This is a genomic window from Micromonospora palomenae, assembly GCF_007829925.1.
Lineage (GTDB): Bacteria > Actinomycetota > Actinomycetes > Mycobacteriales > Micromonosporaceae > Micromonospora > Micromonospora purpureochromogenes.
The window spans coordinates 509835-564358 of record NZ_VIXA01000003.1; the positions used below are offsets into that span (position 1 = coordinate 509835).

A 54524-nucleotide genomic window follows, 5' to 3' on the forward strand; every position below is an offset into this window, starting at 1 on the left:
CGAACTTCGACAACGACGAGGCGATCGGCTTCCTCGCCGACCGGCTCGCCCGCCTCGGCGTCGAGGACAAGCTCGCCAAGGTCGGCGCCAAGCCGGGCGACCTGGTGCGCATCGGCGAGCGGGAGTTCGACTGGCAGCCCACCCTCTACGCCGGCGTCGACTTCGTGCCCGGCAACCGGGGCACGGACGTGCGGCTGGAGGAGAAGTCGACCCGGGCCTCGGCCGCGGAGCGGCTGGCCGCCCGCAAGGCGCGCCGGCAGCGCCCCACCGACGAGCTGGAGGCCGGCGGCCTGGACGCGGACCTCTCCGACGACCTGGACGACGACGACCTCGAATAGCTCAATCATGTCCGTGTCCGGGTCGTTCGCCGGAAACCTCCGTGAAATCGACCCGGCATAGCGTGGTCGGATGCTGATCGAGTCCCGTCCTTCCACCGACCCGGAGATCGACGCCCTCGTCGTCGCCCAGCAGCGTGAGCTGCGCGAGGCCGACGGCGGACTGGACGGGCAGGTCACCGTCACGCACGACGACATCCGTTACCTCGCGGTGGTCGTCGACGGCCGGGCGGTGGCCTGCGGCGGGATCCAGTCGCTGGACGCCGCCACCGGGGAACTCAAGCGGATGTACGTCCGTCCCGCGTACCGGGGCAGGGGTATCGCCCGGCAGCTGCTGACCGCGCTGGAGGAGTTGGCCTTCCAGCAGGGCCACTCGGTGGTCTGCCTGGAGACCGGGGTCTACCTGCCGGCGGCGATCGGGCTCTACACCTCGTGCGGGTACGAGCCGATCCCGGTCTACGGCGAGTACGTGGACAACCCGTACAGCGTGTGCTTCGGCAAGCGCCTGCCGGTCGCCGCCTGAGGGTGGGTCAGGCGCCGGTCTGGGCGTGCTCCACGGTGACCGGCTTCGACTCCGGCGACCCGTGCTGGCGCAGGACGATGCTCAGCAGGATCAGCGCGCCCACGGCCAGGAACTCGCTCTGCCAGTTCTGCATGGACTGGAACCAGAAGTCGCTGGTGCCGAGGAACTGCCAGGCGCTGATCGGGGCGGCACCGCTCTGCAGCGCCTGCTCCTCGTTGTACTGGGCCACGCCGCCGAGCAGGTGGCCGACGAACGAGCCGGCGAAGATCAGCAGCAGGGCCAGCGAGAGGCTGTTGCGGTAGACCATCAGCGGCAGGCCGCCGACCCGGGCGGGCCAGGGTGATTCCGGCCCGGCCCGGCGCTCGTCGTCCTCCGGGCGGTCGGTCTGGCCCTCCGGCTTCGACTCGGCCGACCCCCGCTGCACCAGGTACGCGGTGAGCAGCACGTAGCCGCCCATCTGGAGGAACTCCGACTCCCAGTTCTCGAAGACGGACTCGGCGAAGTGCCCCGTGCCCAGGTACGCCAGCCAACTGATCGGCTGGGCCCCGTACTCGGCCAGCTCCTCGTTGTGGGTCTGCCACCCGAAGACGCTCTGCAGCGACAGGAAGACGAAGAAGGCGCCCAGCATGACGATGCTCAGCGCGTTGTTCCTGATCCACCGCGGCATGGTGACCTCCTCGTCCCTGTGCCTGAGGCTTCGGTGCCCCCTTCTGCCAAGGATCAAACTCGGACACGCCGGGCGCTCCGGGCGGCGTGCCTCAGGGGCGGTCGATCGGGTTGTCCAGCCGCCCGCCGGTGCCCGCGTCGTTGGAGAGCAGCAGCCCGAGGGCGAGCATGCCGAAGCCGAGCCCCAGGTGCAGCCAGTTGTCGGCGTCGTTGAGCGGGATGAAGTTGGCGACGGCGTCCCGGTCGAGCAGGAAGCCGTACAGCCACAGGCCCAGGTAGGCGGCGCCGCCGCCGGCCAGGAACAGCCGGGCCCCGCCCACCCGGCGGGCCATCACCAGCCCGAGCAGTCCGAAGAGCAGGTGCAGCAGGTTGTGCAGGATCGACACCTGGAACAGGCCGAGCAGCTTCGCGCCCGAGTGGTGACCGGCGAAGGCCAGGTCGCCGTACCGGGTGGTGACGCCCGGCACGAAGCCGAGCACCCCGAGCAGCAGGAAGACCGCGGCCACCACGAGCGCGACCAGCTGGACCCGGGGTTTCGGCCCGGCCGTGCCACGCCCGCGCACGTCTCGTGCCATCGATGTCACCTCCACGCAGCAGCTGCCGGTCGCAGCCGGACGATCCTCCATTCTGTAGCCATCCGGACACGGGCCGTAGAGAAATGGCGAATCAGGCATGGACCCGACGACCGGGGGTAGTCAAAGGCTGCGCCGATGTGACGGTCGGCGATCCCCCGAGCGCAGAGCCGCACAGTGCCGAGCGGAAGGAAAACCATGACTTACGATCTTTCATCCTCGTCCTCCACCTACGAGAGCGAGCAGAGCAACGGCGGTGGCGTCCGCGACCAGGCCCGCCAGGTCGGCGCCGAGGCCGCCAACGCGGGTGGCGCGGTCGCGCAGACCGCCAAGGAGCAGGGTCGCGAGGTGGTCGACGAGACCAAGCGGCAGGCCCGCAACCTCTACGGCGAGGCCCGCAACCAGCTCGCCAGCCAGACGGGCGCGCAGCAGCGCCGGGCGGCCGGCGGGCTCCGCTCGCTGGCCGACGAGATGCGCTCGATGGCGCAGAACGGCGGCGCGGGCGGCCCGGTGACCGACCTGGCCCACCAGGCGGCCGACCGGGTCCACGGCGTGGCCGGCTGGCTGGAGGAGCGCGAGCCGGGTGACCTGCTCAACGAGGTCAAGACCTACGCCCGCCGCAACCCGGGCACCTTCCTGGTCGGGGCGGCCCTGCTGGGCGTGCTCGCCGGCCGGCTGACCAAGGGCATCACCTCCGCCGGCGACGACCAGACCGGCAGCCAGGGCCTGTACGGCGGCGGCTACGCCGACCCGGACCGTACCGCGGTCATCCCGACGCCGCCCGTGCAGCGTGCGGTGCCGAACGGCGGCTACCTCGAGCCGACCCCGGGCTACTCCGGCACGGCCTACCCGGACAACGGCGGCACCACCAGCTACGCCGACCCGGCGGGCGGCACCGGCCAGCCGCTGCCCCCGGTGACCCAGACCGACCCGCTGCCGGGCGTGCCGTCCAGCGGCACCGGCACCCCGCGTCCGTGAGCGTACGAGTCATCCGAAGGGAGGCGGCGGCATGAGCATGCCGACGCAGGGGTCCGGACTGGACTCCGGGTACCACCCCGCGGGTGCGCCGCACACCGCGGACGAGGTCAGGGGCAGCTCCCTCGGTGAGCTGATGCGTCAGGTCACCACCGACCTGTCCACCCTGATGCGGCAGGAGGTGGAGCTGGCCAAGGCCGAGATCCGCCAGGAGGGGAAGAAGGCGGGCAAGGCCGCCGGTCTCTTCGGCGGCGCCGGCTTCGGCGGCTACATGGTGGCGCTGTTCCTGTCCATCGCGCTGTGGCAGGCCCTGGACAACGTGATGGATTCGGGCCTCGCCGCGCTGATCGTCGCCGTGATCTGGGCGGTCATCGCCGCCGTCCTCTACTCCATGGCCAAGAAGAACGCCGAGCGCATTCGCGGCCTCAAGCAGACCAACGACAGCGTGCAGCGCATCCCCGACGCGCTGAAGCCCCACCCGGAGGGAGTCACCCGATGAGCACCGATCCCGACCAGATCCGCCGGGAGATCGAGGCGACCCGCAACAGCCTGAGCTCCGACGTGGACGCGCTGGCATACAAGGTCAGCCCCGGCCGCATCGTCGACGACCGTAAGCAGCGGGTGCGCAGCGCGCTGCAGAATGTGAGGGAAAAGGTTATGGGTAGCGCTTCCGACCTCGGCCACAGCACCGGCCACGCCGCCCACTCGGTCGGCGACCGCGCCTCCTCGGCGGCCTCGACCGTCAGCGACAAGGCCCACTCCGCCGCCTCGACCGTCGGCGACAAGGCCCACTCGGCCGCCTCGACCGTCGGTGACGCCGCTCAGCGGGCGCCGCAGGTGATCCGGCAGAAGTCCGAGGGCAACCCGGTGGCCGCCGGCCTGATCGCCTTCGGTGTCGGCATGCTGGTGTCCTCGCTGATCCCGGCCACCCGCCGGGAGCAGGAGCTGGCCGCCCAGGTCAAGGAGAAGGCCACCGAGCACAGCGGGGTGGTGAAGGAGAAGCTGGGCGAGGTCGCCAGCGAGATCAAGGAGGAGCTGCGCGAGCCCGCGCAGCGCGCCACCGAGTCGGTGAAGTCCACCGCGCAGGACGCCGTCCACGCCGTCAAGGACGACAGCAAGTCGGCCGCCCAGGACGTCAAGGACCAGGCCCAGCAGTCCCGCGAACAGGTGCGGTACTGACCCGGGGCATCCACGTCGTACACCGCAGCTCGCGGCCACTCCCGGCTTCCGCCGGGACGTGGCCGCGAGTTGTGTGACGTCCGGACCCGCTCCGCGTACCGCGCCGGGTGCGGGGGATCAGCGCGCGGTGCGGCGGCGGAGGGTGTGTTCGAAGTGGGCGGCGCGGCGTACCCGGCCGTCGGCGTACCGGACGCCGCCGCGCAGGACCCGCCGGGCCAGCGCGAGCCAGGCACAGGTGCCGCGTTCCAGCAGCCACAGCGGGGCGGCCAGCGCGGTGGTCGGCGGGAAGACCGCCGCACCACCGGCCCGCCGCCGGCCCCGCTCGGCCAGGGCGACCGTCGCGGCGCCGGCCACGAGCAGCGCACCGGGCCGTCGGGCGGCCAGCGCGGCCAGCACGCCGGGCAGCACCGCCAGCGAGATGAGCAGCCGCACCGGCTGGGCCAGGTCGTCGTACGCCTGGCGGACCCGCTGGCCCCGGAAGTGCGCCGCGGTCGGTGGCAGCCGGCGTACGTAGAGCCCGGCCGGCGCCGCCTCGGTCCCGCCGTACGCCCGCACGGTGCGGATCAGCTCCAGGTTCTCGAAGAGCACGTCCGGGTCGTAGCCCCCCATGGCGCGGAAGGTGCTGCGGCGCACCGCCAGGGTGCCCGGGTAGTCGGCGCCGAGCGCCCGGTTGAGCAGGGTCCGACCGGAGTCCCACCAGGCGTGCCAGGGCAGCGGGTCGAAGTAGTTCTGCGGCCGGACCAGGTCGGCGGTGTCGAGCAGCCGATGCACGGCGCGCAGCCCCGGCCCGTCGTACCGGACGTCGTCGTCGGCGATCACCACGTGCTCGTGCCGGGCCATCGCGACGCCGGTCAGCACGCCGCGAACCTTGCCGTTGACGCCGCGTACCGCCGGGTCGGGGGCCGCGTGCCGGAGGATGCCGCGCCACGCGGCGGCGTGCCGGGCGAAGACCGCCGGCGGGGAGCCGTCCACCACGGTCACGTCGACCAGCGCGGCGATCGACCGCAGGTACCCGGTCAGCTCGGCCAGGTCGGCGTCGTCGGACCAGCGCAGCGGCAGGACGTACTCGACGGGGAGCCGATCGGGGCGGACGCCGCGCTGCGGCGCGCGGACCGCGGGCGGGTCCGCCGGGTCGGGCGGGACCGGACCGGCGGCGAGGGCCGACGGCTCGGGGGCGGCCACCGTCGCGCCGGCGATCGGCCGGCGCCGGGCCGGGGCGCTCACGCCGACTCCGGGCACCGGTACACGGACACGTGTTCCCGGCTGTCGTCGGTGAAGGGGCCACCGGACCAGTCGACCCACCGGTGTTCCCGGCTCATCCCCGCCAGTCGGGCCATCAGGTCCAGCTCGGCCGGCCAGGCGTAGCGGTGGTTGGCCGGCAGCAGCCGCACCCCGTCGTTGCCGAGCCGGATCTTGGTGGTGGTCATCCGCTGCTCGGCCGGGTGCAACCGGGCCGCCTCCAGCAGCACCGCGTCCTGCGCGACGTGCACCGGGCGCAGCGCCGTGCCGGCCCGGAACGCGCCCGGGTCGGGCACCCAGGCCTCCACCACGAACCGGCCCCCGGGCCGCAGGTGTGCGGCGGCGTTGCGGAAGCAGGCGACCTGGGCGTCCTGGTCGGGCAGCGCGAAGATCGTGTTGAACGCGAGCAGCACCAGGGCGAACTCGCCGGGAACGCGGGTCCGGGTGAAGTCGCCGATGGACACCTCGATCCGCTCGCCGCCCGGCTTGGCCCGCAGCCGGGCCGCCATCTCCGCCGACCCGTCGATCCCGGCGACGGTGAGCCCCCGTTCGCGCAGCGGCAGGGCCAGCCGGCCGGTGCCGATGCCGAACTCGCAGACCGGGCCGCCGTCGGCGAGCGCCGCCAGGCGGTCCACGGCCGAGTCGGGGGAGAGGTGGGCGAACGCCAGGTCGTAGACGTCCGCGGGAATGTGCCGGCCGTACTCGCTCGCGTCGAAGGGCAACGCTGCCTCCCGGAAACGGTGTTCGGGACGGCATGCCCGGAACCCGACGGATCAAACGGGGCGTTTCGACGCGTTCACGCCGGGTAGCGCACCGGGATGCGGGCGCCATCTCCGGGCGCTCGGGCGGAGGAGACGTGATGACCAGCAACGGAACGAGGTGGGTGCTGCTCGGCGCCACCACGGCGACCGCGGTCGGGGTCGGCCGGCTGGTGGCCCGGCGGCGTCGCCGGCACCAGCCGGACCGGCAGGGCGGCTGGTACGTGGTGCGCCGGGGGATCACCGTGGACCGGCCGATGGACGCCGTCATCGGCTTCTGGACCGACCGGGAACGACTGGACCGGGCCTTGGCCGAGTGGGCCACCCTCGAACAGCTTGACGAGAACCGGTGGCGCTGCGTGGCCAGCGACCCCGCCGGTGGCGGCACCGAATGGCGGGCCGAGATCAGCGTCGACGGTCCGGGCCGGCTCAGCTGGCGGGTCACCGACGGCCCGGTGCCGCAGGAGGGACACGTGGATCTGGCCCCCGCGCCGCAGGACCGGGGCACCGAGATCCGGGCCGAGCTGCGCTACCGCACCGGCGGCCCGCTGGGCCGGCTGCTGGGCCTGGCCCGCGGCGACGAACCCGACCTGGCGCTGCGCGACGCGCTGCGGCGGATCAAGTCGCTGATCGAGGCCGGCCAGGTGATCGACACCCGGCGCGACCCCTCCGGGCGCAACCCCGCGCAGGAGGCCGCGACCGACCAGGTCCGCGAGCGGCTGACGACGGGAGGACGGGCGTGAGGGCGCTGTGCTGGGAAGGGGTCGGCAAGCTGGCGGTCCGGGACGTGCCCGAGCCGCGCGTCCGGGCCGAGGGGGACATCATCGTCAAGGTCCGGGCCAGCAGCGTCTGCGGCTCCGACCTGCACCTGATCAACGGCTTCCTGCCGGCGATGCGGGCGGGCGACATCCTCGGCCACGAGTTCATGGGCGAGGTGGTGGAGACCGGGCCGGGCGTACGCCGGCTGCGCGTCGGCGACCGGGTGGTGGTCGGCTCGGTGGTGGCCTGCGGCGGCTGCTGGTACTGCCGCACCGAGCAGTTCTCGCTCTGCGACAACTCCAACCCGCAGCCGGTCATGCCGGAGAAGCTGTGGGGCCACTCGCCGGCCGGCATCCTCGGCTACTCGCACGCCGCCGGCGGCTACTCCGGCAGCCACGCCGAGTACATCCGGGTGCCGTTCGGTGACATCGGCGCGTTCAAGGTCCCCGACGGGGTGCCCGACGACGCCGTCGTCTTCGCCTCCGACGCCATGCCCACCGGCTGGATGGCGGCCGACTTCTGCGGGCTCTCCGGCGGCGAGGTGGTGGCGGTCTGGGGCGCCGGTGGGGTGGGCCAGATGGCCGCCCGCGCCGCCCAGCTGCTCGGCGCCGGGCGGGTCATCGTCATCGACCGGCTGCCGGAGCGGCTCGCCACGGCCGCCGACCGGCTCGGGGTGGAGACGATCAACTACGCCGAGACCGACGTGCTGGAGGCGCTGCGGGAGATGACCGCCGGCCGGGGCCCGGACGCCTGCATCGAGGCGGTCGGCATGGAGGCGCACGACGTCGGCCCGGCGTACGCCTACGACAAGGCCAAGCAGAGCGCCCGGCTGAGCACCGACCGGCCCACCTCCGTCCGCCAGGCGATCATGGCCTGCCGCAAGGGCGGCACGGTGAGCATCGTCGGCGTCTACGGCGGGCTGGTCGACAAGTTCCCCCTCGGCGCGGCGATGAACAAGGCCCTGGTGCTGCGGATGGGGCAGATGCACGCCCAGCGCTACATCCCGATGCTGCTGGACCGCCTCGCCGCCGGCGAGATCGACCCCGGCTACCTGGCCACCCACCCGATGTCGCTGGAAGAGGGCGTGCGCGGCTACGAGATCTTCGAGAAGAAGCAGGACGCCTGCCTGCGCAGCGTCCTGCACCCGGCGATGGCCTGACGGGCGAGCGCGTGCGTCGTGCCGGCCGGGGCTCAGCCGGTGCGGCGCACGTCGTCGATGACGAAGCCGCTGGGCGGCAGGGTCGGCATCCGGCCCAGGTTCAGGGCCAGGTTCTGCGGTGGCACCTTGTACCGCATGGCGGTGGTCAGCAGGGTGACCGCGCGTTTCATCAGCTCGATGGTGATCCACTCGCCGGCGCAGCGGTGCCCGCCCAGGTGCTCGCCGCCGCCCTGCGGCACGAAGCCGTACGGGTCGTCGCGCCAGCCGGCGAAGCGTTCCGGGCGGAAGCGTTCCGGCTCCGGCCAGAGGTCGGGGTGGTGGTTGGTGCCGTACAGGTCGAGCAGCACCCGCCGGCCGCGCGGGAAGTGGTGGCCCTGCCAGTCGAAGGAGCGCCGGACCCGGGCGGCGGCCACCGGGAAGAACGGGTAGTAGCGGCGGACCTCCTGCACGAAGCACTCGGTGGCCTCGTCGCCGGCCCGGACCCGCTCCCGCCAGGCCGGGTGGTCGTGCAGGGCCAGGGCGGCGAAGACCACGTACCGGTCGACGGCGACGGTGGGGCGCAGCACGTTGAGCAGCTCCACCGCGGCGACCCGGCGGGGCAGCAGCCGGCCCTGGGCGTCCCGGTGCTCGGCGATCGCCCGCAGCGCGCTGCCCTCCGGCGCGGGCAGCGTGCCGACCCGGGCCCGCTCCACCACGTCGCCGGCCCACCGTTCGCCCCGGCGGCGGCCGAGCAGCCCGCGCCAGTGCCGGGGGCCGAGCGCCGCCGGCCCGTCGATCATCGCGTGCAGCTGGTCGGTGCGGCGGGCGACCTGGCTCGAGGCCAGCGGGATGCCCGCCCAGGCGCAGACCGCCCGGGTCAGCATCCGGCCGACCTCGTCGTAGAGGACCACCGGACCGGACCGCTCCCACACCGGGATGCGGGCGGCCCAGTCGTCGGCGAAGAGCTGCCCGAGCTGCCGCACCGCGCTCGGCGTCATGATCGACAGGAACATGGCCTTGCGGTCGGTGTGCGCCGACCCGTCCAGCCCCTGCACGCCGCCCCGGCCGGTCAGCGTCCGCTGGCCCCGCTTGGGCATCGCGCCGTCGCGCTGGAACCGCTCGGAATCGTAGAAGAGCACCGCCGCCGGCCGGCCGCGCAGGCAGATCGTCGGTTCCAGCAGCAGCCGGGTCTGGAAGATGTCGCTGCCGTAGCGGTCGCAGCGGGAGCCGATGTACCGGTATCCCTCGCGCAGGAACGCCAGGGAACCCTCCGGGCTGCGGTCGACGGGAGTGGTGACCATCGGACTCTCCTGACGCGGGTGACAGCGGCCGGCCGCCCTGGTCGACCGGATGGCGTTACCCAGGTCGGGGCCACTGAATCCCGGACCGGGCCGCGGTGGCCGGCGGGGGCACCCGGGGGTGTGGGCCAGTTGACGAGCCGTCCGCTGGCCCCTCCCAGGACGCCGGAAACCTGGTTTCCTCGTCTCCGGGCCGGCCACGGGCGTACGGCCGGCGTGACGACGGGGAGGGCCGATGCGGGACAACAGGCCGCCGTACTGGCGGCAGCGGCGGGTGGTCGAGGCGCTCGGGAGCGGCCGGTCCGGCGGAGCCGACGGTCCACCGCTGATCACCGCCGCCCGGCGGGCACCCCGGCCGCCCCGGCGCTTCACCGCCCACCTCGGCTTCGAGGCGGACGGGCCGGAGCAGGCCCGCGACCTCGCTGTCGCGTACGCCGAGGCGTTGAGCCTGCTTCGCCCGGAGCTGGCGCTCGGCGCGGCAGCCCTCTCACCGGCCGACGCCTGGCACCGGGCCGAGCGGCTCTTCTGCGGCGCGCCGGGGCCGGACGGCGAGCGCTGCGCCGACGTGGCCGGTCATCCCGGCTTCCACCACGCCGCGGGCCCCGGTGGCCTCGGCTGGGGCGAGGGTGACGGGTGAACCGCGGCGGGCCGGCGACCGGCGGTTCCCGCTGGCGGGCGACACCGCCGGGCCGCCGACCCGACGTCGACCGGGCGCGCCCCGGTCCCGCGGCGCGCGGCGCTCAGTCCAGGTCGAACTCGCCGTCCTGCGCGCCCGCGACGAAGGCGTCCCACTCGGCCTGGGTGAAAACCAGCACCGGCCCGTCCGGCTCGGCGGAGTTGCGCATGCCGATCAGGTCGTCGACGAAGGCCACCTCGACCGCGCTGTCGGAGGTGTCGCCCTCGGCTCGCTGCCAGACCGCCCGGGACAGGTCGAAATCGCCCTTGGGGTGCTGACCCATTGTTCGTCCTCCATCACCACGCGTCATGGGGAGCCCGTCCGGTTCCCCGTCGGGCAGGATAAGCGGATGCCGAGCCTGACCCGTGTAGAGGCGACCGCGCGTCGCGCGCTGATCACCGTCGAGTCCTACGACGTGGACCTCGACCTGACCGGCGGCGGCGAGCGGTTCCGCTCCACCGCCACCATCCGGTTCCGGGCCACCCCCGGGGCCGACACCTTCGTCGAGGTCAAACCCGCCCGACTGCTCGGAGCGCGCCTCAACGACCGCGACCTCGACCCGGACTCGCTGGCCGACAACCGGCTGCCGCTGACCGGGCTGGCCGGGGAGAACACGCTGACGGTCACCGCCGAGATGGCGTACTCGAACACCGGCGAGGGGATGCACCGTTTCGTCGACCCGGCCGACGGCGAGACCTACCTCTACGCGATGTCCTTCCTGGACGACGTGCAGCGGCTCTTCGCCGCCTTCGACCAGCCCGACCTGAAGGCGCCGGTGACCCTGTCGGTCACCGCGCCGCCGGAGTGGACGGTCGCCGCCAACGGTCAGCTCGCCGCCAACCCCCGGCCGGGGCGCTGGGAGTTCGCCCCGACCGCGCCGCTGGCCACGTACTTCGTCTCGCTGATCGCCGGCCCCTGGCACGTGCGCCGCGCCGAGCACGACGGCATCCCGCTCGGGGTCTACTGCCGGCGCTCCCTGGCCGAGCACCTGGACGCCGACATCGACGAGATCCTGACCGTCACCCGGCAGTGCTTCGACCGCTTCCACCAGCTCTTCGCCGAGCGCTACCCGTTCGCCAAGTACGACCAGGCGTTCGTGCCGGAGTTCAACGCCGGCGCGATGGAGAACCCGGGCCTGGTCACCCTCCGGGACGACTACGTCTTCCGGTCGGCGGTCACCGACACCCAGCGCGAGCTGCGAGCCACCACCATCGCCCACGAGATGGCGCACATGTGGTTCGGCGACCTGGTGACCATGCGGTGGTGGGACGACCTGTGGCTGAACGAGTCGTTCGCGGAGTACCTGGGCACCCGGGTGACCGCCGAGGCGACCCGCTTCGACCGGGCCTGGACGACCTTCGCGATGCGCCGCAAGGCGTGGGGGTACACCGCCGACCAGCGTCCCTCCACCCACCCGGTGGCCCCGGAGGAGGTCCGCGACGCCGCCCAGGGCCTGCTCAACTTCGACGGCATCTCGTACGCCAAGGGCGCCAGCGTGCTGCGGCAGCTGGTCGCCTGGCTCGGCGACGAGGCCTTCCTGGCCGGCCTGAACGCCCACTTCGCCGCCCACCGGTTCGGCAACGCCACCCTGGCCGACCTGCTGGCCAGCCTCAGCTCGGCCAGCGGCCGGGACCTCACCGACTGGGCGGAGCGCTGGCTGCGCCGCCCCCAGGTCAACACGCTTCGGATGGAGACGGCGGTGGACGCCGACGGCCGCTGGGTCGACGCCGCCGTGGTGCAGACCGCCCCGGACGCCCACCCGGTGCTGCGCCCGCACCGGGTCGGCGTCGGCCGGTACGCGCCCGACGGCACGGTGCGCCGCCTCGAGGTGGACCTCGACCCGGACACCGACAAGGGCCGCACCGAGCTGACCGCGCTGATCGGCGAGCCCGCCACCGGCCTGCTGCTGCCCAACGACGGCGACCTGACCTTCGCCAAGATCCGCCTCGACGCCGCCTCCGCCGACGCGGTGCCGATGGTGCTGCCGGGGCTGGCCGACCCGCTCGCCCGGGCGCTGCTCTGGGGTGAGGCGCTGGACGCCGCCCGGGACGGCGAGCGCCCGGTCGCCGCCGTGGTCGCGCTGATCGCCGCGGCGCTGCCCGCCGAAACCGAGGTGATCATCGCCGAGGACGTGCTCACGTTGAGCCGTGGCCTGATCGACCGCTACCTCGATCCGCTGGCCCGCGAGGCCGCGCTGCTGCGGGTCGCCGGGGCGTGCGCCGCGCTGCTCGCCGGGGCGCCGGCCGGCGGCTCGTTGCAGCTCGCCGCCGCGCGGGGCCTGATCGCCGCCAGCACCGACGCCGGGCTGCTCGCCGGCTGGCTGGCCGGGGACGGGGTGCCGGAAGGGCTGGCGGTGGACACCGACCTGCGCTGGGCGCTGCTGCTGCGGCTGGTGGTGCTGGGTGCGGTGGGCGAGCCGGAGATCGCCGCGCAATTGGCCGCCGACCGCAGCGCCACCGGGGCGGAACGGGCCGCGTGCTGCCGGGCGGCGCTGCCGGACGCCGAGGCCAAGCGGGTCGCCTGGGAGATCGTGACCAGCAGCACCGAACTGTCCAACCGGCTGGTCGAGGCGACCGCCGAGGGCTTCTGGCAGCCCGAGCAGGCCGAGCTGACCGCGCCGTACGTCGAGCGGTACTTCGCCGACATGCCGGCGGCCGCGCGGCTGCGTACCGCCTGGACGGCCGACCGGGTGACCACCCTGGCGTTCCCCCGGTACGCCGTGGCGCAGCCCACCCGGGAGTTGGCCGCGGCGCTGCTGGCCCGCGACGACCTGACGCCCGGGCTGCGCCGCTGGGTCACCGACCTGGACGACGACCTGCGCCGCGCGCTGGTCGCGCGGACGGCGGTGGCCGCCGCGTCGGCCTGAGTCGGGCCGGAGGTTGGGACGGCCGGCGGCCCCGACGGGCCGCCGGCCGTCCCCGGCCTACGATCGTCGGGTGGAGGAAGACATCCGGCGGATCGGCATCATGGGCGGCACCTTCGACCCGATCCACCACGGGCACCTCGTGGCGGCCAGCGAGGTGGCGGACCGGTTCGGCCTGGACGAGGTGGTGTTCGTCCCGACCGGTCAGCCGTGGCAGAAGGCGGACGAGCCGGTCAGCCCCGCCGAGGACCGCTACCTGATGACGGTGATCGCCACCGCCTCCAACCCGCGGTTCCAGGTCAGCCGGGTGGACATCGACCGCGCCGGCCCCACCTACACCGTCGACACCCTGCGGGACATGCACGCCGAGTACGGCCCGAAGGTGCAGCTCTACTTCATCACCGGCGCCGACGCGCTGGAGAAGATCCTCTCCTGGAAGGACCTGGACGAGATCTTCGAGCTGGCCCACTTCATCGGGGTGACCCGGCCCGGGTTCGAGCTCACCGACAAGCACCTGCCCGCCGACACGGTGAGCCTGGTGCAGGTGCCGGCGATGGCGATCTCCTCCACCGACTGCCGGGACCGGGTGGCCCGGGGAGAGCCGGTCTGGTACCTGGTGCCTGACGGTGTGGTGCAGTACATCGCGAAACGGCGGCTCTACCAGCAGTGAACTTGCCTGGTATGCGAGGGTCTGTCCGGATAATCGACCAGAACTGACAAGTCGTCGCGCCCCCGGATATGAGACGCTTGGATGGTCGTACGGTTGATCGAAGGAGAACGGTGACAGTTTCCGAACGCGCTCACGAGCTGGCGATGGCCGCCGCCCAGGCCGCGGCCGACAAGAAGGCGCAGGACATCGTCATCATCGACGTGGGCGACCAACTCGCCATCACCGACGCGTTCGTCCTCGCCGCGGCCCCCAACGAGCGTCAGGTGCTGGCCATCGTCGACGCCATCGAGGAGCAGCTGCTCGAGCTGCCGGAGAAGGCCAAGCCGGTGCGCCGCGAGGGCGAGCGGGGCGGCCGCTGGGTGCTGCTCGACTACGTCGACATCGTCGTGCACGTGCAGCACACCGAGGAGCGGGAGTTCTACGCCCTCGACCGGCTCTGGAAGGACTGCCCCCAGATCCCGTTCGTGGATCGGGACCTGGTCGAGGCGGACGCCTCCGCCGGCACCTCCACCGCGGAATGACCCGCCTGATCGTCTGGCGGCACGGCAACACCGACTGGAACGCCACCAGCCGCGTACAGGGGCAGACCGACGTGGCGCTGAACGACCTGGGCCGCGAGCAGGCGCGCACCGCCGCGCCGCTGCTCGCGGCCCTGCGTCCGGACGCCATCGTCGCCTCCGACCTCAGCCGGGCCGCCGCCACCGCCGCCGCGCTCGCCGCGCTCACCGGCCTTCCGGTGCGCGCCGACGCCCGGCTGCGCGAGCGCCACTTCGGCCGCTGGCAGGGCCTGGCCCTCACCGACGCCGCCGCCCGCTTCCCCGAGGAGTACGCGCGCTGGCGGGCCGGCGACCCGGACCCGGGCGCGGAGATCGAGACCCTCGACGACCTCGGCAAGCGGGTCGGCGCGGCGCTCCAGGACGCGGCCGACCTCGTACCCGGCGGCACCATCGTGGTGGCCACCCACGGCGGCGCGGCCCGGCAGGGCGTCGGTCACCTGCTCGGCTGGGACCACACCGTGCTGCGCACCATCGGCTCCCTGGCCAACTGCCACTGGACCGAGCTGCGCCACGACGACGTCCGGGGCTGGCACCTGCGCGCCCACAATGTCGGGCTGATCACCCGGCCGGCACCCGGCGAACCGGTCTGAGGCTGCCGGCCCGGGCACACGTTCGCGACATCCGCTAGCGTGCCGGGCATGCCCGTCGCGGTCGTCACCGACTCCACCGCCTACCTCCCGCCCGAGCTGGTGCGAGCGCACCGGCTCACCGTGGTGCCCCTGACCGTCGTGCTCAACGGCGCGGAGGGGCTGGAGGGAATCGAGACCTTCCCCGCCGACGCCACCCGGGTGCTCGGCGGGCGGCGGGTCTCGGTCAGCACCTCCCGTCCGGCCCCCGAGCAGTTCGCGCGGACGTACCGGGAACTGCTGGACGGCGGCGCGGACGGCGTGGTGTCGGTGCACCTGTCGGCGGAACTCTCCGGCACCGTCGAGGCGGCCCGGCTGGCCGCCGCCGAACTGGGCGACCGGGTCGAGGTGGTCGACAGCCGCTCCACCGGCATGGGCCTGGGCTTCCCGGTGCTCGCCGCCGCCACGGCCGCCGCGACCGGCGCCGACCTTCCCGGGGTACGGCAGGCCGCCCTGGACACCGTCGGCCGGACCACCATCTACTTCTACGTCGACACGCTGGAGTTCCTCCGCCGGGGCGGCCGGATCAACGCGGCCGAGGCGCTGCTCGGCACCGCCCTCTCGGTCAAGCCGATCATGCACATGCCGGACGGCGCGATCGTGGTCCGGGACAAGGTGCGCACCGCCAGCCGGGGCGTGGCCCGCCTGGTCGACCTGGCCGTCGAGGCGGCCGGCGACGCCGAGGTGGACCTCGGGGTGCACCACCTCGCCGCGCCGCAGCGGGCCGAGCAGCTGTTGGAGGCGCTCACCGAGCGGCTCGGCGACCGGCTGCACGACACGTACGTCTCCGAGGCCGGCGCGGTGGTCGCCGCCCACGCCGGGCCGGGCCTGGCCAGCGTGGTCGTGCACCGCCGCCCCTGATCTTGCTGGATGGGGAGGGTCATGTCGTACGTGGTGACCGGGGGTGGCCGGGGCGTCGGCCGCGCCGTGACCGAGCGACTGCTCGACTCCGGCGGCACGGTGGTCGTCGTCGAGCGGGACCCGGACGCGCTGAGCTGGTTGCCGGCGCACCCCGCCGCTGACCGGCTGGTCCCGGTCACCGGCGACGCCGCGGACGACGAGGTCGCCGGGCACGCCGCCGACCTGGCCGAGCGGGCCGCGCCGCTGGTCGGCTGGGTCAACAATGCCGCGGTGTTCCGGGACGCCTCGCTGCACTCCACCCCGCCGGCGCAGGTGTGGGACCTCATCGGACTCAACGTGCGCCCGGCCCTGGTCGGCGCGACGACGGCGGTACGCCGGTTCCTCGCCGCCGGCACCGGAGGCGCGATCGTCAACGTCTCGTCCCACCAGGCCAGGCGGCCGGTGCCGGGCTGCCTGCCGTACGCCACCGCCAAGGCGGCCGTCGAGGGGCTGACCCGGGCGCTGGCCGTGGAGTACGGGCCCCGGGGAGTGCGCACGAACGCGGTCGCGCTCGGCTCGATCCACACCGAGCGGCATGCCGCGTTCCTGGCCGAACGGGAGCCCGCCGAGGTGGAGTGCGTCGAGGCGGAGCTTGCCCGGTTGCATCCGGTCGGGCGGACCGGTCGCGTGGACGAGGTGGCGGAGGCGGTGGCGTACCTGCTGTCGGCGACCTTCGTGAACGGGGTGACCCTGCCGGTCGACGGGGGACGGGCGGTGCTGGGGCTGGACCCGGAGGCCCGCTGACCGGATGGGGTCGCCAGTGCGGACCCGGATCAGCACGGACGCACCGCCGGCCCTGAGCGCCCGCCGTCACCGGTCGCGTGGAGCAGTGCGACCCTGCGGAGCAGCGCGCCTGGACGGGGCTCTGGACAGCCAACGCACGCCGTTCAGCAGCACGAACAGCTCCCGCTTCGCCACCGCCGTTCCGCGCGCGTCCAACTCGTAAGCCTCGATCCACGACCAGCCGTGGTACGGGTGCCGGTCGGTCAGCTCGCGGATCACGCGCACCACGATCGGTCGGCTGAACTGCACGCTCGCGGCGCGGGTCAGGTGCAGGAGGTCGCCGGTCCGGAACGTCGGCGCGGGCCGCGATCCGGCCGGCGGCGTTGACCGGCTGGACCAGCGCGACTCCGGGATGCGGTTGTGGGTCCGCCGCCCCGACTCCTTCTCTTCCGGCACGTCGCTCCCTGCGGTCGAGGTCGGGCGGGGCCGCCTCGCCTCCTCCGAGGCGACCCCCACGAACGCGGTCGCCGGGCTTCGCCTCCACCGACCACGCCGTTTCGACCAGCCTTGCCGCTCGTGACGGGATGAATACACTGCGTTGCACTATCCTTTTCAGACGTTCGGATCGTTCCGGGGAGGCTGTGGATGAACCACGCGGTCATCGAAGCGATGTCGGCGGCGGGCGAGACGGCGGACAGCCTCGCTGCTCAGATCGGGGTCGATCCGAAGACGGCAGCCAAGTGGGCGAACCCGGGACGGATCCCACAGACGCGCCACCGAGCCCAGGTCGCCGCAATCCTTGGGCGCGAGATGGAGGACCTTTGGCCGGACGTACTCAAACGGCGGGAACCAACCTGGTTGCGTGCGTGGGTCGACTGGGAACGCGAGGCGGTCGCGCTGCGGTGGTTCGAGTTGGCGTGGGTACCCGGCCTGTTCCAGACCCAGGCCTACGCGCAAGCGACGCTGGCCGGCGAGGCGCTGACCGCGGATGAGGTGGACCAGCTCGTCGCCGCGCGCATCAGCCGGCAGGCCGTCCTGCGACGTGAGCGCCCGCCCCTGCTCATCGCCGTCGTCGATGAGGCGGTGTTGTACCGCTCGGCCTATGGAGACACCGCGCTCATGGCCGACCAGCTCGGCTACCTGATCGAGTGCGCCGCGCTGCCCTCCGTGCAGATCCACGTCGTGCCGAGGGACGTCGGCATGTACGCCGGGCTCGGCGGACCGATCATCCTGGCCGACCTGCCAGACGGGCTGCGGGTGGCGCATGTGGACGGCCAGGCCCGTGCGCAGATCATCGAGCAGGGGCCGGAAATTGCTACCCTCGAACGACGGTGGGCGCGCATTGTGGGTGAGGCTCTACCTCGGGCCCAGTCCCTCGACCTCATCAAGAAAGCGGCAGCATCATGGACATGACCGGCGCGCGGTGGCGCAAGAGCACGAAGAGCGGCAACAACGGTGGCTCGTGCGTCGAGGTCGCCGACAATCTCCCGGGCGTCGTCCTCGTACGGGACACGAAGGACCGCGACGGCGGCACGCTGAGCTTCGAGCCGGACTCCTGGCAGCGCTTCGTCGGCCTGGCGAAGGCGATCGGCCCTCTGGGCTGACTTGGCACCGCAGAGGCCCCGGTCACCAGTCACGGGTGGCCGGGGCCTCCTGCTGTCGGGCAGGGATTCGAGCACCTGATCCGCCGCTCCCCATAGCACCAATGTGCATGATCAGGGCTTTGTCCACAGGGCCCTGTCTTGTCCACAAGCGGTGACCGCCCACCGGCGACTGCGCACCTTCCGTCCCTAGCCTCGAATCGTGTCAGACGACGAGGAGGCCACGGTGCGGCGGCGACTGTTTCGCCTGGTCGGGGCAGCGCCGGAAGGGACGCTTCTGCGGCCGGTCGTGTCAGCAGACTCCGACCAGTCCGGTCCGGTCCCCGAGGCGGTTCCCGCGTCCCGGTACGGCCGGTTCGCCGATCCGGCTGCGCTGCCGTCCCGCTCAGCTCCACCGGTACACCCCGGTCCGGTGACATCCGCCCCTCCGGTAACCGTCAGGGAGGTCGACCATGGGATGCCGGTACCTGACGAGGACGCACCCGTCGCCCCGGCGTCCCGCCTGCCCGGCCCCGGCGCCTTCGACCCGGATCGTCGGGGAGTGCGGGCGCTGGCCGCCGTCGCGGTGGTCGTGGTGCTCGGGGCCGGCTTCTGGGCCTGGCGATCCCGGCCGCAGGCCGAACCGGTCCGCCCGGTGGCGTCGGTGTCCGCACCCGAGGTGTCCACCGCCCCCGAGGCGACCGCGACCGGCTCCGGCGAGTTGGTCGTCGCGGTCGCCGGCAAGGTACGCCGCCCCGGCCTGGTGCGGGTGCCGGCCGGCGCGCGGGTCGCCGACGCGGTGCAGGCGGCCGGCGGCGCGCTCCCCGGCGTGGACGTGGCCCTGCTCAACCCGGCCCGCAAGGTGGCCGACGGGGAGCTGATCCTGGTCGGGGTCGCCGCGCCGCCCGGCCAGCCCGGCGCCGCCGCACCTCCGGCCGCCGGTGACCCGGCCGTCCCGGGCGGCCTGGTCAACCTCAACACCGCGACGCTGGCGCAGCTCGACGGGCTGCCCGGGGTCGGCCCGGTGCTCGCCCAGCGGATCCTGACCCACCGCGACCAGCACGGCGGGTTCCGCTCGGTCGGCGACCTGCGCCAGGTCGAGGGCATCGGCGACGCCCGCTACGAGCAGCTCAAGGACCTGGTGACGGTGTGAGCCGGGGGACGGATGCCAGGTCCGGCGTGGCCGGGCACCGGACGGATCGCGCCGGTGGTTCAACCTTCGGTGTGCAGTCGTCCGGCGAGCCGCCGGACCTGCGGCTCGCCGGCCTGGCGGTGGCGGCGTGGCTGGCCGCGTTGGCCTGCCTGCACCTCACCGCGCCGACCGCGGCGCTGCTCGCCGCCACCGCCGCCGTTCTCGCGGCCCTGGTGGCCGCCCATCTGCTCGGCGTGCTCGGCCGTCCGGCCGGGCCCGTCCGCCGGTACGGCTGGATCGCCGTCGCGGTGCTGATCGGGGTGGTCTGCGGCGCCAGCGCCACCGCCGCCCGCCTGCACGTCCGCGACGCCGCCCCGCTGCGCGCGCTGGTCGACGAGCGGGCCCGGGTCACCGCCGAGCTGGTGCTCACCGACGATCCCCGCCCGATTCGCGGCGCTCCCGGCCGGCCGACGCTGCTGGTGGCCGCCGAGCTGACCGGCCTGACCGACCCCGACGGCCGGCGGGTCAGCGCCCCGGTACGGGTACTGGTGCTGGCCACCGACCCGGCCTGGCGCGGGCGGCTGCCGGGGCAGCGGCTCACCGCCGAGGGGCGGCTGACCGCGCCGCGCGGGGGAGACCTGACCGCCGCCGTGCTGATCGTGCCGGGCCCGCCGGTGGCGCACGGTCCACCGCCGTGGCTCCAACGGGCCGCCGGTACGCTCCGCGCCGGCCTGCAACGGGCCTGCGCCCCGCTTCCCGACGAGCAGGGCGGGCTGCTCCCCGGGCTGGTGGTGGGGGACACCAGCCGACTGCCCGCCAACGTGGAGGAGGATTTTCGGGCCACCGGGATGACCCATGTCATCGCTACGGTAAGGCGGTGACTACCGCCGCGATCTACGTACGCATCTCGTCCGACGCGACCGGGGAAGGGCTCGGCGTGGCCAGGCAGGAAGCCGACTGCCGCGCCCTGGCCGATCGGCTCGGCTGGACCGTCACCGAGGTCTACCGGGACAACGACATCAGCGCCTACTCCGGCAAGGTCCGGCCCGACTATGAGCGCCTGCTGTCCAACGTGGAAGCCGGCACCGTGCGCGGCCTGATCGCCTGGCACCCGGACCGCCTCCACCGCTCCCCGAAGGAACTGGAGCGCTTCATCGATCTGGCCGAGCGGACCGGCCTCCAGGTGCAGACCTGCCAGTCCGGCGCGGTGGACCTGACCACCCCCTCCGGCCGCATGGTCGCCCGGATGCTTGGTGCCACGGCCCGGTACGAGAGCGAGCACAAGGCCGCCCGCATCCGGCGCAAGTTGGCGGAGAACGCAGCGGCCGGCAAGCCGCACGGCGGCCACCGCCCGTACGGGTGGGAGCCGGACCGGCTCACCATCCGCGAGAGCGAGGCCGCAGTCATCCGCGAGGCCGCCTCGCGTGTGCTGGCCGGGGAGCCGCTGCGCTCGATCTTCCGGGATCTCAACGCGCGCGGCCTGCACAACGCCTCCGGGAAGCCGTGGACGCACCCAACGTTCCGTAACGTGCTGCTCCACGCTCGCCACGCCGGACTCCGCGAGCACAACGGGCAGGAGATGGGCGTGGCCGCCTGGCCGGCGATCATTCCGCCGGAGACGTGGCGCGCGGTCCGGCGCGTGCTCAACAACCCTGACCGGGTGACCACGCCCGGCCGCGCCGGACGCCTTCACCTGCTCTCCGGCATCGCGGTCTGCGGCGTGTGCGGCTCGCCGCTGCGCGTCGGGCACAGCAAGTCCACGGAGGCGTACCGGTGCATGGCGTCCGCCTGCGTGAGCCGCCGCCGGGACCGGCTGGAGGAGTACGTGGAGGCCGTGGTCATCGCGCGCCTGAGCCGCCCGGACGCTGCCGCCCTGCTCGCCCCGGATGACGACGGGGGAGAGCGGGAACGGGCCGCTCAGGCGGCGGAGCGGGTGCGGCAACGGCTGGACGACGCGGCGGCCAGCTTCGCGGCCGGCGTGATCACTGCCCGGCAGCTTGCCACGATCACCGGGCAACTCCGCCCCGAGTTGGCCGCGCTGGAGGCCGCCGCCGCGCCGCCGCCGGACCGGGCGTCCGTGCTCGGAGACCTGCTCTCCAGCGATGACGTGACGGGAGCGTGGGAGCGCCTGAGCCCGGACGCGCGCCGGACCGTCGTGCGCCTGCTCATGGAAATCAAGGTCAGCCGGGGCCGGCGCGGACCGGGTTTCAGCACGGACGGGATCGAGATCAGTTGGCGCTGACCGTCGTACCCTGCCTGTACGGTCACGCGGTCCGGAACCCTGCCGGGCGGGCAGGCCAACTGAAGGAGACGCGCATGGCGATGACCGAGGACGAAGAACACGAGCTGTACAGCGAGGCCAAGAAGCTGATCTTGCAGCGGCTGGTCACTACGGACGGCATGACCGGGGCACCGGTCGTTACCTCCAGGGAGACGCTGGAACTGGCGGAGGCTTACGTGGTGCTGAGCCGGATGATGCCCTCAGGCCGTATCAACGTCCCCCGGAACTGACCGGGGCCTGAGTTTCCCCGTCGCGCAGTGGCATCCGTCAGTGCGCGGCGGGGCAATCGGGCTCAGTACCGGTCGGGGGAGTTGCCGGCCATCCGGTGCGCCTTGATCGCGTCGCGCGCCCACGTCAGCATGTCGCACCCGCCATCCCGGCACACCGCGCACCGGCCGGCGGCCCGGTGGTCACTCGCCGGCTCGCGGTGCTGCGTGATCACCCGCTTTGCCGTCCAGAGCACCAGCGCGGGCGTGATCGGTCCGTCATCCATGGGCACGGCTCCACCTCCGAAACGGGCAGGTCCGGCCACCGATCCCTGATCAGGTAGCCGGACCGCTCACCGAAAGAGCCCTAGCCGGTTGCCGTCCGTACGGGCTCTATAGGGACCGTGCCCTGTCGCACCCGACAGTGTCAAGTCTGACAGCTATCACATGTGACAGTTTCGGGTTGCATAGCGTCGATGCATGGTCCGCAGGCTGTACGGCAGCGCCGAGCTACAGGAACGCCTACAGGTGTCCCGCGCCCGCGTCGTGCAGATCGTCTCCCGGCCGGACTTCCCGGAGCCGTTCGATCGGCTGGCCGGGGGAGCGGTGTGGTTGGTGGAGGACGTGGAAGCGTGGATCACCGAGCACCGGCCGCACCAGGCGCGCGACGCTAACCCGGACGAGTGCTGAAACGGCCCGGACCTCCAGGTCCGGGCCGTTCGCTGTGACCGCTCAGGCCGCCTGAGCCGCCTCCGCCTTGCGCGCCTTGGCCGCGTGCCGCTCCAGCCCGGCCAGCGCCTCCGCCGCTCGCTGGCGCGTCTCCCTGGCCGCGTCCACCGCGTTGCCCGCGATCATCGACGCGCCGTGGAACAGCCGGCCGGCGCTCGGGGACTCCACCGCCTGCCGCACCCGGTCGATCTCGGCCAGGTTCTCCACCGCCGCCTCCAGCTCCGACACCACGAGATCCAGCCGCGCCAGCCCGTGAGCGGCCTGATCCCGGAGGTAGGACAGCCACTCCGCCTGCCGCTCCGCAATCCCGTCCGCCACCTGCTGCCGGACCTTGGCCACCGCGTCCCGGGTGCCGTCCGCCGTGATCTGAGCGGCCTCCGCCTGCTCCTGCCGCTCCCGGATCGACCGGGTGACCGCCGCCGCGTCCAGGGGCGTCCCGGCGGCGGCGGCCTCCGCAGCCTGCCGGCGCGCGTCCGTGCCGGCGCTTTCCACCGCCGCCTGCGCCTCCCTGGCCGCGCGGCCAAGCCGGTCCGCGTCGGCGGCCAGCACGCCGAGCCGGGCCAGGTCCGCCCGCACGTCCGGGTGGACGTGCCGATCCGGGATCGCGCCGACCCCGGACACGGTCAGCGGCTCACCGTGCCACGCGGCCGGAGCCTTGCTGCCCGGCTCGGCCGGCTGGAGCGTGCCCGGAGCGGCGGGGAACGCCTCCGTGAGCGCGTACAGGTCATCCCACCGGCCAGCCTTGGCCAGTTCCTTTGCCTGCTGCTCTCCAGCCGCGTTCGCGTGCGGGCACTGGCTCGCGTTGCCCTCCACCGAGCCCCGCTCCCCGTCCGGCAGGGTGCCGTGCCCGTAGATCGACACCCCGCCCCGGCGGAACACACCGTGCACGCGCGGCGGGCTGGCCTGCATGCCGGTCTGGCCGTGGTAGCTGAACGACTCCGGCGCGCACGTGCAGCCGGCCGGCATGTCCCCGGACTCCGTGGCGTAGGCCAGCATCGCGCCGAGGAGCTGATCCGCGCCTCCGGCGTGGCTCTGCTGCGTGTCCACGGTCCACACGGCCAGGGTCGGCACGTAGCGGACGCGGCGCTCGTTGGGGTAGGTCACTGGTTGTCTCCATTCAGGTATGCCGCTGCGGCGGCAGCGAGGGTCCGCACGCAGTCCGGGCAGGTGCCACGGCGGCGGGGAGTGCGCGGCAGGGGAGGGGCGGTGTCGTCCCCGTCCACGTAGGCGCGCGACTCCTGCGCCAGCCGCTCCGTGGCGATCTGCTCCGCCAGGTCCGCCCGGGGCTCGGCCAGCCGTGCGCGGCGGTGGGTGCTGCACCGGCCGAGCGCGCCGGGGCGGCCCATGTCGGGGCGCGCGAGCGGGCTCACTGAACACCTTCCTGCTCGATCTGGACCACCACGGCGGACGGCAAGCGCAGCCCGTAGAGCTGGACGCGCTCGCGCTCCAGGGAGAGCAGGAGGTTCAGCACACGCGTGGTGTCCTGTGTGGACAGCTCCGAGTCCAGCAGCGTGTTACACCGCCGCATCCACCCGTTGATCCGCGCCTCCGACTGCCGCCGCAGGGTGTCCGCCTCCTGCGCCGGGATGCGCTGGAGCGCGGCCTGTACGCGTCGGGCGGCGGTCGCGCGGCTGCACTCCAGGCGCTCCGCGATGGTGTCGATGGAGTGGCCGGCGTTGCTCAGCTCCAGCGCCATCAACTCCTGTTCGTGGCGCTTACCGGCAGGCGTTCTAGGCATGTCTCATTGTACCAAGCTTTGTATCAAGCAAGGCATACCATAATCCCGCTTATGCTCGGCGCGGCCTGGCGTGGTGGACGCGACCCGCATCAGCCAGCAGGAGAAGGCGGGTCGTGCGCGGCGAGGGGGAGCGGCGGGCGGGGGACTTCGGCGGCGCGCTCTACAAGTAGATCCTCGACAAGCCGCAGTTCCTGCCCGGATCGCTGGAGCCTCATACCGCTCTGAACAGGAATTTTGCGGGCGCATGAGGTACCTCAACCTGGGCGCTGCGGCATCGCCCGACGTGGCAACGGCGCGAGTGCAGGTCCGAGTGGGGCGAGTTCCGTCACCAAACTCGGCCTGAACACTTATGAGAAGTGAAGGCAGTTGCGACGCTCAGCCGCACGGTCGGGTGGGTCGGTGATGGACGGAGGAGTCGGTACAGTCCCACCGAGCGAGGGTGCCGGGTCGCGCGGGGCTGCACGCAGGCGTCGGGTTCGCTCGATACAGTGCTCCGACGGAAGTAACCGGCCTGGTCCTTTAGGTCAAGGCGGCGGACTCCCGGGGACTGCCATCCCCGGGGCCGCCTTGAACGGTCACGTCCACTCATGTCCGAGGCAAGGACCATCTGTGAGGGAGAACGAAACCAAGTGTCCACGGTAACGAGAGGGACCGGACCGCACCAGTCCGGGGGTACCACGAGCACGGAGCATGTGCTGATCGGCGCGCTTGTGCTGGTCGCGGTGCTGTCCATCGGGGCGCTGGCGTACGTCGTCAGGCTCAGCGGAGACGACGTTGGCAACGTTGCCCCGGTGGCGATCCCGGCGATCGCCACCGTTGCGGGCGCGGCGATCAGCGGGATCGTGCTGGCGCTGCGCAGGCGACCGGCTAGGGGCCGGAGGTAGCGCGGACGGCAGTGCGGGTGGTCCTAGGCAACCCGCACTGCCAGCCCTTCACCAACTTCATCACCAAAGGCGGCACTGTTTGCATGGGTCCCTTCGCCGGACTGGGTCCCCTCTCCCGCGATCTCGACCGGCTGCACAACGCGCTGGACCTGTCCCGCCCGGACAGGCGGACATCTACGCGGACAGCGAGTTGTCCGACCGGACTCGACCCGATCACGTACGTCGAGTTGGACACGGACAGCCAGACACCGGGACAACGGACAGCCGGCCGGACATGGACAGCCCGGACAGGCTGGACAGCGCCGGTGTCCGGAGCTAGGACAACGGGGCCGGACAGGTGCTCTGACCTGCCGTTTCGGCACCGGATGTCCTAGGACAAGGTGGGTCCGAGAGTGGCCGAAACCATGGCTTCGCTCGGAAGACGACAAGGCGCGACCTAGGTCCCGGACAGCCCGGACATGAGTCCGCCGGCTTGTCCGGACAACCTCGCGGACAAGATCAGCAGGCAGCCCCGGACATGTCCGGGGCTGCCTTGTCCAACCTGTCCTACCTGTCCACGTGTCCGGACAGCACGGACACCCGCTCGCGCCGGTACCGCTGCGCCGCTGCCATCGGGCCGCGCGCGACCCACGTACCGGACAGCTCCAGGCGGCAGCAGGCTTCCGCAGGGGTGGCGGTGGCCGGCACCTCGCACAGCTCCAGCTCCGCCACGATCTCCGCGCGGGTGGCCGGCATCCGCCATTCCGCGGCCGTGCCCGGAGCCTGCTCGCGCCACTTGCTCACCGGGCCACCTCCCGGCGGTACGCGGCGGAGAACCGGCCGCGCTGCGGCGTGACCCACTCCGGTCGGTACGGCTCCGGACTGATCGTGATGGCGGAGTAGTTGTTGCCGTTGTGGCAGTGGCTCCGGCGGTCGGTCAGGTCGCCGGGGGAGTAGTAGGGCTGCTCCACCGTGCCGGCTCCGTGCCAGTGGAAGGCGCGGCACGGCTCGCACGGCACGGCCAGGGTGATGGTGCCTCGTTGCGTGTCGGTGTGCAGGTAGCCAATGGTGGTGGTCATGGTCCATCCCTTCACGGGTGCGGGTGAGTCAGCGGGGGAGTGGGCCAGCGACGGCCGGGGTGTTCGCCTCGGGGCCGGGCTCCATTGAGTAAGTCGGCCGGGAGCAGCCGGGGTGTTCACGTATGGGCCAGGGCCGGGCGAGGTGTTCCGGATGTTCCGGATCGCAGATAACTTCCCTACGTGAAGCGCTCTTAGGGAAAGTTCCTGACCATCCGGAACATCCGGAACAGGGGGCGGCTACTCCTCGGCGAAGGCCACGCCGAGCACCGCCGCGAGGGTCGCCGGGAGCGGCTTGCTCTGGCCGATCCATTGCGTGCGCGGCCGGGAGACGCCGGGCCGGTTGGACCGGATCTTCTTGGCTTCCACGTAAGCCGGGAGCGCGCCGTGGTCGGACAGCCGCCGCTTGAACACCTGCGCGGACGGTGCCCGGTGCCCGCTGGCTTTCATCCAGTCCGCGAATTGCTGGTACAGCTCCTCGGAGGGCACCCACCGGTCTGGGTCGAACTGGCACCGCTCCCGCAGGAACCGGAGCACTTCATCGGAGGACTCCCGCCAACGTGCCACGCTCTCCCGTACCGACTCCGGGTCGCCCGCGTTGGAGGTCAGAGATCCCGCCGCGTACCACCGGATCGCGCCGGCCACCACCCAAGCCAACACGGCCTCCTGCGCCTCCGTGGTCGCCAGCTTGGCCTTGAGCCGGGGGTCGCCCACCCGATCCGTCTCGCGCTCGATCGGGTCACCGTTGAGCCGGTACCGGTACGGGAAGTCCACCCGAGCGAGCCGCCGCCACGCGCCGTCCCCGGTGTCGGTCACGGTGGGCGCGTGGTTGGTGTTCAGGAAGATTGAGTGCGTCGGCTTCCACGACACCGTGTCCTTGTACAGCTTGCGACCCTCGATCGCCTCGGCGTCCAGCAGATCCTTGACGACCGTGGAGTCCAGGTAGCCCTCCTCCGGCGTCTCCTCCATGTACGCCATCCGGGTGCCGCGCAGCGTCATCTTCTCCGGGGTGGCCGATCCGAGGCTCTTTCCCTTGAGTAGCAACGTGTTCGGGACCTTCGTGGCGTACCCGTGACCGAAGTTCGCGCCACCGAGCGCGGTGAAGACGGACCCGATCACGGCCGTCTTGCCGTTGCGGCCACCGCCGGTCAGCAGGAGCATCCGCCCGTCGTCCGCCTGGTGCCCGGTGGCGGCCTGGCCGATCCGCAGTTGCAGCCACTCCAGCGCGTCCGTCGGGACCGCCTCCAGCGCCGTCTTGAACGCCTCCGACTCCGCGCCCGGCCGGTACCCGACCCCGGTGATCTTGGTGATCATCAGGTCCGGGTCGTGGGGGAACTCCTCCCCGGTGCGCAGGTCCACGACTCCGGTCGGGGTGTTGAGCACGTCCGGGTCGGAGTCGAACTCCGCTGCGTCACGCAGCACGCCCGCGATCCCTCGCGCCAGCCGGATCACGTCCGCGATCCGCTGCGCCCGCTGCATCTTGTGCCAGCCGTCCAGGTCGCGTCGGTCGCCATCCTGGCCGCTCGCGGCGCGCTGCTTCTCCTCGTCCAGCGCCTCCGTGTACCGGCTGATCACGTACTGCCGGACAGCCTCCGTCACCTCCGCGTCCGTCACGGACGCCCACCGCTTGCCGTCCCATGCCAGCCACCCGAGCCCGGCCGTCCAGCAGAACGCGCCGTCAAGCACGTCCCCGGCCACGATTTCCGCCATCTGCGCGTCGGTGAAGGTGTCCACGGTGGCCGGCTCCGCGTACGGCTTGGCCTGCCGCCGCGCGGCCAGCGCCTCCAGCGTGCCTCCAGCGGCGAAGTAGTCGTCAACTCCCTTCACGCCTTCGGCGACCACCTCCGGCACCACGTAGAGCACCTTCGCCGCGCCCTTGCTGCGCAGCCACCGACCGAGCCGCTTCATGGCCCGGAGTACGGCCGGCTTGGTCAGCGCGTCCGCGTCGAAACAGACCGTGACCTCACGGCCCTTGAGCCGCACGTCTTCCCAGTCACCGAGCGTCGCATGGCTGTTCCGCCAGTTGAACACGCCGTCCAGCCCGACCGTGCATACCCCGCGCGAGGTGAGCGCGTCCGCTTTCTTGATCCCCTCCGTGATCCACAGCGGGATCTCCGGGTCTTGGATGGCGGGCAGCGCTGCCACGTCCCGGCCGTCCGGGTCCGGGTCCCGCGTCCACCGGGGGTGGACGTCCAGGCCGGTGCATCCCCGGGCGCTGGCGTACTTCATCTTCTTGCCGTCCCGGTTCGGGACCGCGCGCCATGGCTTTAGCTGACCGGGGAGCGGCTTGCCGGTCGGGCTGTGCTTCGGGAGCCACAAGATCGGGAAGTAGCCATCCTGAGCCAGCGACCACGAGGGGAACCCGAGCCGCTTCAACTGCTCGCGCCGGTCACCCTCCAGCCGGAGCCCCGGAATGCTGTCGCTGTCCGCCGACCGGGGCCGGTCCACCGAGACGTAACCGCGCTCGCGGATGACCTCCGGGTCGATCGCGGAGAGGTTCGTCAGTTCGTGCCAATGCGCCTTGGTGAGCGGCACATCGGGCATGAAGTTGCCACCGCCGACAACGGTTCCGCTCTTGGTGAGCGGCAGCGACTCCCTACAAACTGAGTTACTATTGGTCTCAGCGTAGGAGTTGTGAGAGCCGCCCTGGCCGGGGCGGCTTTCTTCATTCCGCATCAGCCGTTCACCGCCGGAGCGAAGATCGCGCGGAGCTTGGCCACCTGATCGGCGGTCAGCTCCGGAGCCCGGTCCACAACGGCCCTGACGTGAGCGTCGATCGAGTGCGCCGCGCGGCCAGCCTTGCGAGCCCGCTCCCTGCGCTGCTCGGGGGTGAGCGTCTTTGACGCTGCCATGTCTTCTCTCCCGGACACGGGAACGCCGAGCGGGGATCACCACGTCTGGCGGTGACCTCTGCTCGGCGTTCCCGTCCGGGATGACGGCCGTTCGTGCGGTTACTCAGCGGAGACCTAATACCCCGTCCGGGGCTGCATCCTCCGCCTACCCGCACTAGCGTCGGCGTTCTTTGATATCTCCAACTTAGTCGGCTAGTCCAGCAACAACAAGCCGACTACGCCCCATTATTTGTGACGCGCACCATTACTATAGTGGCGGTAATACCCTCCATTCTTATGCAGTTCTTACTAACAATTCCCTCAGTTCTTAGGGGGCGCGACGGGAGCCCGTGCCGCCTGAGCCGAGCGGACGGCAGGAGATTCTCAACCCGCCTTGGTTGCGCAGTGACACACCTCAACGCCGTCTCCGGCTCCAATGTGGCGATCGTGGTGGGTGCGGTGCTGCTCCTGGTCCGCTGGGCGCGGGCCGGCCCGGGCGTGGCGGCGGTGCTCTGCGGGCTGGCCCTGGTCGGCTTCGTGATCCTGGTCCGTCCCTCGCCGAGCGTGGTACGGGCCGCGACCATGGGGGCGATCGGGCTGGCCGCGCTGGCCGCTGGGCGGCCCCGGGCGGCGCTGCCCGCGCTGAGCGCCGCGGTGGCTGTCCTGGTCCTGGTGGACCCCGAACTGGCCGGGGACGCCGGTTTCGCGCTCTCCGTGCTGGCCACCGGAGGGCTGCTGCTGCTGGCGCCGAGGTGGCGGGACGCGCTGCGGCGCCGGGGCGTACCGGCGGGGCTGGCCGAGGCACTGGCCGTCCCGGCGGCGGCGCAGCTCGCCTGCGGGCCGGTGGTGGCCGGCATCTCCGGCACGGTCAGCCTGGTCGCGGTGCCGGCGAACCTGCTGGCGGTGCCCGCCATCGCACCCGCCACGGTGCTCGGGGTGCTGGCCGCCGCCGTCTCGCCGCTCTGGCCGGCCGGCGCGGAGTTCGCCGCCTGGCTGGCGAGCTGGCCGGCCTGGTGGCTGGTGACCGTCGCCCGGGTTGGCGCGCGGTTGCCGGCGGGCATGCTGCCCTGGCCCGGCGGGGTGCCGGGTGCGCTGCTGCTGGCCGGCCTGACCGTGGCGCTGCTGCTCGCCACCCGGCGGCCGGTGGTGCGCCGGCTGGTAGCGGTCGGCACCGTCGCGGTGATCGTCGGCACCCTGCCCGTCCGCATCCTCGCAGGCGGGTGGCCGCCGGCCGGCTGGGTGATCGTCGGCTGCGCGGTGGGCCAGGGCGACGCCCTGGTGCTGCCGGTGGCGGCCGGTCGGGCCGTGGTGGTCGACGCCGGCCCGGAACCGTCCGCCGTGGACGGCTGCCTGCGCCGGCTCGGCGTACGGGAGGTGTCGCTGCTGGTGGTGAGCCACTTCCACGCCGACCACGTGGGCGGCGTCGCCGGGGTCTTCCGGGGGCGGCGCGTGGTGGAGGTGCGCACCCCGGGGCTCGCCGAGCCGGCGGCCGGGCGGGACCTGGTCGCCGGCGCGGCGGCCGGCGCCGCCGTACTCGGAGCCGCTGCGGCCGGCTGGTCGTACCGGGCGGGCGGGGTGGAGCTGGTGGCGCTCGGGCCGCCGTACCCGCTGCACGGCACCCGGTCCGACCCGAACAACAACTCCCTGGTGCTGCGCGCCACCGTGGCCGGGGTGCGCATCCTGCTCGCCGGGGACGCCGAGACCGAGGAGCAGCGCGCCCTGCTGGACCGGGTGCCGCCCGACGGCCTCCGGGCCGAGGTACTCAAGGTCGCCCACCACGGCAGCGCGTACCAGGATCCGGCGTTCCTCGACGCGGTCCGGCCCGCCGTCGCGGTGGTCGAGGTCGGCGTCGACAACGACTACGGGCACCCCAGCCCGTCGGTGCTGGCCCGGCTGGCCCGGGGCGGCGTCCGGGTGCTGCGTACCGACACGGACGGGGACGTGGCGGTGGTGACCGGCCGGCACGGCCTGGCGGTGGTGACGCGGGGCGTCGCGCCGGGACGACGGTGACCGGGGCAAGGGGATCACCGGATGGAGGCGCATTGTGGGGGTGAGCCCGCATTAACGTAAATGTCTGGATTTGCGCTGAGTGCGGGGTCCGCCGTCACAGCCGCCGATGACCAGGCACGATCCCCCGGTGGACCGTGCCAAGATGGGCGGCGTGACCGCCGCCAGCCTCCCTCCCATTCTGCTCGTCCTCGGCGACGAGGAGCTGCTCGCCACGCGCGCGGTGACGGAAGCGGTGGCGAAGGTCCGCAGCGTCGACCCCGACGTGGACGTCCGGGAGTACCAGGCCGGGTCGCTGACGGTCGGCGAGATCGACGAGATGCTCAGCCCCTCGCTCTTCGGCGGGCGGCGGGTGCTGGTGCTCCGGGCCGGCCAGGACGCCCGGAAGGACCTCGCGACCGCGCTGCTCGCCTACGCGAAGAACCCCGACCCGGACGTCCAGCTGGTGGTGCTGCACCTGGGCGGGGCGAAGGGCAAGGCGTTCGCCGACGGGCTGAAGGCGGCCGGCGCCACCGTGGTGCCCGCGATGAAGCTCAAGGGACACCGGGACCGGGTGGCGTTCGTCCGGGACGAGATCCGCCGGAGCGGCGGGAAGTGCACCGAGGACGCCGCCGAGGCACTGATCGCCGCCGTCGGCGGGGACCTGCGGGACCTGGCCGCCGCCTGCTCCCAACTGATCGCCGACACCGACGGGCGGATCGGCGCCGACACGGTGGCCCGGTACTACCGGGGCCGGGTCGAGGTGACCGGCTTCACGGTCGCCGACGCAACCATGATCGGTGACGTCCCGGGGGCGCTGGAGGCGCTGCGTTGGGCCCTGCACGTCGGGGTCGACCCGGTGCCGATCGCCGACGCCCTCGCCGACGGGGTGCGCACCGTGGCCCGGGTCGCCGCCGCCGGCCGGGGCGACCCGTACCAGCTCGCCAGCACCCTCGGCATGCCCGCCTGGAAGATCAAGAACGCGCAGCAACGGGCCCGGGGCTGGACCCCGGAGGGCCTGGTCGAGGCGATGCGGGCCGCCGCCGAGTGCAACGCGGCGGTCAAGGGCGGCGCGGACGACCGGGCGTACGCGCTGGAGAAGGCGGTCTTCTCCGTCGCGGCCGCCCGGCGGGGCGGCGCCCGGTGACCCGCCCCACCCGGACGGCGTGGAGCACCGTGCCCGGCGAGGACGAGCGGTACCGCCCGCTCTACGCCCGGGCGCTCGGACTGCGCGTCGTCAACCCGGGTGGGGTGCTCTGCTTCCTCTTCTTCGAAGGCGCCGTGGCGCTCGCCGTGCTGCTCGCCCTGGCCGAGCTGGTGAGTTGGTGGGCGGTGGTGGTGCTGCCCGCCGCCGTGGCCCTGATGGTCAAGCTCAACGACATGGTGGCCGAGCGGGTCGTCCGCTCGGCGGCACTCGTGCCGGAGCAGGAGCGGGACCGGTTCCGGCGGCAGATGGAGCCGGTGATCGGGCGGGCGCGGGTGCCTCGGACCCTGCCCGGCATGGTGGTCGCCACCGAGCCGCCCGGTGCTCCCGCCTGGCGACGCGGCACGTCGGACCGGCCGTGGGGAGCGCCCGGACCCGCCGGCCCGACCGGCGATTCCGTCGACCGGTCCTGACCCGCCCACGGTCGCCCGCGACCGTGATCGACTCCGGGTACGCGACATGGCGGTATCCCAGTGGTGCGGATGCCGCCATGTCCGCGGAATGGAGTCGACCATGTGATCACCGACGGCCGGCCAGGGCGCGTGGGTGCCGGAGGGGCGGACAGCCTGAAGCCCCGGGCGTAGCCCGGGGCTTCAGGTCAGGTCTGAGGTCGCTCGGTCAGGCCGAGAGCGAGCCGACGCGCTTCGCGATCGCCGACTTCCGGTTGGCCGCCTGGTTGGCGTGGATGACGCCCTTGCTGGCGGCCTGGTCCAGCTTGCGGGCCGCGTCACGCATGAGAACGGTGGCCTTCTCGGCGTCACCGGCCTCCGCAGCCTCGTTGAACTTCCGGATGGCGGTCTTCAGCGACGACTTGACCGACTTGTTACGCAGCCGGCGCTTCTCGTTCTGCCGGTTGCGCTTGATCTGGGACTTGATGTTCGCCACGCGACAGCCTCGTCTTGATAGCTCGGTTTGGTCTGCTTCTGCGCGCGACAAGCAGGCGTCATCGCTGCGCGAAGAGCCAGGTTACCAGGTCGGCCGGGACGAGCCAAAACGACTCAGCTCCAGCCCTGCCGGGCGGCCAGCCAGCGCAGCGCCTGCTCCCCGCTGAACCGCTGGTGCGCCCCCAGGTGCGGGGAGACCGCCGGCGCGGGGCGTGGGGCCGGTGGTGGGCCGGCGGCGGCGGAGGTGAGGTAGTAGCCGGCCAGTGCGGCCAGCGTCACGTCGAGGGCGTCCGGCGGGGCGCCGGCCGCGGCCGGATGGCCGGCGAAGATCGCGTCCACGGGCAGCCCGTCGGCGTACCCGGTGATCAGCAGGCCGGCCAGGTCGAACCAGGCCGGGCCGTGGCAGATCCAGTTCCAGTCGCAGAACCAGGCCCGCCCGCCGACGTCGAGCAGCACGTTGTCCACCCGCAGGTCGCCGTGGACCAGGCCGCGGCCGGCGGCGGCGTACCCGGGCAGCCGGGACTCCAGCGCGACCAGCTCGGGCAGGCGGCCGTGCGCGGCGGCCGGCATCGGTGGCACCGGTTCGCGCCCGGCGGCCACCTCGCCCCACCACAGGATGTCCTCGCGAGCCAGGTCCGCCAGGCGGGGCAGGCCGAGGGCGACCAGCTCGGCGGGCGGATCGGCCAACGCGGCGGCCAGCTCGGCGTACCCGGCGAGGACGGCGTCCAGCTCGGTCCGATCCCAGGGCAGCCGGGGCGTGCGGCCGTCGACGGCGTCCAGGGCGAGCGCGTACCAGCCGGACGCGGTCAGCGCCCAGCGTGGGCGGGGGACCGGCACGCCGGCCGGGAGCCGGGCGAGGACCGCCGCCTCCCGGGCGTACCAGTCGGCCAGGTGCCGCTGGTGGGTCAGGTCGGCGGCCTTGACGAAGATCCGGCCGCCGTCCGCGCCGGTCAGCAGGGCGGCGAACCCGCCGGTGAAGCCCGCTGTCGCGGTACGCGCCGACACCACCGGCGCGCCGAGCCGGTCCGCCACCGCGGCGCGCAGCCCGGCGGGCAGCGCCGACCAGTCCGGCCGGACGGCGGTGGCGTGGTACGGCACCGGGAGCGGCGGTAGCGCGGGCACGCCCCCATGCTGCCCCTGCCGGCGCGCCCCCGCCCAGCCGCGCACGGCCCGTCCCGGCTTCCTGTCGTACCGCGCTGGCAGCATCCGCCTCGTGCGCATGGACGAGTTCTGGGCCTTGATCGAGCGGTCCGCCGCCGTCACCGCCATCCCCGACGAGCGGTTGGCCTGGCTCACCGACCGCCTGGCCGAGCGGCCCGCCGGCGAGGCGGTGGACTTCGCTGTCCGGCTCGACGAGCTGCGGGGCCGGGTCGACACCTGGCGGCACTGGGGTGCGGCGCTGCTGATCTGCGGCGGCCTCTGCTCCGACGACGGCTTCCACTACTTCCAGGCCTGGCTGGTCGGGCTCGGCCGGGCGGCCTTCGAGCGGGTCGCCGACGACCCGGACGCGCTCGCCGACGTCCCGCAGGTGCGTCGCCTCGCCGGGCGGCACCTGCGGGAGTGGGCGGAGGACGAGTGGCCGGAGTGGGAGTGCCTGGACTACGTCGCGGACGAGGCGTACGAGCGGGTCACCGGCGAGGAGGAGGGTCTGGACGAGGCCGTCGAGGCCCGGGGGCGGGAGCTGAGTTCCTCGCCCGAGCCCGCCGACGAGCGGTGGGATCTCGGCGACCCTGCCGAACTGGCCCGCCGGTACCCGCGACTCGCCGCCATGTTCCCGCTGCCGGATCGCGCCCGGGGGCGGGTCTGGGAGACTGCCAGGCCATGAGGACCGACGACTTCTGGCAGCTGATCGACGAGGCGCGGGCCGGCGCCGGGGGAGAGGGCGACGCGGTTGCCGCCCGCGCGGTCGCCCTGCTGGCCGAGCGGGACCCGGAGGACATCGTCGGGTACGCGCGCCACCAGCAGCGGGTGCTGTCCGCCTCCTACCGGGTCGACCTCTGGGGCGCGGCCTATCTGATCAACGGGGGTGCCTCGGACGACGGTTTCGAGTACTTCCGGGGCTGGCTGATGACCCAGGGCCGGGCGGTGTTCGCCCGGGCGGTGGGCGACCCGGACTCCCTGGCGGAGGTGCCCCGGGTGCGGGCCGCCGCGCTCAGCGGCGAGGAGTTCGAGTGCGAGGACATGCTCACGGTGCCGTGGGAGGCGTACCGGAAGGCGACCGCGACCGAGCTGCCGGCGGAGCGGGACCCGGTCGCGGTGCCCGACCTCAACGACTTCTGGGACTTCGACGACGAGGACGAGGCTCGGCGCCGGCTGCCCCGGCTGGCCGCGCTCTTCGTCGAGCCGCCGGAGGAGTGACCCGGCCGGGCCGGGGAAGGCGGCCGGGCCGAGCGCCGGCACGGGCCGGGGGGCATTGGGAGGAGTGACCCGGCCCGGCCGGGGAAGGCCGGGGGTGGGCGGCCCGGCGGTGAGCCGCGGCACCCAGGTGTGATCGGACCGCGTCCGGAGCGACGTGGGAGCATAGAGGGGGCCGGCGGCGCGCCGGCCCGCTCACGTCAGCCGACCAGAACGGACCGCTGTGCCACCGAAGCTCGATCCCGGCGCGAACGCTCCTGGTTCCACCGACCCGGCGCGCATCCGGAACTTCTGCATCATCGCGCACATCGACCACGGGAAGTCGACCCTGGCCGACCGGATGTTGCAGCTCACCGGCGTGGTCGACCCCCGGCAGATGCGCGCGCAGTACCTCGACCGGATGGACATCGAGCGCGAGCGCGGCATCACCATCAAGAGCCAGGCCGTCCGCATGCCGTGGACCATCCGGGAGGGCGACCGGGCCGGCGAGCACGCCGTGCTCAACATGATCGACACCCCGGGCCACGTCGACTTCACCTACGAGGTGTCCCGCTCGCTGGCCGCCTGCGAGGGCGCCATCCTGCTGGTCGACGCCGCGCAGGGCATCGAGGCGCAGACGCTGGCCAACCTCTACCTGGCGCTCGAGAACGACCTGCACGTCATCCCGGTGCTCAACAAGATCGACCTGCCGGCCGCCCAGCCGGAGAAGTACGCCGAGGAGCTGGCCCACCTGATCGGTGGCGACCCGGCGGACTGCATCAAGGTCTCCGGCAAGACCGGCGAGGGCGTGCCGTACCTGCTCGACGAGATCGTCCGGCAGTTCAAGCCGCCGGTCGGCAACGCCGAGGCGCCCGCCCGGGCGATGATCTTCGACTCGGTGTACGACGTCTACCGGGGCGTGGTCACCTACGTCCGGGTGATCGACGGGCGGATCAGCGCCCGCGACCGGATCAAGATGATGTCCACCGCCGCGGTGCACGAGCTGCTGGAGATCGGCGTCATCTCGCCGGAGATGGTGAAGGCCGACGCCCTGGGCGTCGGCGAGGTGGGTTACCTGATCACCGGCGTGAAGGACGTCCGCCAGTCCCGGGTCGGTGACACGATCACCATCAACTCGCGGCCGGCGACCGAGGCCCTGGGTGGCTACAAGGACCCGAAGCCGATGGTCTACTCGGGCCTCTACCCGATCGACGGCTCGGACTACCCCAACCTGCGCGAGGCGCTGGACAAGCTCAAGCTCAACGACGCCGCGCTCGACTACGAGCCGGAGACCTCCGGCGCGCTCGGCTTCGGCTTCCGCTGCGGCTTCCTCGGCCTGCTGCACCTGGAGATCATCCGGGAGCGGCTGGAGCGGGAGTACAACCTCGACCTGATCTCCACCGCGCCGAACGTGGTCTACCGGGCCATCACCGAGGACGGCCAGGAGATCGTGGTGACCAACCCGAGCGAGTACCCCACCGGCAAGATCGCCGAGGTGTACGAGCCTGTCGTGCGCGCCACCGTGCTGACCCCGAACGACTACGTCGGCGCGGTGATGGAGCTCTGCCAGGGCCGCCGGGGCAGCCTGCTCGGCATGGACTACCTCTCCGCCGACCGGGTGGAGCTGCGCTACACACTGCCCCTCGCGGAGATCATCTTCGACTTCTTCGACCAGTTGAAGAGCCGCACCAAGGGCTACGCCTCGTTGGACTACGAGCCCTCCGGCGAGCAGGCGTCCGACCTGGTCAAGGTCGACATCCTGCTGCACGGCGAGCCGGTGGACGCGTTCAGCGCGATCGTGCACAAGGACAAGGCGTACAACTACGGGGTCACCATCGCGGCCAAGCTGCGCAACCTGATCCCGCGCCAGCAGTTCGAGGTGCCGATCCAGGCCGCCATCGGCAGCCGGGTGATCGCGCGGGAGACCATCCGGGCGATCCGCAAGGACGTGCTCGCCAAGTGCTACGGCGGTGACATCAGCCGTAAGCGCAAGCTGCTGGAGAAGCAGAAGGAAGGCAAGAAGCGGATGAAGATGGTCGGCCGGGTGGAGGTCCCCCAGGAGGCCTTCATCGCCGCCCTCTCCTCCGACTCCGGCGACGCCAAGGCGCCCGGCAAGAAGTAGCGCGACGGCTGACGGCCGGCATCCTCCTGCGGGGGTGCCGGCCGTTTCGCGTGCCCGCCGTCGGGTCGTACCCGGGAAATTTCCGATGGCCGCCGCGGCCCTGCCCGGTGCCGGCCCATGCGGCCTGAGCTGCGGGTTTGCCGTGCTGCGCGGCAATCGACGCGGGGGTTGCGTATCGACAGGGGGCGACAGCCGTTTCGCTGAGTCGGTTTGGATTTTCGGACGGTCGGGAATCTAGCGGTCACGACAGGAACCACACACACCGTGTGACTCAATCTTCAGAAGGAGGGCGACCGTGGAGCTCACCGTTTGGGGCATCATCACCGCGATCGTTGTTGGTCTCATCGTCGGCGCTCTGGGCCGCCTGCTCGTGCCGGGCCGTCAGAACATGCCGATCTGGCTGCACATGCTGATCGGTATCGGCGCGGCCCTGCTGGGCACCGTGCTGGCGCGGGCCATGGGCATCGCGACCGAGACCGCCGGCATCGACTGGATGGAGCTGCTGGTGCAGGTTGTGCTGGCCGCCATCGCCGTGGCCCTGGTGGCCGGCGTGGGCCGTCGCCGCAGCGTCACCCACCGGTAATCCAGCGCAGCGCACTGCTCAGCGGGCGCCCGTACCCCTCGGGGGCGGGCGCCCGCTCGCGTCTGCACCCGGACTCCCGGCCCACCGCCCGCTCACGTCCGGTCCCGGGCGACGGCTGCGACGAAAGTGCAGGTCCCGGCGGGTCTTGACCAGATCGTTCCCGGAGTCGGTTTGGAAAATCGCGGGATCGGGAACCTTATCGATCACGCCAAGAACCACACATCGTGTGTCATACCTAAAGAAGGAGGACGGTCGTGGAGCTCACCGTCTGGGGCATCATCACCGCCATCGTCGTCGGTCTCATCGTCGGCGCGCTGGGCCGCCTGCTCGTGCCGGGCCGGCAGAACATGCCGATCTGGCTGCACATGCTGATCGGTATCGGCGCCGCCCTGCTGGGCACCGTGCTGGCGCGGGCCATGGGCATCGCCACCGAGACCGCCGGCATCGACTGGATGGAGCTGCTGGTCCAGGTCGTGCTCGCCGCCATCGCCGTGGCCCTGGTGGCCGGCGTGGGTCGCCGCCGCAGCGTCACCCACCGGTAAGCCGCAGCGTCACCCACCGGTAAGCAGCGACAACGCTCTTCGACGGGCGCCCGACCTGAGGTCGGGCGCCCGTCCGCGTACCCGGAACGGGTCTGCTCCCCGACCCGCCGGCTGCGGTACCGTCGCCTCGCCCGGAACCCGCCCCTGTCGTAAAGGAATTTTTCCTACTAGGGTGCGGCAGAGAAGGTTACTGCCAGACGGCGCGAGGGAGAAGTGGCGTGAACAGGTGGAAGCGGCTGGCTCCGGCCACCGCCGTCGTGGCCTCGGCCGCGATGGTGCTCGCCGGTTGCGGGGGCTCCGGCGACGACGAAGCGGCCGACAAGAGCAAGCTCACGGTCTGGATGATGGGCGAGGGCGGCGACGCCCAGACCAAGTTCCTCGACGGCGTCGAGACCGAGTTCCGGCAGAAGCACCCCGACACCGACGTGGTCGTCCAGTACATCCCCTGGCTGGAGGCGCCGAAGAAGTTTCAGGCGGCGCTCGCCGGCGGTGAGGGGCCGGACGTCACCGAGCTGGGCAACACCGAGACCCAGGGCTGGGCGGCCCAGGAGGCGCTCGCCGACATCACCGGGAAGATGTCCGGCTGGGCGGAGAGCAAGGACATCCTGCCGGACCTGGTGAAGAACGCCCAGCTCGACGGCAAGCAGTACGGCGTCCCGTGGTACGCCGGCGTCCGCGGCATCTACTACCGCACCGACTGGTTCGCCGAGGCCGGCGTGAAGACGCCGACCAACTGGGAAGAGCTGGTCGCCGCCGCCAAGACCGTGCAGGCCAAGAAGCCGAACACCTACGGCATCGCGCTGCCGGGCAACTCCGAGCTGCCCTTCTACTCGTTCCTCTGGGGCGCCGGCGGCGAGATCGCCACCAACCAGGGCGGCACCTGGAAGTCCGGTTACACCACCCCCGAGGCGCAGAAGGCGGTCAAGTTCTGGACCGACCTGGTCACCGTGCACAAGGTCGCCCCGCCGGCCGCCGCCGGCTGGAACGAGATCGACGCCCGCACCCAGTTCGCCACCGGCAAGGCGGCGATGGCCTTCGCCGGTAGCTGGCAGGGCGCCGCCATCAAGAAGGACAACCCCGACATCGAGAAGGTCTGGGGCACCTTCCCGATCCCCGGCCCGGACGGCAAGCCGGCCCCGGCGTTCGCCGGCGGCTCGGACGTCGCCCTCTGGAAGGACAGCAAGAAGCAGGACCTGGCGTGGGACTACCTCACCGTCCTGCTGAACAAGAAGAACGCGAAGACCTTCGCCAGCAGCCTGAACTTCTTCCCGGTCTACTCCGACCTGGTCAGCGGCGGTGAGTACGCCAACGACAAGGTCATGGCCGCGTTCGCCACCACCATGCAGAACACCAAGGTCACCCCGCTGACCCCGAAGTGGGTGGAGGTCAGCCGCACCAAGACGGTGACCCAGGCGATGAACAGCTCGGTCATGAAGGGCCAGAAGACGGTCGAGCAGGCCACCGCCGACGCCGCCGCCGAGATGGAAAGCATTCTCAACGCCAAGTGAGCACCCTGACCAAGTCCACCGGGACTGCCGCCGTGCGGAAGACCTCCGCACGGCGGCGGCCCCGCGTGGACCGCCTGCCGTACCTGCTCCTGCTGCCCTGCCTGGTGGTCATCGGGGTGCTGCTGCTCTGGCCGCTCGGCCAGGTGGTGGCGATGTCGTTCTACAAGCTGGACAGCGTCCGGCAGCTGCGCGGCGACCGCGAGTGGCCGTGGGTGGGGCTGGGCAACTACACCCAGATCCTCGGCGACCCGTTCTTCCGTACGGTGCTGCGCAACACGGTGCTCTTCGCCGCCGCGAACGTGGTGCTGACGATGATCCTCGGCACCCTGGTCGGGCTGCTGCTCAACCGGCTCGGCCGGCGGATGGCCACCTTCGTGGCGAGCTGCGTCATGCTCGCCTGGGCCACCCCGGCACTGACCGGCACCATCGTCTGGAAGTGGATCTTCGACGACACCAGCGGGCTGGTCACCTGGCTGTTCAACAAGTTGCCCGACGGGTTGTCGACCGCGCTCTTCGGTCGCAGCGACTGGACCGGGTACGGCTGGTTCAACTCGCCGCTGCTCTTCTTCGCCATCCTCACCCTGGTGGTGGTCTGGCACTCGTTTCCGTTCATCGCGGTGAGCGTGCTCGCCGGGCTCAAGAGCGTGCCGAGCGAGCTGCACGAGGCGGCCCGGGTCGACGGCGCCGGGCCGTGGAAGGTGTTCTGGAAGATCACCTTCCCGTTGCTGCGGCCGGTCTTCGGGATCCTGATCGTGCTCAGCACCATCTGGGACTTCAAGGTCTTCACCCAGCAGTTCGTACTGGCCGGCGGCACCCAGGACCGGCCGACGTTCATGCTCTCCATCTACTCGTACGCCGAAGCATTCTCGCCGCCGCCCAAGTACGGCGTGGGCTCCGCGATCGCGGTCATCCTCACCCTGATCCTGCTGGTGGTGACCGGTCTCTACGTCCGCATGGTGCTCAAGCAGGAGGAGGACGCGTGAGGCGCGGCGCGATGGTGAAGCGGATCGCCCTCAACGGCGCGGGCCTGCTGGTGGCGCTCTTCGCCGCCTTCCCCGTCTACTGGATGGTCGCCACGTCGCTGAAGCCCAACCGGGAGATCTTCTCGTCGACGCCCCGGCCGGTGCCGGCCGAACCGACCCTGGAGCACTACCGGGAGATCCTCACCGGCAACCTGATCCCGGGCGTGACGTTCGCCGACTTCTTCCTCAACAGCGCTCTGGTGGCGGTGAGCACGGTGCTGCTCAGCGGCCTGGTCGCGCTGCTCGCGGCCACCGCGGTGGCCCGGTTCCGCTTCACGCTCCGGACCAGCTTCCTGATCATGCTGCTGGTGGTGCAGATGATCCCGCTGGAGGCGCTGGTCATCCCGCTGTTCCTGATGATCCAGCGGCTCGGTCTCTACAACACCCTGCCCAGCCTGATCCTGACCTACCTCGGCTTCTCGCTGCCGTTCGCGGTCTGGATGCTGCGCGGTTTCGTGGCCGCGGTGCCCAAGGAGCTGGAGGAGGCCGCGGCGATCGACGGGGCCAGCCGGGCCCAGACCTTCCGCCGGATCCTCTTCCCGCTGGTGGCGCCGGGCCTGGTCGCGACCAGCATCTTCTCCTTCATCACGGCCTGGAACGAGCTGATCTTCGCGTTGACCTTCGTCAACGACCAGGACCGGTACACCCTGCCGGTGGCGATGACCTTCTTCTTCGGCCGGGACGACACCGCGTGGGGGTCCGTGATGGCCGCCTCGACGCTGTTCACCCTGCCGGTGATCGTCTTCTTCCTGCTGGTGCAGCGCCGGATGGTCTCCGGGCTGGTCGCCGGCGCCGTCAAGGGCTGACCCGCGCCCGTCGAGGGCTGAGCCCCGCCGTCGAGAGGTGAGTCGCGCCGTCGAGGGCCGGCCGGCGCGGTCAGGGGCGGAGCCGACGGCGGATCGGCGGGTGCCCCGGACCCGGCGTCCACGGCTAGGCTCTGCGCCATGACGGGCAGGCTGGCGGCGGTGAACCTCGGCGTGGTGACCGAGGCGGAGTGGGCGGGCGACGCGAGCGGCCGCACCGGCATCGACAAACGACCCGTCGACGGTCCGGTGCTGCTGCGCGCCGACGGGGTGGCCGGGGACTTCATCGGCGAGCGGGCCCACCACGGCGGCCCCGACCAGGCGGTCTACGCGTACGCCGGGGAGGACGCCGAGTGGTGGTCGGCGGAGCTGGGGCGCACCGTCCCGCCCGGCGGGTTCGGCGAGAACCTGACCACCTCGGCGGTGGACGTGACCGGGGCGGTCATCGGTGAGCTGTGGGCGATCGGCTCGGCGGTGCTCCAGGTGACCAAGCCGCGCACCCCCTGCACCACCTTCGCCGGGTTCTGGGGCGTACCCGACCTGATCAAGCGGTTCACGGTGCGGGCGGCGCCCGGGGCGTACCTGCGGGTGCTGCGCGAGGGCGAGGTCGGCGCGGGCGACCCGGTCGAGGTGGTGGACCGGCCCGCGCACGGGGTCACCATCGGCGAGGTGTTCCGGGCGATGAACCTCGAACCGGAGCTGCTGCCCCGACTGCTGGACGCCGTCGAGCTGCCGGAGCCGGTCCTGGAGAAGGTCCGTCGCCGGGTGTCCGGCACCCGCCCCTGACCGGGTCTCGGGCCGGACGACACCGGTAGGCCGGCGTCCGCGTCGGGCCGCGAGGTGCCGGCGACCGGGGTCACCCCTCGGCGAAGACCTCGGCCAGCACCTGGCCGTCGGCCGGGCGGCCGTCGGAGACCTTGGCCCAGGTGCCGTCCTCGGCGGTCCACTCCAGGCCGGCGAAGCGGACCCGCTTCACCCCGTGGTCGGGCGCGTGCGACACCAGCCAGTGGGCGTACCGCCAGCCGTCGCGACGGTCGGCGGCGGGCACGGTGAGCCCGCTCAGCGCGGCCACCGTGCCGGTGCCCGGCAGCCCCCAGTCCAGGGTCAGGCCACGGGTCAGCGCCGCCGCGGCCGCCTCGCCCCGCATCACCGGCGTCCGGCTCACCGTGCAGGCCACCGCGCCGGTCGCCTCGCCGAGCAGCGCCCGGGTCAGCACCTCGGACTCGTCCGCCCACTTCTGGTACGCCGTCGGGAAGGCCGACCGCTGGACCGCCTGGGCCGCGTCGGTGACCCGCATCTCCTCCCAGCCGCGCACCTTCTTCAGCGCGGCGTAGAAGCGGTTGGCCGCGTACCGCTGGTCGCGGATCTGCTGCGGGGTGCCCCAGCCCTGGCTCGGCCGCTGCTGGAACAGGCCGATCGAGTCGCGGTCGCCGCCGGCAAGGTTGCGCAGGCCCGACTCCTGGTATGCGGTGGCCAGCGCGACCACCACCGCCCGCTCGGGCATCTCGCGCTGGATGCCGATCGCCGCGATGGTCGCCGCGTTCGCCATCTGGTCGGCGTCGAGCAGCACCGTGCCGTCGGCCTGGACGGTGCAGGTGCGGCTGGCCACGGGGAGCCGGAGCTGGCCGCCGAGCTGACGGACGACGACCCAGACCCCGAGAAGAGCGACGACCGCGAAGACGACACCGACTGCGACAATTGCCCGACTTCGCACCCGCACCTCCTGTTTCACGGTCATCCCCAGCGTACGTGCCCGAAAAGGCGAGCCGGGTCGGCCGACCGGTTCACATTTCCGGGAGCAAAGGAAGGAAACGCGCCTAATCCACCGGCACCCAGGCGGCGTTCCTCTTTTCGCGGAAGGCGAGCACGCCCTCGCGGCCCTCGTCGGAGAGGAAGTAGCCGGTGGAGAGGGCGGACAGCTCGGCGATCTCGCCGCGCAGGTCGGTGGGGGCCGGGCGGCGCAGCAGGCCCTTCGCTCCGGCCAGCGCCTTCGGCGCGCCGCGCACCAGCGAGGCGCAGTAGCGCTCCACCGCCGCGTCCAGCCCGTCCGCCGGCACCGCCGCGGTCACCAGGCCGATCTCGGCGGCCCGCCGGCCGTCGAAGGTGTCCCCGGTCAGGTACAGCTCGGCCGCCGCGCGCGGGTGCAGCCGGGGCAGCACCGTGGCGGAGATGACCGCCGGGATCACCCCGATCCGCACCTCGGTGAAGGCGAACGTCGCCTCCTCGGCGCAGACCGCCAGGTCGGCCGCCGCGATCAGGCCCAGGCCGCCGGCCCGCGCCGGCCCGGCCACCTTCGCCAGCACCGGCTTCGGGCACTCCCAGACCGCCGCCAGCACGTCGCCGAGCATCCCGGCCGGCACGCTCCCGCTGGCGTACGCGGCGGCCGTCTCCTTCAGGTCCGCGCCGGAGCAGAAGACCGGCCCGGTGTGGTCCAGCACGATCACCCGGACGGCGTCGTCGGCGACCGCCGCGGCGATCCCGGCCAGCAGCTCGGTCATCAGGGGCGTGGAGAGCGCGTTGCGGTTGTGCGGGCTGTCCAGGGTGAGGGTGGTCACCCCACGGGCCGTGGCGACCCGCACGAGGCGGTCGGGAGAGGTCATGCCGGGCACACTAGTGGCCATGCCCGGCGTCCTTCCAGAAGGCGAGACCGTCCCCGTCGACGGGTCGCTGCCCGCCACCGCCCTGAGCGCGGTCGGCGCGCGCGGCTTCGGCGTGTACGTCCACGTGCCGTTCTGTGCCAGCCGCTGCGGCTACTGCGACTTCAACACCTACACGGCGGCCGAGCTCGGCGGCGGCGCCGACCGGGAGTCGTACGCCGACACCGTGCTGGCCGAGCTGGCGCTGGCCGCCCGGGTCCTCGGCGACACCCCGCCGCCCCGGGTGGACACCGTCTTCGTCGGCGGTGGCACGCCGACCCTGCTCCCCGCCGACGACCTGGCCCGCATCCTGGACGGCATCGACCGCACCTGGGGGCTGGCCGCTGACGCCGAGGTGACCACCGAGGCCAACCCCGAGTCGGTCACCCCGCAGTCGCTGCGCACCCTGCGCGCGGCCGGCTACACCCGGATCTCCCTGGGCATGCAGTCCGCCGCACCCGGGGTGCTGGCGATCCTCGATCGCCGGCACAGCGCCGGCCGGGCGGTCGCCGCCGCGCTGGAGGCCCGCGAGGCCGGGTTCGACCACGTCAACCTGGACCTGATCTACGGCACGCCGGGGGAGAGCGCGGCGGACTTCGCCGCCAGCCTCGACCAGGTGGTCGCCGCCGGGGTGGACCACGTCAGCGCGTACGCCCTGATCGTGGAGGACGGCACCCGGCTCGCCGCCCGGATGCGGCGCGGCGAGCTGCCGTACCCGTCGGACGACGTGGCGGCGGACCGGTACCTGGCCGCGGAGGCGGCCCTCGGCGCGGCCGGCTTCTCCTGGTACGAGGTCTCCAACTGGGCCCGCTCCGAGGCGGCCCGGTGCCGGCACAACCTGCTCTACTGGACCGGCGCGGACTGGTGGGGCCTCGGCCCGGGGGCGCACAGCCACGTCGGCGGGGTGCGCTGGTGGAACGTCAAGCACCCCACGGCGTACGCGAAGCGCCTGGCCGCCGGGGAGTCGCCCGGCCTGGCCCGGGAGGTGCTGACCGCCGGCGAGGCGCACATGGAGGACGTCATGCTCCGGCTGCGGCTCGCCTCCGGCCTGCCGCTGGACGCCCTCGACCCGGCGGGTCGGGCGGGCGCCGAGCGGGCGCTGGCCGACGGCCTGCTGGACCCGGCGGGGCACGCGGCGGGGCGGGCGGTGCTCACCCTGCGCGGGCGGCTGCTGGCCGACGCCGTGGTCCGCGACCTGCTGCCCTGATCCCGCACGGCCCGGCCGGCCCGGGTGGGCCGGCCGGGACCGGTCACTTCTTGAAGGCGTAGCTCGCCGGGTAGCGGTAGACGACGCCCTCGGTGGCCTTCACCCCGCCGATGATGCCGAAGATGATCGGCACCAGAGCGGTCAGGATCGGGATGAAGAAGAGCACCCCGCAGGTGACGATGGCCAGGACGAAGCCGATGACGTTGGCGATCGCCCAGGTGATCTGGAAGTTCAGCGAGGCCGTGGCGTGCGCCCGTACGGTCGGGGACTGCTGGCCCTTGGCGGAGAGCGCGATCAGCGGCGCCACCCAGCCGAGCAGGCTGCCGCCGACGATCACGCCGACCGGACCGCCGAAGTGCGAGATCAGCGACCAGGTCTTCTCGTCGTCGGTGGCGTACCCGCCGCCCGGGGCGCCGTACCCGCCGCCGGGAGCGCCGTACCCGCCGGCGGTCGGATAGCCGACGCCCGGCGCGGAGTAACCACCCGGCGCGGAGTAACCACCCGGCGGTGGGTAGCCACCCGGCGGTGGGTAGCCACCCGACGGCGGTTGGTCACCGGTGGGTGGCGGATAGCCACCGGGCGGGGGATAGCCGCCCGCCCCGGGTGCCCCGGACAGTGGTGCGGTGGGCGGCTCGTACGACGAGCCGGACGGGGCGGTCGGGTCCGGGCGGTCGCCGGGGTCCCCCGCTCCGGGAGGGCGAGGTGGTTCAGTCATGGACGTCACGGTAGGGGTTGCCGGCAAGCCCTCACCAGAGCGACACCGCCCCGGATGTCCGGATGATCGGCCCTGGCGCGCCGTCCGGGTGGCGGGGCGCACCCGTGGTCCGTCGCTGATCATCGCGTCAGCGGGGACGCCGACGTAGACTGGCACTCGCTACAGTCGAGTGCCAGTGCGCTCGCCCGGGGCGCCTCAGTCGCTCCGGGCCGACGTGCGTCAGGAGGTGGGGAGATGGGTCTCGACGACCGCAAGCTCGCCGTGCTGCGCGCGATCGTCGAGGACTACGTCGCCACGCAGGAGCCGGTCGGCAGCAAGGCCCTGGTCGAGCGGCACCAGCTCGGCGTCTCGCCGGCCACGGTGCGCAACGACATGGCCGTGCTGGAGGAGGAGGGCTACATCCGGCAGCCGCACACCAGTGCCGGCCGGGTGCCCACCGACCGTGGCTACCGCCTCTTCGTCGACCGGCTGTCCCGGGTCAAGCCGCTGAGCCCGGCCGAGCGCCGGGCGATCGAGCGCTTCCTGGTCGGCGCGGTCGACCTGGACGACGTGGTGCACCGCACCGTGCGGCTGCTGGCCCAGCTGACCCGGCAGGTCGCCGTGGTGCAGTACCCGTCGCTGGCCCGCTCCTCGGTGCGCCACCTGGAGCTGGTGCCGATCTCCACCACCCGGCTGATGCTGGTCATGATCGCCGACACCGGCCGGGTCGAGCAGCGGCTGGTGGAGCTGCCCGCGCCGATCCCCGCCGACCATGTCACCGACCTGCGCCGGCTGGTCAACGAGAAGCTGGTCGGCAGCCGGCTGTCGGAGACCCCGCCGCTGGTCCAGGCGCTGGTCGACGAGTCGGCGCCGCACCTGCGCGGGGCGATGACCACGCTCTCCACCGTGCTGCTGGAGACGCTGGTCGAACGGCACGAGGAGCGCATCGCGCTCGCCGGCACCGCGAACCTCACCCGGGGCGGCCTGCTCGACTTCCAGGGCTCGCTGCGCCCGATCCTCGAAGCCCTCGAGGAGGAGGTCGTGCTGCTCAAGCTCATCGGGGAGGCCGAGCCGAGCACCACCCGGGTGCTGATCGGCGACGAGAACGAGATCGACAACCTGCGGGCCGCCTCGGTGGTCAGCACCGGGTACGGCCCGGGCGCGACCATCGTCGGCGGTCTGGGCGTGCTCGGGCCCACCCGGATGGACTACCCCGGCACCATCGCCACGGTGAGGGCCGTGGCACGCTACGTGGGCGAGCTGCTGGCCCAGAACTGATCCAGGGCAGGGGCCGGCACCCGGCTCCGGCCGACGACCGGCGCAACGCGAGACGAACATGAGGACACCGAACGCAGTGGCCAGGGACTACTACGGCATTCTCGGCGTGAGCCGGGAAGCCTCCGATGACGAGATCAAGCGCGCCTACCGCAAGCTGGCGCGGCAGTTCCACCCGGACGTCAATCCGGACCCGGAGGCCCAGGAGAAGTTCAAGGACATCAACGCCGCGTACGAGGTCCTCTCGGACGACCGGAAACGGCAGATCGTCGACCTGGGTGGCGACCCGCTCGCCCCGGGTGGCGGCGGCGCGGGGCCGGGCGCTCCCGGCGGCGCGGGCCCGTTCGTCGGCTTCCAGGACATCATGGACGCGTTCTTCGGCGGCGCCGCGGGCGGCGCCCGGGGGCCGCGGCCGCGTACCCGGCCGGGCGCCGACGCGATCCTGCGGCTGGAGCTGGACCTGCACGAGACCGCGTTCGGCGTCGAGGCGCCGATCACGGTCGACACCGCGGTGCTCTGCACCACCTGCTCCGGCGCCGGCACCGCCGCCGGCACCCACCTGGCCACCTGCGAGGCGTGCGGCGGCCGGGGCGAGGTGCAGTCGGTGCAGCGCACCTTCCTCGGCCAGGTGGTCTCCGCCCGGCCCTGCACCGTCTGCCAGGGGTACGGCACCACCATCCCGCACCCCTGCCCGACCTGTGCCGGCGACGGCCGGGTGCGCACCCGGCGCTCGCTGACCGTCAAGATCCCCGCCGGGGTCGAGGACGGCATGCGGATCCGGCTCGCCCAGCAGGGTGAGGTGGGCCCGGGTGGCGGCACCGCCGGCGACCTCTACGTGGAGATCCACGAGCGGCCGCACGACGTGTACTCCCGCAAGGGCGACGACCTGCACTGCCGGGTCACCGTGCCGATGACCGCCGCCGCGCTCGGCACCCGGCTGACCATCAAGACGCTGGACAGCGAGGAGACGGTCGACGTCAAGGCCGGCACCCAGCCGGGCAGCACGCTGCGGCTGCGCGCCCGGGGCGTGCCGCACCTGCGCGGCACCGGCCGGGGCGACCTCTACGTCCACCTCGACGTGCGGACCCCGACGAAGCTCGACGCCGACCAGGAGAAGATGCTGCGCGACTTCGCCAAGACCCGGGGCGAGGAGGTCGCCGAGCTGACCAAGCAGGGCGGCTTCTTCTCCCGGATGCGCGACGCCTTCAACGGGCACGCCTGAGGTGTCCGCGCCGCTGTTCCTGGTCGAGGCGCTGCCCACCGGCGACACGCTGACCCTGGACGGCCCGGAGGGCCACCACGCGGCCACCGTGCAGCGGCTGCGCGTCGGCGAGGAACTGCTGCTGGCCGACGGTCGGGGCGGCACGGCCGCCGCCGTGGTCACCACCGTCGGCCGGGGCACCCTCGACGTGCGGGTCACCTCCCGCGGGTACGCCGACGCGCCGGTGCCCCGGATCGTGGTGGTGCAGGGCATCGCCAAGGGGGACCGGGGCGAGCTGGCCGTGCAGGCGATGACCGAGGTCGGGGTGGACGAGATCGTGCCCTGGGCGGCGTCCCGCTCGGTGACCCAGTGGCGCGGCGACCGGGGCGTACGGGCCCGGGACAAGTGGGTGGCGACCGCCCGGGAGGCGGCCAAGCAGGCCCGCCGGCCCTGGCTGCCGGTGGTGGCCGGCGCCCCGGACGAGTCCACCGGGACCGTGGTGCGGCGGATCGCCGGCGCCGGTGCCGCGTTCGTGCTGCACGAGGAGGCCGAGGAGCGGCTGACCACCGCCGAGCTGCCCGGCACCGGCGAGATCGTGCTGGTGGTCGGCCCGGAGGGCGGCATCGCCCCGGTCGAGCTGACCGCGTTCGCCGACGCCGGCGCCCGCCCGGTGCGGCTCGGTCCGTCGGTGCTGCGCACCTCCACGGCCGGGGTGGCCGCGCTGAGCGTGCTGGCCACCCGCCTCGGCCGCTGGTAGCCGGTTCGGTCAGGGGCGGGGGAAGACCGGCACCGGCTCATCCTCCGGCCGCAGGTCCAGACCGGCCGATCCGATGATCAGCGGGTCGGGCGTGCCGACCGCCGCCGGGTCCTTGCCGGCGTAGTCGAACCGGTGCAGCACGTGCCGCATCGCGGCCAGCCGGGCGCGCTTCTTGTCGTTGCTCTTCACCACGGTCCACGGCGCGTCGGCGGTGTCGGTCCAGAAGAACATCGCCTCCTTGGCCTCGGTGTACTCGTCCCACCGGTCCAGCGAGGCGACGTCCATCGGGGAGAGCTTCCACTGCCGCACCGGGTCGACCTGCCGGACCACGAACCGGGTGCGCTGCTCGTTGCGGGAGACCGAGAACCAGAACTTGACCAGCCGGATGCCGGAGCGGACCAGCATCCGCTCCAGCTCGGGGGCCTGCCGCAGGAACTCCAGGTACTCCTTGCGGGTGCAGAAGCCCATCACCCGCTCGACCCCGGCCCGGTTGTACCAGGACCGGTCGAAGAGCACGATCTCGCCGGCCGCCGGCAGGTGCGCCAGCCAGCGCTGGAAGTACCACTGGGTGGCCTCCCGCTGGTCCGGCTTGGCCAGGGCGACCACCTGCGCGCCGCGCGGGTTGAGGTGTTCCATGAAGCGCTTGATGGTGCCGCCCTTGCCGGCCGCGTCCCGGCCCTCGAAGAGGATCACCAGCCGCTCGCCGGACTCCTTCACCCAGTCCTGGAGCTTGAGCAGCTCGATCTGGAGCAGGCGCTTGTGGTGGTCGTACTCCGCGCGGGACATCCGCTCGTCGTACGGGTAGTCCTCCCGCCAGGTCTGCACCGGTGTGCCGTCCGGGCGCAGCAGCACCGGATCGTCGTCGTGCCCGTCCTCCACCCGGTAGTCGGCGGAGAGGTCCAGCAGCGTGTCGGCCATACCGGAGACCCTTACCCCGGCCCGCCGCCGCGAAGCCGTCGCGCGGGCGGCGGGTCGGTGACTGTTTGCAAGGGGTCCGGGTCGGCGTCAGGTACGCAGGTAGGAGGCGCCGTTGAGGTCGACGATGGTGCCGGAGGCCCACTGCGCCTCGGGGCTGGCCAGCCAGTGCACGGCGGCGGCGATCTCCTCGGGGCGGGCCACCCGGCCGAACGGGCTCTGCGCGCGGATCGCGTCGCCCTGCTCGCCGGTCAGGTGCTCGGTGGTCATGTCGGTCGCCACGAAGCCCGGGGCGACCGTGGCGACCGCGATGCCGTACGGCGCGAGCGCGACGGCGAGGGACTGCCCGAGCGCGTTCAGCCCGGCCTTGCTGGCGCCGTAAGCGGGCTGGTCCGGCTCGCCCCGGAACGCGCCCCGCGACGACACGTTCACCACCCGGCCACCGCGTTCCCGCATGTGCTGGGCGGCGCACCAGGTGACGTTGCCCGCCCCGGTCAGGTTGGTCTCCAGCACCCGCCGCCACTGCCGCTGCCACTGCTCGTACGAGGCGCCGAAGACCGGGTGCGGGGCGTCCCGCTCGCCGTACACCCCGGCGTTGTTGACCAGCACGTCGAGCCCTCCGAGCCGGGCGGCGGCGTCGTCCACCATGGCCTTGACCGCCGCCGGGTCGGTGAGGTCCGCGCGGACCACCACGTGGCCGTCGCCGGGCAGCTCGGCGCGGAGCGCCTCGGCCAGCTCGGCCGAGTCCCGATGGTGGATCGCCACCCGGTCCCCGTCCGCCGCGAACGCCCGCGCCACGGCGCGGCCGATGCCGCGCGACGCCCCCGTCACCAGTACCGCTCGTGAAGTCACGCGGCACATCATGCCCGAGGCGCTCGGCACGCCTTACCATGCCCCGATGGGATCCGACTGCCTGTTCTGCCGCATCGCCGCCGGGGAGATCCCGGCCACCATCGTCCGGGAAACCGACACCACCCTCGCCTTCCGCGACCTCGCCCCGAAGGCGCCGGTGCACGTGCTGGTCATCCCGAAGGAGCACTACGCCGACGTGGCCACGCTGGGCCAGGGCGACCCGAAGCTCGCCGGCGACCTGCTCGCCACGGCGGCCGCGGTGGCGGAGGACGAGGGGCTGCTCGGAGACGGCTTCCGGCTGATGTTCAACACCGGCACGTACGGCGGCCAGGAGGTCTTCCACGTGCACGCGCACCTGCTCGGCGGCGCGCCGCTCGGCCCGATGCTGGCCCGGAACGTCGCGTGACGGCTGGGCCCGACCGGCTGGCCCGGATGGTGCGCCGGGTGCAGGCGCAGGCCCGGGTGCCGGCCCTGGCGGCGGCCCTGCACCGCGCCGACCGGCCGCTGTGGACCTGCGAGGTCGGCGGCACCGGCACCGACGCCGACCTCGGCCCGGACACCCGGTTCCGGATCGGCTCGGTGACCAAGACCTTCACCTCGGTGCTGGTGATGCAGTGCCGCGACGACGGCCTGCTCGACCTGGACGACCCGATCGGCCGGCACCTGGCGCTGCCCGCGCACGGCGAGCTGACCGTACGCCGGCTGCTGTCGCACACCGCCGGCCTGCAACGCGAGCCGTACGGCGACGTCTGGGACACGCTGCGCGCCCCCGGCGCGGACGAACTGGTCGCCGAGCTGGCCCGGGCCGAGCGGGTGCTGCCGACCGGGCGCCGCTACCACTACTCCAACCTGGGCATGGCGCTGCTCGGCCGGCTGGTCGGCGAGCTGCGCGGCGGCTCCTGGGCCGAGGTGCTCACCGAGCGGGTGCTGACCCCGCTGGGCCTGGCCGCCACCTCGGTCACGCCGGGGCCGGCGGCGGCCACCGGGTTCCTGGTCGACGCCTACTCCGACGAGGCGCACCCGGAGCCGCCGACCGACTTCGGCGCGATCGCCCCGGCCGCCCAGCTCTGGAGCACCGCGACCGACATGGCCCGGTGGGCGGCCTTCCTGGCCGACCCGGTGGCGTTGGACCCGGCCGGGGCGGTGCTCGCGCCGGCCTCGCTGGACGAGATGCGCTGGCCGCTGACCACCACCGACGAGACGCTCTGGGCGGCCGGTTTCGGGCTCGGCCTGATCCTGGTGCCGTACCCGGACCGGGTGGTGCACGTGGGGCACGACGGCGCGATGCCGGGCTTCCTCGCCGCGGTCTACGGCCGGCGCGGCGGCGACGGCACGGCCGGCGCGATGGGCTGCGCGGTGCTCGGCTCCTCCGGCACCGCGGCGGAGGTCTTCGACCTGCCGCACCGGCTGCTCGCCGCGTCCGCCGAGCACGACCCGGCCGACGTCACGCCGTGGCGGCCGGGCGAACCGGCTCCCGGGCCGCTGCGCGGGATGCTGGGCCGCTGGTGGGGCGAGGGCTTCGAGTACGTCTTCAGCTGGCACGACGGCGCGCTGCGTGCCCGGGGCGCCGACGACCCGGCGGGGAAGCCCCCGGCGGTCTTCGCGCCGCTGCCGGACGCTCCGGACGTCTTCCGGACGGTCGCCGGGCGGGAGGTCGGCGAGCTGCTGCGGCTGACCCGGGACGAGCACGGCACGGTGGTCCGGATGCACTGGGCGACCTACCGCTTCACCCGCCGTCAGGAGGCCTTCGACCGGTACGACTTCCGCGCCGGCTGACCCGACCCCCGCCCTGGGCGCGGGTGCGTGGTGTGGGTGCCGCCCGGAGGTATCGCCCACCCTGCGCCCGCTCCCGGGGGCGCTGCGCCCGCTCCCGGGGGCGGCGGAAATGGACGCGGTGCCGGCGGGGTTGAGCGGATACGATGGGTGTAACGTCCGCACGCCGTGCCAGCAGGGCCGGCGCCCGAGATCGGAAGCAGGTGGCGCAGGGCCCGACGGCCCGATTTATGACCGGCACCCCACCTCCCGGCCCGCCCCGGGTGCAGACCAGGATCACGGTTCCCGATTCCAAGATCATGGTCAACCTGCTCGGCGCGGGTGACGAGATCCTGCGCCTCGTCGAACGCTCGGTCGACAGTGACGTGCACGTGCGCGGCAACGAGATCACCATCACCGGTGCCCCCGCGGACAACGCCCTCGCCGAGCGCCTCTTCAGCGAGCTGCTCGAACTGATCGAGAAAGGCGAGACCCTGACCACTGATGCCGTCCGGCGTACCGTCGGCATGCTCGAGCAGGGCAGCGCGGAGCGGCCCGCCGAGGTCCTCACCCTCAACATCCTCTCCCGGCGCGGGCGCACCATCCGCCCCAAGACGCTCGGGCAGAAGCGCTACGTCGACGCGATCGACACCCACACCATCGTCTTCGGCATCGGCCCCGCCGGCACCGGAAAGACCTACCTCGCCATGGCGAAGGCCGTCCAGGCGCTCCAGGCGAAGCAGGTCAACCGGATCATCCTGACCCGGCCGGCGGTCGAGGCGGGGGAGCGGCTGGGCTTCCTGCCCGGCACCCTCAACGAGAAGATCGACCCGTACCTGCGGCCGCTCTACGACGCGCTGCACGACATGCTCGACCCGGAGTCCATCCCCAAGCTGATGGCCGCCGGCACGATCGAGGTCGCGCCGCTGGCGTACATGCGGGGCCGGACCCTCAACGACGCGTTCATCATCCTGGACGAGGCGCAGAACACCACGCCCGAGCAGATGAAGATGTTCCTCACCCGACTCGGCTTCAACTCCAAGATCGTGGTGACCGGTGACGTCACCCAGGTGGACCTCCCCGGCGGGACGACCAGCGGCCTGCGGGTGGTCCGGGAGATCCTGGAGAACGTCGAGGACGTGCACTTCGCCCAGCTCTCCAGCTCGGACGTGGTCCGGCACAAGCTGGTCGGCGAGATCGTCGACGCGTACGCCCGCTGGGACGCCGAGCGGGAGAACCAGCAGGCGCAGAGCGTGCACGCCGTGCCGGGGCGGACCGCCCAGGGCGGCCGGGCCGGCCGGCGCCGCTAACCAAGAGGAAGACAGTTGTCCATCGAGATCGCCAACGAGTCCGG

At 72.9% G+C, this 54524-nt stretch carries 62 protein-coding genes and 2 pseudogenes (2 of these 64 cut by a window edge); 42 read left to right on the forward strand and 22 right to left on the reverse strand.

From position 1 onward, the window contains the following. A protein-coding gene (gene obgE, locus FHX75_RS23295) for a GTPase ObgE (protein WP_154942451.1) crosses the window boundary here: on the forward strand, window positions 1-338 show its 3' end. Its footprint begins 1138 nt before the window's first position; 338 of the gene's 1476 nt are visible here — the last part of the coding sequence; its start codon lies beyond the left edge, outside the window; the stop codon is at window positions 336-338. A gap of 70 nt (window positions 339-408) precedes the next feature. After that, window positions 409-858, forward strand: a complete 450-nt coding sequence (locus FHX75_RS23300; RefSeq protein ID WP_154942452.1) for a GNAT family N-acetyltransferase — start codon at window positions 409-411, stop codon at window positions 856-858. Window positions 859-865: 7 nt separating this feature from the next. Here FHX75_RS23300 and FHX75_RS23305 read toward each other — a convergent pair whose 3' ends face one another. Together FHX75_RS23305 and FHX75_RS23310 are read right to left on the reverse strand one after the other, a co-directional pair. Further along, a complete protein-coding gene (locus tag FHX75_RS23305; RefSeq protein ID WP_154942453.1) occupies window positions 866-1525 on the reverse strand; it encodes a DUF6766 family protein in 660 nt (219 codons plus the stop codon). Window positions 1526-1616: 91 nt separating this feature from the next. Next, window positions 1617-2099, reverse strand: coding sequence for a DUF4383 domain-containing protein (locus FHX75_RS23310; RefSeq protein ID WP_154942454.1), 483 nt, complete (start codon window positions 2097-2099; stop codon window positions 1617-1619). Between the two features lie 195 nt (window positions 2100-2294). Here FHX75_RS23310 and FHX75_RS23315 point away from each other — a divergent pair, with 195 nt between their 5' ends. From FHX75_RS23315 to FHX75_RS23325, 3 genes are read left to right on the forward strand one after another with little or no spacing between them, the layout of a single operon-like run. Next, window positions 2295-3074, forward strand: a complete 780-nt coding sequence (locus FHX75_RS23315; protein ID WP_154942455.1) for a hypothetical protein — start codon at window positions 2295-2297, stop codon at window positions 3072-3074. A gap of 31 nt (window positions 3075-3105) precedes the next feature. Then, window positions 3106-3570, forward strand: a complete 465-nt coding sequence (locus FHX75_RS23320; protein WP_154942456.1) for a phage holin family protein — start codon at window positions 3106-3108, stop codon at window positions 3568-3570. Beyond that, complete coding sequence (locus FHX75_RS23325; protein WP_154942457.1) at window positions 3567-4250, forward strand: DUF3618 domain-containing protein; 684 nt, start codon at window positions 3567-3569, stop codon at window positions 4248-4250. Before FHX75_RS23320 ends, FHX75_RS23325 begins: the two co-directional genes overlap by 4 nt. Before the next feature lie 117 nt (window positions 4251-4367). On the opposite strand, the gene FHX75_RS23330 is transcribed toward FHX75_RS23325, so the two are convergent. Continuing rightward, complete coding sequence (locus tag FHX75_RS23330; protein ID WP_246158485.1) at window positions 4368-5474, reverse strand: glycosyltransferase family 2 protein; 1107 nt, start codon at window positions 5472-5474, stop codon at window positions 4368-4370. Further along, the gene (locus FHX75_RS23335) at window positions 5471-6211 is read right to left on the reverse strand and encodes a class I SAM-dependent DNA methyltransferase (RefSeq protein WP_154942458.1); all 741 of its coding nucleotides are present in this window, start codon (window positions 6209-6211) and stop codon (window positions 5471-5473) included. The genes FHX75_RS23330 and FHX75_RS23335 overlap by 4 nt, the downstream gene beginning before the upstream one ends. A gap of 137 nt (window positions 6212-6348) precedes the next feature. On the opposite strand from FHX75_RS23335, the gene FHX75_RS23340 reads away from it, so the two are divergent. Together FHX75_RS23340 and FHX75_RS23345 are read left to right on the forward strand one after the other, a co-directional pair. Further along, window positions 6349-6990 (forward strand): SRPBCC family protein, encoded by a 642-nt coding sequence (locus FHX75_RS23340; protein WP_154942459.1) that lies wholly within the window; start codon window positions 6349-6351, stop codon window positions 6988-6990. Next, entirely contained in the window at window positions 6987-8165 is a 1179-nt protein-coding gene (locus tag FHX75_RS23345) for a zinc-dependent alcohol dehydrogenase (RefSeq protein ID WP_154942460.1), read from the forward strand. Before FHX75_RS23340 ends, FHX75_RS23345 begins: the two co-directional genes overlap by 4 nt. A gap of 32 nt (window positions 8166-8197) precedes the next feature. Here FHX75_RS23345 and FHX75_RS23350 read toward each other — a convergent pair whose 3' ends face one another. Beyond that, entirely contained in the window at window positions 8198-9445 is a 1248-nt protein-coding gene (locus tag FHX75_RS23350; protein WP_154942461.1) for a cytochrome P450, read from the reverse strand. 232 nt (window positions 9446-9677) lie between these two features. On the opposite strand from FHX75_RS23350, the gene FHX75_RS23355 reads away from it, so the two are divergent. Next, entirely contained in the window at window positions 9678-10079 is a 402-nt protein-coding gene (locus FHX75_RS23355) for a hypothetical protein (RefSeq protein WP_154942462.1), read from the forward strand. A gap of 103 nt (window positions 10080-10182) precedes the next feature. On the opposite strand, the gene FHX75_RS23360 is transcribed toward FHX75_RS23355, so the two are convergent. Further along, the gene (locus FHX75_RS23360) at window positions 10183-10401 is read right to left on the reverse strand and encodes a DUF397 domain-containing protein (RefSeq protein ID WP_067312494.1); all 219 of its coding nucleotides are present in this window, start codon (window positions 10399-10401) and stop codon (window positions 10183-10185) included. A 66-nt stretch (window positions 10402-10467) separates the two neighbouring features. Between FHX75_RS23360 and pepN the strand changes: the two genes are divergently transcribed. From pepN to FHX75_RS23390, 6 genes are all read left to right on the forward strand, one after another. Next, window positions 10468-12984, forward strand: a complete 2517-nt coding sequence (pepN, locus tag FHX75_RS23365) for an aminopeptidase N (RefSeq protein WP_154942463.1) — start codon at window positions 10468-10470, stop codon at window positions 12982-12984. A gap of 70 nt (window positions 12985-13054) precedes the next feature. Next, window positions 13055-13651, forward strand: coding sequence for a nicotinate-nucleotide adenylyltransferase (nadD, locus tag FHX75_RS23370; protein ID WP_154942464.1), 597 nt, complete (start codon window positions 13055-13057; stop codon window positions 13649-13651). Between the two features lie 110 nt (window positions 13652-13761). Beyond that, window positions 13762-14172, forward strand: a complete 411-nt coding sequence (gene rsfS / locus FHX75_RS23375) for a ribosome silencing factor (protein WP_154942465.1) — start codon at window positions 13762-13764, stop codon at window positions 14170-14172. Continuing rightward, window positions 14169-14798 (forward strand): histidine phosphatase family protein, encoded by a 630-nt coding sequence (locus tag FHX75_RS23380; RefSeq protein WP_154942466.1) that lies wholly within the window; start codon window positions 14169-14171, stop codon window positions 14796-14798. The genes rsfS and FHX75_RS23380 overlap by 4 nt, the downstream gene beginning before the upstream one ends. Before the next feature lie 48 nt (window positions 14799-14846). Further along, a complete protein-coding gene (locus tag FHX75_RS23385; protein WP_154942467.1) occupies window positions 14847-15695 on the forward strand; it encodes a DegV family protein in 849 nt (282 codons plus the stop codon). A gap of 21 nt (window positions 15696-15716) precedes the next feature. Continuing rightward, entirely contained in the window at window positions 15717-16478 is a 762-nt protein-coding gene (locus tag FHX75_RS23390; protein WP_154942468.1) for an SDR family NAD(P)-dependent oxidoreductase, read from the forward strand. 66 nt (window positions 16479-16544) lie between these two features. On the opposite strand, the gene FHX75_RS23395 is transcribed toward FHX75_RS23390, so the two are convergent. Beyond that, window positions 16545-16913 (reverse strand): hypothetical protein, encoded by a 369-nt coding sequence (locus tag FHX75_RS23395; RefSeq protein ID WP_425463524.1) that lies wholly within the window; start codon window positions 16911-16913, stop codon window positions 16545-16547. A 189-nt stretch (window positions 16914-17102) separates the two neighbouring features. Between FHX75_RS23395 and FHX75_RS23400 the strand changes: the two genes are divergently transcribed. From FHX75_RS23400 to FHX75_RS23425, 6 genes and pseudogenes are all read left to right on the forward strand, one after another. Then, the gene (locus tag FHX75_RS23400) at window positions 17103-17870 is read left to right on the forward strand and encodes a DUF5753 domain-containing protein (protein WP_154942469.1); all 768 of its coding nucleotides are present in this window, start codon (window positions 17103-17105) and stop codon (window positions 17868-17870) included. Then, window positions 17867-18061 (forward strand): DUF397 domain-containing protein, encoded by a 195-nt coding sequence (locus FHX75_RS23405; RefSeq protein WP_154942470.1) that lies wholly within the window; start codon window positions 17867-17869, stop codon window positions 18059-18061. The genes FHX75_RS23400 and FHX75_RS23405 overlap by 4 nt, the downstream gene beginning before the upstream one ends. 199 nt (window positions 18062-18260) lie before the next feature. After that, the gene (locus tag FHX75_RS23410; RefSeq protein ID WP_425463525.1) at window positions 18261-19190 is read left to right on the forward strand and encodes a ComEA family DNA-binding protein; all 930 of its coding nucleotides are present in this window, start codon (window positions 18261-18263) and stop codon (window positions 19188-19190) included. Further along, window positions 19187-20035: pseudogene (locus FHX75_RS23415) on the forward strand (ComEC/Rec2 family competence protein); the annotation flags it as partial. The gene FHX75_RS23410 and the pseudogene FHX75_RS23415, both read left to right, overlap by 4 nt. Window positions 20036-20046: 11 nt before the next feature. Continuing rightward, window positions 20047-21411: a recombinase family protein gene (locus FHX75_RS23420; protein ID WP_154942471.1), complete on the forward strand. Its 1365-nt coding sequence runs from the start codon at window positions 20047-20049 to the stop codon at window positions 21409-21411. Between the two features lie 74 nt (window positions 21412-21485). Continuing rightward, entirely contained in the window at window positions 21486-21680 is a 195-nt protein-coding gene (locus FHX75_RS23425) for a hypothetical protein (RefSeq protein ID WP_154942472.1), read from the forward strand. A 62-nt stretch (window positions 21681-21742) separates the two neighbouring features. Here the strand turns inward: FHX75_RS23425 and FHX75_RS23430 are convergent, their stop codons facing one another. Beyond that, window positions 21743-21943, reverse strand: a complete 201-nt coding sequence (locus tag FHX75_RS23430) for a hypothetical protein (protein WP_154942473.1) — start codon at window positions 21941-21943, stop codon at window positions 21743-21745. 193 nt (window positions 21944-22136) lie between these two features. Here FHX75_RS23430 and FHX75_RS23435 point away from each other — a divergent pair, with 193 nt between their 5' ends. Further along, window positions 22137-22346 carry a helix-turn-helix transcriptional regulator gene (locus tag FHX75_RS23435; RefSeq protein ID WP_154942474.1) on the forward strand — a complete coding sequence of 70 codons (210 nt, stop codon included), beginning with the start codon at window positions 22137-22139 and terminating at the stop codon, window positions 22344-22346. A gap of 42 nt (window positions 22347-22388) precedes the next feature. Here the strand turns inward: FHX75_RS23435 and FHX75_RS23440 are convergent, their stop codons facing one another. From FHX75_RS23440 to FHX75_RS23450, 3 genes are read right to left on the reverse strand one after another with little or no spacing between them, the layout of a single operon-like run. Then, window positions 22389-23489: a hypothetical protein gene (locus FHX75_RS23440; protein WP_154942475.1), complete on the reverse strand. Its 1101-nt coding sequence runs from the start codon at window positions 23487-23489 to the stop codon at window positions 22389-22391. Beyond that, window positions 23486-23755: a hypothetical protein gene (locus tag FHX75_RS23445; RefSeq protein ID WP_154942476.1), complete on the reverse strand. Its 270-nt coding sequence runs from the start codon at window positions 23753-23755 to the stop codon at window positions 23486-23488. Before FHX75_RS23445 ends, FHX75_RS23440 begins: the two co-directional genes overlap by 4 nt. Next, window positions 23752-24123 (reverse strand): helix-turn-helix domain-containing protein, encoded by a 372-nt coding sequence (locus FHX75_RS23450; RefSeq protein WP_154942477.1) that lies wholly within the window; start codon window positions 24121-24123, stop codon window positions 23752-23754. Before FHX75_RS23450 ends, FHX75_RS23445 begins: the two co-directional genes overlap by 4 nt. Before the next feature lie 692 nt (window positions 24124-24815). Between FHX75_RS23450 and FHX75_RS23455 the strand changes: the two genes are divergently transcribed. Then, window positions 24816-25007 (forward strand): hypothetical protein, encoded by a 192-nt coding sequence (locus tag FHX75_RS23455; protein ID WP_154942478.1) that lies wholly within the window; start codon window positions 24816-24818, stop codon window positions 25005-25007. A 546-nt stretch (window positions 25008-25553) separates the two neighbouring features. Here FHX75_RS23455 and FHX75_RS23460 read toward each other — a convergent pair. The 4 genes from FHX75_RS23460 to FHX75_RS30945 form a co-directional block, all read right to left on the reverse strand. Continuing rightward, on the reverse strand, window positions 25554-25790 hold the full coding sequence (locus FHX75_RS23460; RefSeq protein ID WP_154942479.1) for a hypothetical protein: 237 nt from the start codon (window positions 25788-25790) through the stop codon (window positions 25554-25556). Further along, entirely contained in the window at window positions 25787-26065 is a 279-nt protein-coding gene (locus FHX75_RS23465) for a hypothetical protein (RefSeq protein WP_154942480.1), read from the reverse strand. Before FHX75_RS23465 ends, FHX75_RS23460 begins: the two co-directional genes overlap by 4 nt. Window positions 26066-26302: 237 nt before the next feature. After that, window positions 26303-28606 carry a phage/plasmid primase, P4 family gene (locus tag FHX75_RS23470; RefSeq protein WP_170285440.1) on the reverse strand — a complete coding sequence of 768 codons (2304 nt, stop codon included), beginning with the start codon at window positions 28604-28606 and terminating at the stop codon, window positions 26303-26305. Window positions 28607-28737: 131 nt separating this feature from the next. Beyond that, on the reverse strand, window positions 28738-28914 hold the full coding sequence (locus FHX75_RS30945) for a hypothetical protein (RefSeq protein WP_170285441.1): 177 nt from the start codon (window positions 28912-28914) through the stop codon (window positions 28738-28740). 372 nt (window positions 28915-29286) lie between these two features. On the opposite strand from FHX75_RS30945, the pseudogene FHX75_RS23475 reads away from it, so the two are divergent. The 3 genes and pseudogenes from FHX75_RS23475 to FHX75_RS23485 all read left to right on the forward strand — a co-directional run. After that, window positions 29287-30903 (forward strand): annotated as a pseudogene (locus FHX75_RS23475) (ComEC/Rec2 family competence protein); the annotation flags it as partial. A gap of 142 nt (window positions 30904-31045) precedes the next feature. Then, window positions 31046-32026 (forward strand): DNA polymerase III subunit delta, encoded by a 981-nt coding sequence (gene holA / locus FHX75_RS23480; RefSeq protein WP_154942738.1) that lies wholly within the window; start codon window positions 31046-31048, stop codon window positions 32024-32026. Next, on the forward strand, window positions 32023-32496 hold the full coding sequence (locus FHX75_RS23485; protein WP_246158486.1) for a hypothetical protein: 474 nt from the start codon (window positions 32023-32025) through the stop codon (window positions 32494-32496). Before holA ends, FHX75_RS23485 begins: the two co-directional genes overlap by 4 nt. Before the next feature lie 205 nt (window positions 32497-32701). Here the strand turns inward: FHX75_RS23485 and rpsT are convergent, their stop codons facing one another. Both rpsT and FHX75_RS23495 read right to left on the reverse strand, forming a co-directional pair. Further along, on the reverse strand, window positions 32702-32968 hold the full coding sequence (rpsT, locus tag FHX75_RS23490; RefSeq protein WP_154942482.1) for a 30S ribosomal protein S20: 267 nt from the start codon (window positions 32966-32968) through the stop codon (window positions 32702-32704). A gap of 113 nt (window positions 32969-33081) precedes the next feature. Continuing rightward, the gene (locus FHX75_RS23495) at window positions 33082-34089 is read right to left on the reverse strand and encodes a phosphotransferase family protein (RefSeq protein WP_246158488.1); all 1008 of its coding nucleotides are present in this window, start codon (window positions 34087-34089) and stop codon (window positions 33082-33084) included. Window positions 34090-34186: 97 nt separating this feature from the next. On the opposite strand from FHX75_RS23495, the gene FHX75_RS23500 reads away from it, so the two are divergent. The 9 genes from FHX75_RS23500 to FHX75_RS23540 all read left to right on the forward strand — a co-directional run bounded on the left by FHX75_RS23500 (window position 34187) and on the right by FHX75_RS23540 (window position 42667). After that, complete coding sequence (locus tag FHX75_RS23500; protein ID WP_154942740.1) at window positions 34187-34792, forward strand: DUF4240 domain-containing protein; 606 nt, start codon at window positions 34187-34189, stop codon at window positions 34790-34792. Then, window positions 34789-35325 (forward strand): DUF4240 domain-containing protein, encoded by a 537-nt coding sequence (locus FHX75_RS23505; protein WP_154942483.1) that lies wholly within the window; start codon window positions 34789-34791, stop codon window positions 35323-35325. The genes FHX75_RS23500 and FHX75_RS23505 overlap by 4 nt, the downstream gene beginning before the upstream one ends. A 220-nt stretch (window positions 35326-35545) precedes the next feature. Next, entirely contained in the window at window positions 35546-37423 is a 1878-nt protein-coding gene (gene lepA, locus FHX75_RS23510) for a translation elongation factor 4 (RefSeq protein ID WP_154942484.1), read from the forward strand. 295 nt (window positions 37424-37718) lie between these two features. Continuing rightward, entirely contained in the window at window positions 37719-38006 is a 288-nt protein-coding gene (locus FHX75_RS23515) for a GlsB/YeaQ/YmgE family stress response membrane protein (RefSeq protein WP_154942485.1), read from the forward strand. Window positions 38007-38260: 254 nt separating this feature from the next. Beyond that, the gene (locus FHX75_RS23520; RefSeq protein WP_154942485.1) at window positions 38261-38548 is read left to right on the forward strand and encodes a GlsB/YeaQ/YmgE family stress response membrane protein; all 288 of its coding nucleotides are present in this window, start codon (window positions 38261-38263) and stop codon (window positions 38546-38548) included. A 218-nt stretch (window positions 38549-38766) separates the two neighbouring features. After that, complete coding sequence (locus tag FHX75_RS23525; RefSeq protein ID WP_154942486.1) at window positions 38767-40056, forward strand: sugar ABC transporter substrate-binding protein; 1290 nt, start codon at window positions 38767-38769, stop codon at window positions 40054-40056. Further along, on the forward strand, window positions 40053-41039 hold the full coding sequence (locus FHX75_RS23530) for a carbohydrate ABC transporter permease (protein ID WP_154942487.1): 987 nt from the start codon (window positions 40053-40055) through the stop codon (window positions 41037-41039). Before FHX75_RS23525 ends, FHX75_RS23530 begins: the two co-directional genes overlap by 4 nt. An 11-nt stretch (window positions 41040-41050) precedes the next feature. After that, entirely contained in the window at window positions 41051-41884 is an 834-nt protein-coding gene (locus tag FHX75_RS23535; RefSeq protein WP_154942741.1) for a carbohydrate ABC transporter permease, read from the forward strand. Between the two features lie 138 nt (window positions 41885-42022). Continuing rightward, on the forward strand, window positions 42023-42667 hold the full coding sequence (locus FHX75_RS23540; RefSeq protein ID WP_154942488.1) for an MOSC domain-containing protein: 645 nt from the start codon (window positions 42023-42025) through the stop codon (window positions 42665-42667). Between the two features lie 70 nt (window positions 42668-42737). Here the strand turns inward: FHX75_RS23540 and FHX75_RS23545 are convergent, their stop codons facing one another. Continuing rightward, window positions 42738-43601: a hypothetical protein gene (locus FHX75_RS23545; protein WP_170285453.1), complete on the reverse strand. Its 864-nt coding sequence runs from the start codon at window positions 43599-43601 to the stop codon at window positions 42738-42740. A 97-nt stretch (window positions 43602-43698) separates the two neighbouring features. Beyond that, window positions 43699-44481 (reverse strand): enoyl-CoA hydratase-related protein, encoded by a 783-nt coding sequence (locus FHX75_RS23550; RefSeq protein ID WP_154942489.1) that lies wholly within the window; start codon window positions 44479-44481, stop codon window positions 43699-43701. A gap of 19 nt (window positions 44482-44500) precedes the next feature. On the opposite strand from FHX75_RS23550, the gene hemW reads away from it, so the two are divergent. Further along, entirely contained in the window at window positions 44501-45724 is a 1224-nt protein-coding gene (gene hemW, locus FHX75_RS23555) for a radical SAM family heme chaperone HemW (protein WP_211364575.1), read from the forward strand. Between the two features lie 43 nt (window positions 45725-45767). Here hemW and FHX75_RS23560 read toward each other — a convergent pair whose 3' ends face one another. After that, window positions 45768-46439 carry a DUF4870 domain-containing protein gene (locus tag FHX75_RS23560; protein ID WP_154942491.1) on the reverse strand — a complete coding sequence of 224 codons (672 nt, stop codon included), beginning with the start codon at window positions 46437-46439 and terminating at the stop codon, window positions 45768-45770. A gap of 234 nt (window positions 46440-46673) precedes the next feature. Between FHX75_RS23560 and hrcA the strand changes: the two genes are divergently transcribed. The 3 genes from hrcA to FHX75_RS23575 all read left to right on the forward strand — a co-directional run bounded on the left by hrcA (window position 46674) and on the right by FHX75_RS23575 (window position 49651). Further along, a complete protein-coding gene (hrcA, locus tag FHX75_RS23565) occupies window positions 46674-47696 on the forward strand; it encodes a heat-inducible transcriptional repressor HrcA (RefSeq protein ID WP_154942492.1) in 1023 nt (340 codons plus the stop codon). Window positions 47697-47772: 76 nt separating this feature from the next. Next, complete coding sequence (gene dnaJ, locus FHX75_RS23570) at window positions 47773-48915, forward strand: molecular chaperone DnaJ (protein ID WP_211364576.1); 1143 nt, start codon at window positions 47773-47775, stop codon at window positions 48913-48915. 1 nt (window position 48916) lies between these two features. Beyond that, window positions 48917-49651 carry a 16S rRNA (uracil(1498)-N(3))-methyltransferase gene (locus tag FHX75_RS23575; protein WP_154942494.1) on the forward strand — a complete coding sequence of 245 codons (735 nt, stop codon included), beginning with the start codon at window positions 48917-48919 and terminating at the stop codon, window positions 49649-49651. A gap of 9 nt (window positions 49652-49660) precedes the next feature. Here FHX75_RS23575 and ppk2 read toward each other — a convergent pair whose 3' ends face one another. Both ppk2 and FHX75_RS23585 read right to left on the reverse strand, forming a co-directional pair. Beyond that, entirely contained in the window at window positions 49661-50569 is a 909-nt protein-coding gene (gene ppk2, locus FHX75_RS23580; RefSeq protein WP_154942495.1) for a polyphosphate kinase 2, read from the reverse strand. An 87-nt stretch (window positions 50570-50656) separates the two neighbouring features. Next, window positions 50657-51418, reverse strand: a complete 762-nt coding sequence (locus tag FHX75_RS23585; protein WP_154942496.1) for an SDR family oxidoreductase — start codon at window positions 51416-51418, stop codon at window positions 50657-50659. Between the two features lie 46 nt (window positions 51419-51464). Here FHX75_RS23585 and FHX75_RS23590 point away from each other — a divergent pair, with 46 nt between their 5' ends. The 4 genes from FHX75_RS23590 to ybeY all read left to right on the forward strand — a co-directional run. Then, entirely contained in the window at window positions 51465-51824 is a 360-nt protein-coding gene (locus FHX75_RS23590) for a histidine triad nucleotide-binding protein (RefSeq protein ID WP_154942497.1), read from the forward strand. Continuing rightward, on the forward strand, window positions 51821-53194 hold the full coding sequence (locus FHX75_RS23595) for a serine hydrolase domain-containing protein (RefSeq protein WP_154942498.1): 1374 nt from the start codon (window positions 51821-51823) through the stop codon (window positions 53192-53194). Before FHX75_RS23590 ends, FHX75_RS23595 begins: the two co-directional genes overlap by 4 nt. A gap of 227 nt (window positions 53195-53421) precedes the next feature. After that, window positions 53422-54480, forward strand: a complete 1059-nt coding sequence (locus FHX75_RS23600; RefSeq protein ID WP_154942499.1) for a PhoH family protein — start codon at window positions 53422-53424, stop codon at window positions 54478-54480. Between the two features lie 15 nt (window positions 54481-54495). After that, a protein-coding gene (ybeY, locus tag FHX75_RS23605) for an rRNA maturation RNase YbeY (RefSeq protein WP_154942500.1) crosses the window boundary here: on the forward strand, window positions 54496-54524 show its 5' end (the start). The gene runs 445 nt beyond the window's last position; the window shows 29 of its 474 coding nt (coding positions 1-29); its start codon is at window positions 54496-54498; the stop codon falls past the right edge of the window.

Coding starts and splice junctions, on each gene's coding strand:
- holA (WP_154942738.1), top strand. CDS start 31,046: ATGGGCGGCGTGACCGCCGCCAGCCTCCCTCCCATTCTGCTCGTCCTC.
- FHX75_RS23400 (WP_154942469.1), top strand. CDS start 17,103: ATGAACCACGCGGTCATCGAAGCGATGTCGGCGGCGGGCGAGACGGCG.
- FHX75_RS23550 (WP_154942489.1), bottom strand. CDS start 44,481: ATGACCTCTCCCGACCGCCTCGTGCGGGTCGCCACGGCCCGTGGGGTG.
- FHX75_RS23600 (WP_154942499.1), top strand. CDS start 53,422: ATGACCGGCACCCCACCTCCCGGCCCGCCCCGGGTGCAGACCAGGATC.
- FHX75_RS23380 (WP_154942466.1), top strand. CDS start 14,169: ATGACCCGCCTGATCGTCTGGCGGCACGGCAACACCGACTGGAACGCC.
- FHX75_RS23310 (WP_154942454.1), bottom strand. CDS start 2,099: ATGGCACGAGACGTGCGCGGGCGTGGCACGGCCGGGCCGAAACCCCGG.
- FHX75_RS30945 (WP_170285441.1), bottom strand. CDS start 28,914: ATGGCAGCGTCAAAGACGCTCACCCCCGAGCAGCGCAGGGAGCGGGCT.
- FHX75_RS23355 (WP_154942462.1), top strand. CDS start 9,678: ATGCGGGACAACAGGCCGCCGTACTGGCGGCAGCGGCGGGTGGTCGAG.
- FHX75_RS23590 (WP_154942497.1), top strand. CDS start 51,465: ATGGGATCCGACTGCCTGTTCTGCCGCATCGCCGCCGGGGAGATCCCG.
- FHX75_RS23350 (WP_154942461.1), bottom strand. CDS start 9,445: ATGGTCACCACTCCCGTCGACCGCAGCCCGGAGGGTTCCCTGGCGTTC.
- FHX75_RS23360 (WP_067312494.1), bottom strand. CDS start 10,401: ATGGGTCAGCACCCCAAGGGCGATTTCGACCTGTCCCGGGCGGTCTGG.
- FHX75_RS23300 (WP_154942452.1), top strand. CDS start 409: ATGCTGATCGAGTCCCGTCCTTCCACCGACCCGGAGATCGACGCCCTC.
- FHX75_RS23500 (WP_154942740.1), top strand. CDS start 34,187: ATGGACGAGTTCTGGGCCTTGATCGAGCGGTCCGCCGCCGTCACCGCC.
- FHX75_RS23505 (WP_154942483.1), top strand. CDS start 34,789: ATGAGGACCGACGACTTCTGGCAGCTGATCGACGAGGCGCGGGCCGGC.
- FHX75_RS23315 (WP_154942455.1), top strand. CDS start 2,295: ATGACTTACGATCTTTCATCCTCGTCCTCCACCTACGAGAGCGAGCAG.
- FHX75_RS23305 (WP_154942453.1), bottom strand. CDS start 1,525: ATGCCGCGGTGGATCAGGAACAACGCGCTGAGCATCGTCATGCTGGGC.
- FHX75_RS23435 (WP_154942474.1), top strand. CDS start 22,137: ATGGTCCGCAGGCTGTACGGCAGCGCCGAGCTACAGGAACGCCTACAG.
- FHX75_RS23425 (WP_154942472.1), top strand. CDS start 21,486: ATGGCGATGACCGAGGACGAAGAACACGAGCTGTACAGCGAGGCCAAG.
- FHX75_RS23430 (WP_154942473.1), bottom strand. CDS start 21,943: ATGGATGACGGACCGATCACGCCCGCGCTGGTGCTCTGGACGGCAAAG.
- FHX75_RS23465 (WP_154942480.1), bottom strand. CDS start 26,065: ATGACCACCACCATTGGCTACCTGCACACCGACACGCAACGAGGCACC.
- FHX75_RS23450 (WP_154942477.1), bottom strand. CDS start 24,123: ATGCCTAGAACGCCTGCCGGTAAGCGCCACGAACAGGAGTTGATGGCG.
- FHX75_RS23385 (WP_154942467.1), top strand. CDS start 14,847: ATGCCCGTCGCGGTCGTCACCGACTCCACCGCCTACCTCCCGCCCGAG.
- FHX75_RS23325 (WP_154942457.1), top strand. CDS start 3,567: ATGAGCACCGATCCCGACCAGATCCGCCGGGAGATCGAGGCGACCCGC.
- FHX75_RS23340 (WP_154942459.1), top strand. CDS start 6,349: ATGACCAGCAACGGAACGAGGTGGGTGCTGCTCGGCGCCACCACGGCG.
- FHX75_RS23540 (WP_154942488.1), top strand. CDS start 42,023: ATGACGGGCAGGCTGGCGGCGGTGAACCTCGGCGTGGTGACCGAGGCG.
- FHX75_RS23560 (WP_154942491.1), bottom strand. CDS start 46,439: ATGACTGAACCACCTCGCCCTCCCGGAGCGGGGGACCCCGGCGACCGC.
- hemW (WP_211364575.1), top strand. CDS start 44,501: ATGCCCGGCGTCCTTCCAGAAGGCGAGACCGTCCCCGTCGACGGGTCG.
- FHX75_RS23535 (WP_154942741.1), top strand. CDS start 41,051: ATGGTGAAGCGGATCGCCCTCAACGGCGCGGGCCTGCTGGTGGCGCTC.
- FHX75_RS23320 (WP_154942456.1), top strand. CDS start 3,106: ATGAGCATGCCGACGCAGGGGTCCGGACTGGACTCCGGGTACCACCCC.
- hrcA (WP_154942492.1), top strand. CDS start 46,674: ATGGGTCTCGACGACCGCAAGCTCGCCGTGCTGCGCGCGATCGTCGAG.
- pepN (WP_154942463.1), top strand. CDS start 10,468: ATGCCGAGCCTGACCCGTGTAGAGGCGACCGCGCGTCGCGCGCTGATC.
- FHX75_RS23470 (WP_170285440.1), bottom strand. CDS start 28,606: ATGCCCGATGTGCCGCTCACCAAGGCGCATTGGCACGAACTGACGAAC.
- ppk2 (WP_154942495.1), bottom strand. CDS start 50,569: ATGGCCGACACGCTGCTGGACCTCTCCGCCGACTACCGGGTGGAGGAC.
- FHX75_RS23390 (WP_154942468.1), top strand. CDS start 15,717: ATGTCGTACGTGGTGACCGGGGGTGGCCGGGGCGTCGGCCGCGCCGTG.
- FHX75_RS23405 (WP_154942470.1), top strand. CDS start 17,867: ATGACCGGCGCGCGGTGGCGCAAGAGCACGAAGAGCGGCAACAACGGT.